This window comes from Stecheria intestinalis (genome assembly GCF_009696165.1).
Taxonomy (GTDB): domain Bacteria; phylum Bacillota_I; class Bacilli_A; order Erysipelotrichales; family Erysipelotrichaceae; genus Bulleidia; species Bulleidia intestinalis.
The window spans coordinates 1-57671 of the sequence record NZ_VUMN01000018.1 but is presented as its reverse complement, the minus strand read 5'-3'; the positions used below and the strand labels follow the sequence as shown (position 1 = coordinate 57671).

General features: G+C 51.3%; 52 protein-coding genes, 1 tRNA gene and 1 pseudogene (1 of these 54 running past the window's edge). 45 read left to right on the top strand and 9 right to left on the bottom strand.

Annotated elements, in window-relative coordinates; genetic code table 11:
• Both FYJ51_RS08335 and FYJ51_RS08330 read left to right on the top strand, forming a co-directional pair.
• On the top strand, positions 1-991 hold the 3' portion of the coding sequence (locus tag FYJ51_RS08335; protein ID WP_154504898.1) for an ABC transporter ATP-binding protein. It extends 746 nt beyond the left edge of the window; only the last 991 of its 1737 coding nucleotides appear in the window; the start codon falls outside the window, past its left edge; its stop codon occupies positions 989-991.
• Entirely contained in the window at positions 984-2621 is a 1638-nt protein-coding gene (locus FYJ51_RS08330; protein ID WP_204378568.1) for an ABC transporter ATP-binding protein, read from the top strand. The genes FYJ51_RS08335 and FYJ51_RS08330 overlap by 8 nt, the downstream gene beginning before the upstream one ends.
• Before the next feature lie 223 nt (positions 2622-2844).
• On the opposite strand, the gene FYJ51_RS08325 is transcribed toward FYJ51_RS08330, so the two are convergent.
• Positions 2845-5751, bottom strand: coding sequence for a transglycosylase domain-containing protein (locus FYJ51_RS08325; RefSeq protein WP_205946257.1), 2907 nt, complete (start codon positions 5749-5751; stop codon positions 2845-2847).
• A gap of 173 nt (positions 5752-5924) precedes the next feature.
• Between FYJ51_RS08325 and FYJ51_RS08320 the strand changes: the two genes are divergently transcribed.
• The 13 genes from FYJ51_RS08320 (at position 5925) to FYJ51_RS08260 (ending at position 16968) form a co-directional block, all read left to right on the top strand.
• Entirely contained in the window at positions 5925-6704 is a 780-nt protein-coding gene (locus FYJ51_RS08320) for a nucleoside phosphorylase-I family protein (protein ID WP_154504894.1), read from the top strand.
• Complete coding sequence (locus FYJ51_RS08315; RefSeq protein WP_205946256.1) at positions 6691-7695, top strand: SPL family radical SAM protein; 1005 nt, start codon at positions 6691-6693, stop codon at positions 7693-7695. Before FYJ51_RS08320 ends, FYJ51_RS08315 begins: the two co-directional genes overlap by 14 nt.
• Positions 7692-8393 (top strand): SDR family oxidoreductase, encoded by a 702-nt coding sequence (locus FYJ51_RS08310; RefSeq protein ID WP_154504890.1) that lies wholly within the window; start codon positions 7692-7694, stop codon positions 8391-8393. Before FYJ51_RS08315 ends, FYJ51_RS08310 begins: the two co-directional genes overlap by 4 nt.
• Positions 8390-8584 carry a hypothetical protein gene (locus FYJ51_RS08305; RefSeq protein WP_154504888.1) on the top strand — a complete coding sequence of 65 codons (195 nt, stop codon included), beginning with the start codon at positions 8390-8392 and terminating at the stop codon, positions 8582-8584. The genes FYJ51_RS08310 and FYJ51_RS08305 overlap by 4 nt, the downstream gene beginning before the upstream one ends.
• A gap of 224 nt (positions 8585-8808) precedes the next feature.
• A complete protein-coding gene (locus FYJ51_RS08300) occupies positions 8809-9792 on the top strand; it encodes an MYG1 family protein (RefSeq protein ID WP_154504886.1) in 984 nt (327 codons plus the stop codon).
• A 15-nt stretch (positions 9793-9807) separates the two neighbouring features.
• Positions 9808-10128 (top strand): hypothetical protein, encoded by a 321-nt coding sequence (locus FYJ51_RS08295; protein ID WP_105303270.1) that lies wholly within the window; start codon positions 9808-9810, stop codon positions 10126-10128.
• On the top strand, positions 10125-10865 hold the full coding sequence (locus FYJ51_RS08290; RefSeq protein ID WP_154504884.1) for a hypothetical protein: 741 nt from the start codon (positions 10125-10127) through the stop codon (positions 10863-10865). Before FYJ51_RS08295 ends, FYJ51_RS08290 begins: the two co-directional genes overlap by 4 nt.
• Positions 10866-10868: 3 nt before the next feature.
• Positions 10869-11279: a tellurite resistance TerB family protein gene (locus FYJ51_RS08285; RefSeq protein WP_154504882.1), complete on the top strand. Its 411-nt coding sequence runs from the start codon at positions 10869-10871 to the stop codon at positions 11277-11279.
• Positions 11280-11281: 2 nt separating this feature from the next.
• Positions 11282-12037: a DUF4230 domain-containing protein gene (locus FYJ51_RS08280; RefSeq protein WP_205946255.1), complete on the top strand. Its 756-nt coding sequence runs from the start codon at positions 11282-11284 to the stop codon at positions 12035-12037.
• An 87-nt stretch (positions 12038-12124) separates the two neighbouring features.
• Positions 12125-14014, top strand: coding sequence for a DNA/RNA helicase domain-containing protein (locus tag FYJ51_RS08275; protein ID WP_154504878.1), 1890 nt, complete (start codon positions 12125-12127; stop codon positions 14012-14014).
• Positions 14011-14961 (top strand): DNA/RNA non-specific endonuclease, encoded by a 951-nt coding sequence (locus FYJ51_RS08270; RefSeq protein WP_154504876.1) that lies wholly within the window; start codon positions 14011-14013, stop codon positions 14959-14961. Before FYJ51_RS08275 ends, FYJ51_RS08270 begins: the two co-directional genes overlap by 4 nt.
• Positions 14962-15072: 111 nt before the next feature.
• Positions 15073-15366 carry a hypothetical protein gene (locus FYJ51_RS08265; protein ID WP_105303276.1) on the top strand — a complete coding sequence of 98 codons (294 nt, stop codon included), beginning with the start codon at positions 15073-15075 and terminating at the stop codon, positions 15364-15366.
• A gap of 3 nt (positions 15367-15369) precedes the next feature.
• Positions 15370-16968: an ABC1 kinase family protein gene (locus FYJ51_RS08260; RefSeq protein WP_154504874.1), complete on the top strand. Its 1599-nt coding sequence runs from the start codon at positions 15370-15372 to the stop codon at positions 16966-16968.
• On the opposite strand, the gene FYJ51_RS08255 is transcribed toward FYJ51_RS08260, so the two are convergent.
• On the bottom strand, positions 16906-17889 hold the full coding sequence (locus tag FYJ51_RS08255) for a helix-turn-helix domain-containing protein (protein ID WP_105303278.1): 984 nt from the start codon (positions 17887-17889) through the stop codon (positions 16906-16908). The genes FYJ51_RS08260 and FYJ51_RS08255 overlap by 63 nt on opposite strands.
• 110 nt (positions 17890-17999) lie before the next feature.
• Between FYJ51_RS08255 and FYJ51_RS13560 the strand changes: the two genes are divergently transcribed.
• The 14 genes and pseudogenes from FYJ51_RS13560 (at position 18000) to FYJ51_RS08190 (ending at position 34706) form a co-directional block, all read left to right on the top strand.
• Positions 18000-18797, top strand: coding sequence for a hypothetical protein (locus tag FYJ51_RS13560; RefSeq protein WP_204378570.1), 798 nt, complete (start codon positions 18000-18002; stop codon positions 18795-18797).
• A 122-nt stretch (positions 18798-18919) separates the two neighbouring features.
• Positions 18920-20293, top strand: a complete 1374-nt coding sequence (locus FYJ51_RS08245; RefSeq protein WP_105303279.1) for a rubredoxin — start codon at positions 18920-18922, stop codon at positions 20291-20293.
• Between the two features lie 126 nt (positions 20294-20419).
• Entirely contained in the window at positions 20420-21370 is a 951-nt protein-coding gene (locus FYJ51_RS08240) for a Wadjet anti-phage system protein JetD domain-containing protein (RefSeq protein WP_205946253.1), read from the top strand.
• Positions 21367-22977, top strand: a complete 1611-nt coding sequence (locus FYJ51_RS08235; RefSeq protein WP_154504870.1) for a hypothetical protein — start codon at positions 21367-21369, stop codon at positions 22975-22977. The genes FYJ51_RS08240 and FYJ51_RS08235 overlap by 4 nt, the downstream gene beginning before the upstream one ends.
• The gene (locus FYJ51_RS08230; protein ID WP_154504869.1) at positions 22958-23686 is read left to right on the top strand and encodes a DUF6063 family protein; all 729 of its coding nucleotides are present in this window, start codon (positions 22958-22960) and stop codon (positions 23684-23686) included. The genes FYJ51_RS08235 and FYJ51_RS08230 overlap by 20 nt, the downstream gene beginning before the upstream one ends.
• Positions 23673-28022, top strand: a complete 4350-nt coding sequence (locus tag FYJ51_RS08225; RefSeq protein ID WP_154504868.1) for a coiled-coil domain-containing protein — start codon at positions 23673-23675, stop codon at positions 28020-28022. The genes FYJ51_RS08230 and FYJ51_RS08225 overlap by 14 nt, the downstream gene beginning before the upstream one ends.
• Before the next feature lie 93 nt (positions 28023-28115).
• Positions 28116-28712 carry an ECF transporter S component gene (locus FYJ51_RS08220; RefSeq protein WP_154504867.1) on the top strand — a complete coding sequence of 199 codons (597 nt, stop codon included), beginning with the start codon at positions 28116-28118 and terminating at the stop codon, positions 28710-28712.
• Positions 28713-28906: 194 nt separating this feature from the next.
• A complete protein-coding gene (locus FYJ51_RS08215) occupies positions 28907-29332 on the top strand; it encodes an Hsp20/alpha crystallin family protein (RefSeq protein ID WP_105303285.1) in 426 nt (141 codons plus the stop codon).
• Between the two features lie 157 nt (positions 29333-29489).
• Positions 29490-30140, top strand: a complete 651-nt coding sequence (locus FYJ51_RS08210; protein ID WP_105303286.1) for a DNA-3-methyladenine glycosylase family protein — start codon at positions 29490-29492, stop codon at positions 30138-30140.
• Between the two features lie 2 nt (positions 30141-30142).
• Positions 30143-30637, top strand: a complete 495-nt coding sequence (locus FYJ51_RS08205; RefSeq protein WP_105303287.1) for a methylated-DNA--[protein]-cysteine S-methyltransferase — start codon at positions 30143-30145, stop codon at positions 30635-30637.
• Positions 30638-30699: 62 nt separating this feature from the next.
• Positions 30700-30834: pseudogene (locus tag FYJ51_RS13940) on the top strand (Ada metal-binding domain-containing protein); the annotation flags it as partial.
• Positions 30835-30882: 48 nt separating this feature from the next.
• The gene (locus tag FYJ51_RS13550; RefSeq protein WP_205946252.1) at positions 30883-31200 is read left to right on the top strand and encodes a helix-turn-helix domain-containing protein; all 318 of its coding nucleotides are present in this window, start codon (positions 30883-30885) and stop codon (positions 31198-31200) included.
• 477 nt (positions 31201-31677) lie between these two features.
• Positions 31678-33891 carry a flavocytochrome c gene (locus tag FYJ51_RS08195; protein ID WP_235897258.1) on the top strand — a complete coding sequence of 738 codons (2214 nt, stop codon included), beginning with the start codon at positions 31678-31680 and terminating at the stop codon, positions 33889-33891.
• A gap of 113 nt (positions 33892-34004) precedes the next feature.
• The gene (locus tag FYJ51_RS08190; RefSeq protein ID WP_105303289.1) at positions 34005-34706 is read left to right on the top strand and encodes a L,D-transpeptidase family protein; all 702 of its coding nucleotides are present in this window, start codon (positions 34005-34007) and stop codon (positions 34704-34706) included.
• Positions 34707-34726: 20 nt separating this feature from the next.
• Here FYJ51_RS08190 and FYJ51_RS08185 read toward each other — a convergent pair whose 3' ends face one another.
• Positions 34727-34942, bottom strand: coding sequence for a DUF1129 domain-containing protein (locus FYJ51_RS08185; protein ID WP_154504866.1), 216 nt, complete (start codon positions 34940-34942; stop codon positions 34727-34729).
• Positions 34943-35028: 86 nt separating this feature from the next.
• Between FYJ51_RS08185 and FYJ51_RS08180 the strand changes: the two genes are divergently transcribed.
• Positions 35029-36699, top strand: coding sequence for a hypothetical protein (locus tag FYJ51_RS08180; protein ID WP_154504865.1), 1671 nt, complete (start codon positions 35029-35031; stop codon positions 36697-36699).
• Positions 36700-36994: 295 nt separating this feature from the next.
• A tRNA-Ser gene (locus FYJ51_RS08175) sits at positions 36995-37085 on the top strand.
• A 310-nt stretch (positions 37086-37395) separates the two neighbouring features.
• Here FYJ51_RS08175 and FYJ51_RS08170 read toward each other — a convergent pair.
• A complete protein-coding gene (locus FYJ51_RS08170) occupies positions 37396-38022 on the bottom strand; it encodes a tetratricopeptide repeat protein (RefSeq protein ID WP_154504864.1) in 627 nt (208 codons plus the stop codon).
• Positions 38023-38158: 136 nt separating this feature from the next.
• Here FYJ51_RS08170 and FYJ51_RS08165 point away from each other — a divergent pair, with 136 nt between their 5' ends.
• The 5 genes from FYJ51_RS08165 (at position 38159) to FYJ51_RS08145 (ending at position 43196) form a co-directional block, all read left to right on the top strand.
• Positions 38159-38725 carry a TetR-like C-terminal domain-containing protein gene (locus tag FYJ51_RS08165; RefSeq protein ID WP_154504863.1) on the top strand — a complete coding sequence of 189 codons (567 nt, stop codon included), beginning with the start codon at positions 38159-38161 and terminating at the stop codon, positions 38723-38725.
• Positions 38722-40014 (top strand): SGNH/GDSL hydrolase family protein, encoded by a 1293-nt coding sequence (locus FYJ51_RS08160; RefSeq protein ID WP_154504862.1) that lies wholly within the window; start codon positions 38722-38724, stop codon positions 40012-40014. Before FYJ51_RS08165 ends, FYJ51_RS08160 begins: the two co-directional genes overlap by 4 nt.
• Positions 40015-40147: 133 nt before the next feature.
• Entirely contained in the window at positions 40148-41572 is a 1425-nt protein-coding gene (locus FYJ51_RS08155) for an NAD(P)/FAD-dependent oxidoreductase (protein ID WP_154504860.1), read from the top strand.
• The gene (locus tag FYJ51_RS08150) at positions 41572-42828 is read left to right on the top strand and encodes an NAD(P)/FAD-dependent oxidoreductase (RefSeq protein ID WP_154504858.1); all 1257 of its coding nucleotides are present in this window, start codon (positions 41572-41574) and stop codon (positions 42826-42828) included. Before FYJ51_RS08155 ends, FYJ51_RS08150 begins: the two co-directional genes overlap by 1 nt.
• A complete protein-coding gene (locus FYJ51_RS08145; RefSeq protein ID WP_154504856.1) occupies positions 42828-43196 on the top strand; it encodes a DUF1667 domain-containing protein in 369 nt (122 codons plus the stop codon). The genes FYJ51_RS08150 and FYJ51_RS08145 overlap by 1 nt, the downstream gene beginning before the upstream one ends.
• Positions 43197-43244: 48 nt before the next feature.
• Here the strand turns inward: FYJ51_RS08145 and FYJ51_RS08140 are convergent, their stop codons facing one another.
• Complete coding sequence (locus FYJ51_RS08140) at positions 43245-44555, bottom strand: trypsin-like peptidase domain-containing protein (RefSeq protein ID WP_154504854.1); 1311 nt, start codon at positions 44553-44555, stop codon at positions 43245-43247.
• 148 nt (positions 44556-44703) lie between these two features.
• Here FYJ51_RS08140 and FYJ51_RS08135 point away from each other — a divergent pair, with 148 nt between their 5' ends.
• Positions 44704-45441, top strand: a complete 738-nt coding sequence (locus FYJ51_RS08135; protein WP_154504852.1) for a TVP38/TMEM64 family protein — start codon at positions 44704-44706, stop codon at positions 45439-45441.
• Positions 45438-46292, top strand: a complete 855-nt coding sequence (locus FYJ51_RS08130) for a patatin-like phospholipase family protein (RefSeq protein ID WP_154504850.1) — start codon at positions 45438-45440, stop codon at positions 46290-46292. The genes FYJ51_RS08135 and FYJ51_RS08130 overlap by 4 nt, the downstream gene beginning before the upstream one ends.
• A 320-nt stretch (positions 46293-46612) precedes the next feature.
• On the opposite strand, the gene FYJ51_RS08125 is transcribed toward FYJ51_RS08130, so the two are convergent.
• The 3 genes from FYJ51_RS08125 to FYJ51_RS08115 are packed head-to-tail and all read right to left on the bottom strand — an operon-like array spanning position 46613 to position 49948.
• Entirely contained in the window at positions 46613-47656 is a 1044-nt protein-coding gene (locus FYJ51_RS08125) for a glycoside hydrolase family 5 protein (protein ID WP_205946251.1), read from the bottom strand.
• A 43-nt stretch (positions 47657-47699) separates the two neighbouring features.
• Positions 47700-49379 (bottom strand): glycoside hydrolase family 13 protein, encoded by a 1680-nt coding sequence (locus tag FYJ51_RS08120; protein WP_154504846.1) that lies wholly within the window; start codon positions 49377-49379, stop codon positions 47700-47702.
• Between the two features lie 2 nt (positions 49380-49381).
• A complete protein-coding gene (locus tag FYJ51_RS08115; RefSeq protein ID WP_154504844.1) occupies positions 49382-49948 on the bottom strand; it encodes a rhomboid family intramembrane serine protease in 567 nt (188 codons plus the stop codon).
• Positions 49949-49992: 44 nt separating this feature from the next.
• Here FYJ51_RS08115 and FYJ51_RS08110 point away from each other — a divergent pair, with 44 nt between their 5' ends.
• The 3 genes from FYJ51_RS08110 to FYJ51_RS08100 are packed head-to-tail and all read left to right on the top strand — an operon-like array spanning position 49993 to position 52335.
• The gene (locus tag FYJ51_RS08110; RefSeq protein WP_154504842.1) at positions 49993-50712 is read left to right on the top strand and encodes an MBL fold metallo-hydrolase; all 720 of its coding nucleotides are present in this window, start codon (positions 49993-49995) and stop codon (positions 50710-50712) included.
• Between the two features lie 49 nt (positions 50713-50761).
• Complete coding sequence (locus FYJ51_RS08105; RefSeq protein ID WP_154504840.1) at positions 50762-51574, top strand: enhanced serine sensitivity protein SseB C-terminal domain-containing protein; 813 nt, start codon at positions 50762-50764, stop codon at positions 51572-51574.
• Positions 51574-52335 carry a GNAT family N-acetyltransferase gene (locus FYJ51_RS08100; RefSeq protein ID WP_154504838.1) on the top strand — a complete coding sequence of 254 codons (762 nt, stop codon included), beginning with the start codon at positions 51574-51576 and terminating at the stop codon, positions 52333-52335. The genes FYJ51_RS08105 and FYJ51_RS08100 overlap by 1 nt, the downstream gene beginning before the upstream one ends.
• A gap of 16 nt (positions 52336-52351) precedes the next feature.
• On the opposite strand, the gene FYJ51_RS08095 is transcribed toward FYJ51_RS08100, so the two are convergent.
• The gene (locus tag FYJ51_RS08095) at positions 52352-54052 is read right to left on the bottom strand and encodes a potassium/proton antiporter (RefSeq protein WP_154504836.1); all 1701 of its coding nucleotides are present in this window, start codon (positions 54050-54052) and stop codon (positions 52352-52354) included.
• 167 nt (positions 54053-54219) lie between these two features.
• Between FYJ51_RS08095 and FYJ51_RS08090 the strand changes: the two genes are divergently transcribed.
• Genes FYJ51_RS08090 through FYJ51_RS08075 form a run of 4 tightly spaced genes read left to right on the top strand, consistent with a single transcriptional unit; the run spans position 54220 to position 57566 of the window.
• Entirely contained in the window at positions 54220-54384 is a 165-nt protein-coding gene (locus FYJ51_RS08090) for a hypothetical protein (protein ID WP_154504834.1), read from the top strand.
• Positions 54381-55001 carry a polyphosphate polymerase domain-containing protein gene (locus FYJ51_RS08085; protein WP_235897257.1) on the top strand — a complete coding sequence of 207 codons (621 nt, stop codon included), beginning with the start codon at positions 54381-54383 and terminating at the stop codon, positions 54999-55001. The genes FYJ51_RS08090 and FYJ51_RS08085 overlap by 4 nt, the downstream gene beginning before the upstream one ends.
• Entirely contained in the window at positions 54983-55657 is a 675-nt protein-coding gene (locus tag FYJ51_RS08080) for a DUF4956 domain-containing protein (protein ID WP_154504830.1), read from the top strand. The genes FYJ51_RS08085 and FYJ51_RS08080 overlap by 19 nt, the downstream gene beginning before the upstream one ends.
• Before the next feature lie 16 nt (positions 55658-55673).
• Complete coding sequence (locus FYJ51_RS08075; RefSeq protein WP_154504828.1) at positions 55674-57566, top strand: carbohydrate-binding domain-containing protein; 1893 nt, start codon at positions 55674-55676, stop codon at positions 57564-57566.
• The last annotated feature ends 105 nt before the right edge of the window (positions 57567-57671 follow it).

Genomic DNA, 57671 nt, shown 5'->3' with positions numbered 1-57671 from the left:
GAGTGTTCAGCCCCTCTATCAGATCATCGCCAGCATCAGCGTGGTGCTGATTCTGTGGCTGGGCGGAAAGAACGTAGCAGGAACCGGATGGACTGTGTGGAATATTGCGGCATTCTCTACGTTTCTTGCCTGCTTCACAAAGCTTGCTTCCAAGTCTTCCAAGGCTGCAAAGCTTTTCAATGCGGTTCAGAAAGCACAGGTTTCGTGGCGGCGGATCAAGCCATTCCTGAAGGAAACCGAACTTCCGGAAGAGACGGAACCTGCCCCTTGCAAGACGCTGCAGGTAAAGGATGTTTCCTTCTCTTATGACAAAGATCATCCGGTGTTCTCCCATCTGACCTTCACGGCAGAACCTGGTGAGATTATCGGCATCACCGGTGAAGTTGCAAGCGGGAAGTCTTCACTTGGAAAACTGTTTCTGCCTGGTTCTTCCTATACCGGCGGGATTCAGTGGGGCACAGAAGACTGGCATGCATGTATGAACGAGAAGAAATCCTTTGTCACATATCTTGGCCATCAGCCGGAACTGTTCAGCGGAACAATTGAAGAGAATATCAGACTAGGCAGAGAAGGCGATATCAGCAAGGTCCTCTCTCTGGTATGCATGGATGAAGATCTGAAGTCCTTCCCGGATGGCGTGAAGACGCTGATCGGAGATGGCGGTGTCAGACTGTCCGGCGGCCAGCAGGCAAGGATTGCCTTAGCGAGGACGCTGTACCATGCCCGCCCGCTGATGATCCTTGATGACCCGTTTTCAGCGGTGGATCCGAAAACGGAAGAGCAGATCTTCAGGAATCTGCGGGCGTATTCTTCTGATTCCATCATTCTTCTGATCTCTCATCGCCTGGCGCTCTTTTCCAGGATGGACCAGGTGTTGTTTCTCAATCAGGGAACGGCTGCATGCGGAAGCCATGAAGAACTGATGCAGACGCAGCCGATCTATCGGGAACTTGTGACCCGCCAGGAGAAAGCAGGTGATCTTGATGCGTGACCCGATTGCAAATTCCATGAACACCAGTATCAGGAAGAATTCCGGTATGACCATTCTGATGCTGGCATCAATCATCGGCTCTGTGATTCTTGCCGTGATTCCACCGCTGGTCCTGGGAAGGCTCGTAGACAGCCTGGCGGAGGGAAGCGGTATTTCGCTTCAGAATGCCCTGTATTATTTCCTTCTGCTTGTGCTGTCCGGTTTCCTGGAATCCCTGCGCGGCGGGCTGATCACGATCTTCGGCCAGAAAGTCACGCATCAGCTGCGCTCGGATCTGGCCGCAAAGCTGCAGCGGCTTCCTGCTTCTGCATTTGCGGAAAAGGGAAGCGGCGAAACAGGATCCTTATTCGTGAATGACGTAAATACCGTCGAGACCCTGTTTGATGAAGGTATCATCTCGATGTTCACTGATCTCGCGGAAATTGTCAGCATCCTGTTCGTGATCTTCACACGTTCCTCAGGGCTCGGCATCCTGTTATTGATTGCTCTGCCGTTTCTGTTCCTGCTGACCCGTCATTTCCAGAAGAGCATGCTCAAGGCGCAGAAAAACTATCGTGAGGCAGTTGCAAGGACTGCCCAGCAGATTCCGGAATCGCTGAAGAATCACCGTCTGATCCGCGTGCTGAACCTGGAACGATATATGGCTTCCCGCTACAACCATGCGATTCAGGATGGCTTCGATGCGATGGAAAAGTCTAATTTCTATGATTCCATCTATTCTCCGATCATTCTGACGGTGAGTGCGCTGATCACGGCAATCATGATGATCCTTTCTGCTTCCGGCGGCCGCTGGCAGGCCTTCTTCGGCATGTCGGTCGGCACTGCGGTCGCAGTCATTGCTTATGTCGGCAAGATTTTTGACCCGCTTGAATCGATCGGCATGGAGATTCAGAACATTCAGTCTGCGGCGGCAGGCCTGGTGAGAATCCGTACTTTCCTGAATCTGCCGGAGGAGGCTTCTTTGGAGGATGGAATGATTGATGAGTCAAAGCCTCCTGTCTTTGCAGAACATGTAACCTTCGGCTATGATCCTGAAACGATCATCCTGAACGATTTCAGCCTGGAGCTGAAACAGGGAGAGATGGCAACTCTGATCGGCAGAACCGGAGCAGGCAAGAGCACGTTCTTCAAGCTCCTGCTTGGTCTCTATGAACCGCAGAAGGGGAAGATCAGCATCTACGGAGCAGAACCAGCCACAATCAGAGAACAAGACAGGCGTCTCTTATTCGGCTATGCAGAACAGCAGTTTCATCCGATTCCCGGGACGATCCGTGATCAGATTACGTTGAATGATCCAAGGATCAATGAAGAAAAGGTTCAGAAGGCAATTGATCTCTGCAATCTGAGAATGGTCGTGCAATCTCTTCCGGAAGGCCTTGATACTCCATATGAATCTGCATCGCTTTCGCAGGGACAGATTCAGCTCCTTTCCATTGCCCGGGCTGCGGCAGCTGATCCGAAGATCCTGCTGCTTGATGAAATCACGGCAAATCTGGATTCCAATACCGAAGCAGCGCTCATGACTGCTATGAAGAATGCATCGAAAGATCGTACCGTGCTTTCGATCTCTCATCGGCTCTATGAAGAAGCAGGCGGCAGAAAAATTTCGATCCAGGCGCAGCCAGACTGAGTTTCAGCAGAGTTGTTCGGAAGCACCTGAAAAACCGGATGGGAAAGACCTGAACATTGATTCTCAGCCCCAGAAGACGGCCCATATCACTACACAGAGAAAATGGTGCAATTCCCATCATCATGAGGAATGCACCATTTTTGCTGCAGAAGTATTTTCAATCTCCTTGTCTGAATCTTTCTCCCGATAAGAAAGGAGATGGCGGACTGCCATCTCCTGAGGCTTATTGATCGTGCCAGACTCCGTTTTCATCCCACCAGCCGGTATATGGGTGGAACGTTCCGTTCTCATCCCACCAGCCATTGCTGTAATCCGTTTCTGCCTGGTATTCGGTATCATCACCTTCACCGGACCAGCTGCCATAGCTATGGCCTGTGCAGAGCTCTGTCGGGGCATTGTTCGGGGCTGCATACTCTTCGGCCGAAGGGCACCAGCTCTGTGCAAGCATGCCGGATTCCGTACATACCTTGTATTTCTGAATGCCAAGTTCTTCTGCCGTCTTTTCCTGGATTTCCTTGTCCGGATCCCCGCCCTCGGAGATCGGATCCATATAGGACTTCCAGAGCGGAGCAGCCTGATAATAAGACGAGCTGTTCGTCATATATGCATAGTTATCCGCCGAGACTCTGAGAAAGCTCGTGTAATAGGGCGTATAGCCGCCGAAGCTGATGACCTGATGCTCATGCGTTCCGGTCTTGCCGCAGCTCTTCACGGTATCGAGATGTGCTTTCACACCAAGTCCTTCAGTCATGTTGGTCTCCATCATATCGGTGACAAGCCATGCTGTGGATTCGGAGAATACCTGATGGGTTTCGACGCCTGACTCATCCAGAACCAGATTTCCGAACCGGTCCTTCACGGTGATATAGGCATGCGGCGCAATATAGACACCGCCATTTGCCAGACATGCATATCCGGCGGTCATCTCGAGGGTCGTGACACTCGAGGCGCCCAGCGCCAGACCTGCAGCCGTCTTATCCAGATGGGAAGGATCGAATCCTTCTTCGGTCAGATAGCTGAACGAACGATCAATGCCGACATGTTCCAGCAGGAACCTTGCGGCTGGAATGTTATGCGAGAGCTCCAGAGCCCTGCGCATCGTGATCGGGCCGTTGATGTAGTCGCCATTCGGATAGCTGTTGTCGCCGCCATATCCATAGATGCTCGTCTGCACATCCAGCACAGTCGTGCCCGGATAATCACCGGACTCGAGGGCCGGCGCATAGACAGCTAACGGCTTGAAGCTTGATCCGACCGGCTGCGTGCTGTCCACGGCCCGGTTGAATCCTTCCGGTTCGGTGGTCTCTTCACGCCCGCCGACCATGGCCAGCACCCGTCCGGTATGCTGATCCATGATGACCGCAGAAGCCTCTACTTCCGTTCCGTCTTCCGTACGCGGATAGTTCGAGAAATTCGTGATCGCGTCCTGCATCGTATCCATCATGGATGTATCCAGGGCGGTATAGATCTGATAGCCAGCATTGCGGATCTGACGCTTCATGTCATCCAGATTTGCTGTTGTGGCCTCTTTGCCCTCCTGCTTCAGCAGCTGTTCCGCAACATCTTCGACCGCATATTCGACATACAGCGGGTAATCATAAAGCTTGAAGCGATCCGAGGAGGTGCGCACAGCAACCGTGTCAGACAGCGCATTGCTGTACTGTTCTTCGCTGATCTTGCCGGTCTTGTACATCGCATACAGGACATTGTCGGTACGCCAGTTGGTAACCGACATGTCGCCGCTGTTGTAATTCGTTCTCGGATTGTACTCATTCGGGCTCTGCACAAGGCCTGCAATCATCGCGCATTCCCTGAGACTGAGCTGATCCAGATCTTTTCCGAAATAATCCTGCGCTGCTACCTTGACGCCATAGTTGGAATCGCCGAGATAGATGATATTCAGGTACCACTCGAGAATCTCATCCTTGCTCATGACCTTTTCCAGCTGCAGCGACAGGTGAATTTCCTGTGCCTTCCGCTGATAGCTGACATTCTGGGTCAGAAACACATTCCGGACTAGCTGCTGGGTCAGCGTAGAAGCACCATAGTTTGCGTTGTGAGTGATCTGTCCGATCACAGCTCCGGTCAGACGCTTCAGATCAATGCCGTTATGCACATAGAAACGCTGATCCTCAATCGCCACAAATGCATCCTTAAGCTGTTTGGGAATCTCGTCGATTCCTGCCCATTCAATATTCTCATTGGTTCCGTAGTCGGCGACCCAGTTGCCATCTGCGTCGTAAATCACGGATGCCGTACTGTAATTTTCCCGCTTGGTCAGATCCAGTTCCGGACATCCATCCAGCAGGGATTCATAATACGTCCATACCGCACATCCGCCGACGGCTGCAGCAGCGACCAGGAACAGGAAGATCACCAGAACAATATGCCCGGGACTCTTCCGATTGAATGACTCCGGAGACTCTTTCTGCATGATGGCTTCTTCTTTTTCCTCAGCCTTCTCATACTTCTCATGCAGTTCCTCAGAAGCCTTCTTTACGAAGGAAACTCCGGCTTCTGTCTTTTCCTTTACTTCTTCAATCCCCTTTTCCAGAGCAGCTGCTTCTTTCTGCACCGATTCATCCGTTTTCTTCTCTTCAGCGGCTTTGAGCTGTGCAGCCTTCGCTTCATTTTCTTTCTTCCGTTCTTCCGCTGCAGCTTCCTGCTTCTTCCGGAACGTGTGGGCTGCAGTCTTCACTGCTAAGATTCCGGCAGCCCCTTTTTCTTTTGCAAAGTCCCAGCCTTTCTTCAGTGCTTCGCTGGTTTTCTGAAACGTCTCTTTCACTTCTGCGCCCAGCTTCTCCGGCTGATCCGCAGTGCTTTCTGCTGGCTGAACTGGTATCTCAGCTTCCGGTTTCACTTCTTCAGCCGGTTTTGCCTCTTCTGCAGGGAGATCTTTCTTCTCTTCCGGCTTTTCTTCCGGGAGCTTCTTTGCAGGAACAGGTTCTGTTTTCAGCTGAAAAGCTTTCCGCTTTCTGAACCTGATCGTCTTCTTCTGATCGTCTGAAGAACGATAGTGAGGACGATGGTGTCTGTGATTTATTTCAGCAGGAACGGTCTTTTCGGAAGCAGATACTTCAGGCTCCGATTCTGTTTCTGGACTGATGGATTTTTCTTTCTCGCTGGCCATTCCGATTCTTCTCTCCTGTGGCATCCGGGCGGAACAAAAACAGACTGCGTTTCCGCAGGACGCAGTAAACATTATAAACGAAACCAGAGATCTGGCGGATGGGGAACGATGAAAATTAATTCTGAAACCGCATTCTTTGCAAGAACCCCCTGTGATGACGTATCATTTCTGCTATGAAATGCGTGATTGCGGCACTTTACCCTGAGGCGGAGCCTCTGATTCATGCGCTGAATCTGAAGCCTGCCGGGAAAAATCTATGGAAAAATGACAAGACTGTGCTGGCTCTCTCCGGCACCGGGCCGATTGCGTCTGCTTCCTGCACTGCAAGAGTGCTTGCGCTGATGCCTGTCTCCTGGCTGATCTCCTATGGATCGGCAGTTTCCAGCAGACCTTCCGGCACGCTCGTTCAGCTTGCAGTCCTGAAGAATGCTGACAGCGGCAGGACATTCTACCCGGATCTTCTGGTGAACACGGGGCTGAAAGAAACGGCTGGAATAACCGGCAGCAAGGTTCTGAAGGAAGCAGACGAGATTCCCGGTGAAGTCTATGATATGGAAAGCGCTGCCGTCTATGAAGCCGGGGCCATGGTTCTGCGGCCGGACCAGATGCTGTTTTTCCGCTATATCAGCGATCATGGAAACACAATCACCGCAGCAGAACTGAAACAGGGATCAGAGGCACATGCCCCATGGCTTGCTTCGCTGATCGAGAGTCTTCCGGATGCTCCTTCTTCTGATCAGACCGAGGAATCAGAACAGACGCTCGCCAGCGATCTCTGCTGCAGCGTAACGATGGCACGGCAGCTTCATCAGCTGATCCGGTATGCATATCTTGCCGGCATTGATCTCGATGAGAAGATCCGAAGCCTGTATCGGGAAGGAACTCTTCCGGTCAAAGACCGTGAGAAAGGAAAGCAGGTCCTGAAAGACCTGGAACGCTATGGAACGCAATAAGCCATTTTCTCATCTTTATATAGAGGAAGAAGCGTTCGGGTATCCGATGACTGAAAGGATCCGGAACTGTTTTCCGGACGCCTCTGTCATCCGGATCTCCCGCTATGGCGAGCTGTTCGACCGGCCCCGTCAGAGCTATCTGGAGCAGTATCCGTCCCGGAATCTGATTCTGGCAGTCCGGCATGGAACAGTGATCTATCCTGGGGCTCCGGTCTGTCAGAGCTTCGATCAGCGCTGGTTTTATTACTGCACACCGGCGATGAATTGTGTTTACAACTGTTCCTACTGCTGGCTGAAAGGGATGTATCAGACTGCAAATCTTGTGATATTCGTGAATCAGGAATACTTTCTGGAGGAAACGGAAAAACTTCTGATGGAACATCCTGCTTATCTCTGTCTTGCGTATGAGACGGATCTCGTCCCGCTGGAGCCGATGACCGGAATTCTGTCACAGTGGGCACAAGCAGCGATCTCTCACCCGGATCTCTCCATTGAGATCCGCACGAAAAGCGGTTATGGAGAGATCTGGAATACCATGCCGGTTTCAGACCGCATCATTCCTGCCTTTACATTTTCTCCGCAGGCAATGATCGATTCCATGGAGCAGGGAACCGGAACGATGGAACAGCGGATCCGCGCTGCTGAAACCGCCGCAGAAGCAGGCTTCCGGATCCGGCTCTGCTTTGATCCGATGATCCGCTTTCCGGGATGGAAAGCTGCCTATGAAGATCTGATCGCAGCCTGCAGAAAGAGCATTCCTCCTGAATCAATACGGGACTGCTCGATCGGAACATTCCGGATTTCTGCATCGTATCTTCAGAATATGCGGAAACGGTTTCCTGATTCTGCAGTGGTGCAGTATCCTTATGAGACGAGCAATGGCTACTGCCATTATCCTGCTTCCGTGAAAGACGAGATGGAACAGTATCTCCTCTCTCTTCTGAAGGGATATGTATCAGAAAAAAAGATTTATCAGGAGATCGGATTATGAGCAGAACCGCATTAGTAACCGGTGCTTCTTCGGGCATCGGCGAAGCCATCAGCAGAATGCTGTGCAGAGAAGGATGGACCGTTTACGGCATCGGCAGATCATTCACCTCTGCTTCTGAGAGTCCTTCCTTTCATCCGATTGTCTGCGATCTTCTGGATCCTGAAGNTCTGAAGACTGCCTTGAAGCAAGTGCCGCAGCAGGAACTTTCCCTGCTGATCAACAATGCCGGATGTGCCTGGTACGGACTGCATGAAACAATGAATGAAGAAAAGATCCAGGCCATGGTACGCACGGATCTTGAGATTCCGATGATCTTATGCCAGAAGTATCTGCGCCAGTTAAGAAGCGTGCAGGGAACGATTCTCAATGTTGTCAGCGTCACCGCCCTGAGCAGCAGCCCGCATGCGGCAGCTTACGGAGCAGCAAAATCAGGACTATTGTCTTTCACGCGATCGCTGTTTGAGGAGAATCGGAAATACGGCATGAAAGTCTGTGCGATTCTGCCGGATTTAACGGATACAAACCTTTACCGCAGTGCGGATTTCACACCTTCCATGGAACAGGGATGCGCGCTTTCTGCAGAACAGGTGGCAGATGCAGTAAAATATATGCTGTCGCTTCCGGAGGGAGCTGTCATCAGCGAGCTGGTGCTGCAGCCCCAGAAAAACCGGATCGAAAGAAGGAGGAACCATTCATGAGCACACCGCTTCCGGAACAGTTTGACAGACTGTCCCATGAAGAACAGAAAACCTGGTTCATCCGCTTCTACGGCGATGTCAGGGAAGGAGAATTCTTCGGCCTTACCGATGAACTGGAAGTGCCGGAAGAAGTGAAATCCGCCTTTGCAAAGTGGCTGGCAGAAGGCGGAGAAAAAGAACTCATCCGATAAAAAAGGCACGGCTCCTGAAAGGGGGCAGGTGCCGTGCATCTATCAACGAGATGAATGCAGGTCCGGATCGAAAGGGTAAGTATCCGGGAATCATTCTGTTGTTTTCATCTCACACGTACAGAATACAGAATCAATATCAAGAGAATTTGTCAGAACCATGGAAAATTATGGGATTTCCGGTTTCTGAACCAGTCTGATGCTACACTCAGCATGAGGGAAACCATATGAGCAGAGCTTTGAATTTATATACGCATGACGGCATCTTCCATGCCGATGAAGTATTCGCAACCGCGATGTTCCAGATCATCTCGGAAGAGATCCATGTCGTCAGAGGCAGTGATACGGAAATTCCGGAAAATACGTCTGACTGGATTGTCTATGACATCGGCGGCGGAGAACTTGATCATCACAGTCCTGAGAATAAAGAAGCCAACGGTACCCATCCGGGAACTGAGATTCCGTATGCGGCCTGCGGACTTGTCTGGAGAAAATATTATCCGGAAGTGCTGGCGGCGGCAGGATGTCCGGAACAGTATCAGGACCTGGTCTATCAGAAGCTGGAGAATTCATTGATTCTCGGCATTGATGCGGAAGATAACGGATATCGGCCGGTGGCTGCTGATCTGGAGCACTGTCCGGGAATGCCCGAAGAGATGAGAAAGAAGATTCTCTCAGACAGCCGGATCAGCTATTCCATCACGCAGATGATCCGGGATTTCAATCCGACCTGGAATTCTGATCTGAATCCGGATGATGCATTTCTGGATGCGGTGAGTTTTGCCAGGGATATCCTGCTGAACCGGATTGACAGCATCATTTCTTCTCTCGATGCAAGAGACTATGTGCTGCGCTGCATCAGCTACAGTGCCAATCACATCATGATCATGGATCGTTTTGCGCCATGGGAGGGAACGCTCTATGCCCAGCAGAATAATCCGAAGGCGCAGGACATCTGGTATGTGATCTATCCTGCTTTACGAGGTGGATGGAATATCCAGTGTGCGCTGGAAGATTCAGATGATCGCACGAAGTACCGCCACCCGCTGCCAGAGAGCTGGTATGGTCTCAGGTATGACGAATTGCAGAAGGCAAGCGGAATCAAGGATGCGATTTTCTGTCATGTGTCCGGGTTCCTGGCGGGCTGCGGCAGCCAGGAAAGTGCTCTGGAAATGGCTAGCATCGCATTGCGCAATGGTTCAGAGAAATAACAGACGGAGGGGTGTATGCAGAAGCATGATATCAGCATTGCAGAGCTGAAAAACAAGCCCTATGTCCGCATGACGGATGAAGAGAAAGAACTGGCGAAGCGGCTTGGTCTGGTGCAGACCAACCGGATGTCCAGCGGTGTGCGCACGCATGGCATGGTCCATGTCACGACGGCCTACTGGATTCATGAGAAGGTTCCTTCTGAGGAGTCTGTCAGCGGCTATTACTATAAACGGGAATGTACCTGCAGCAGCTGCGGGTACCATGTGAATATGGAACGCCCGATCTGTCCGCATTGCGGGGCAGTCATGGAAGCGGAACCGAAGGAGAGTAAATGAAGAAATGGATGATTCTATGCCTGGCAGCATTGCTGGCGGGCTGCAGTTCAGAAAGCAAAGCGGCAGAACAGACTGCTTCCAGCGGCTCGCAGGGCTGCGATATCTTTGAACAATGCGGAACGGAAGCATCGCCTTCTGCCGAAGGCACTTCGTTCAAGGAAGCGTACGAAGCCCTCAACGGAACCGAACGGGGCGAGCATACGGTGCGCAGTGTTGAGATTCCGGAGAACAATCCGTTTCAGGAAATCACCGGCGATGAGGCAGCTGCTCTCCTGGATCAGGATGGCGAGTTCTATCTGTATATCGGCGATGAAGCATGCCCCTGGTGCAGAAGCGTGATTGAACAGGCAGTGCAGAGCGCGATGGATGCCGGTATTGAAACGATCTATTACGTGCAGATCTGGGATGCGGATGGCAATGAAGTGCTGCGGGATGCGTACCAGCTGGATGATGATGGAAATCCGGTTCAGAAAGCAGCCGGAACCGAGGCTTATCAGAAGATGCTCACTGCATTCGGGGATTCGCTCAGCGAATATACGCTGACGAAAGAAGATGGAACGGAAGTGGATCTGGGCGAGAAGCGGATCTACGCACCGAACTTCTTTCATTGGAAAGATGGAAAACTGGTCGGGTCCACCACCGGTACCTCTGAGAAGCAGGAAGGTGCCTATGATGATCTGACGGACGAAATGAAGGCAGATGAGAAAGAGATGCTCGATGCTTTCTTCGGGGCATAACTGATGGATGATCAGGAGAAGCGGGCTTATGCGGAAGCCATTCTCTACGCGGCCAATCGGGAAACGGGCGTGAGCTCTTCTGAATTTGATTATTTTGAAGACTTCTGCCGGAAGCAGCAGATGAGCGGCGAAGAGATGCGTGAAATTTCGGCAGAAATCACAGAAGGTTCCAGGACCCTTTCAGAAATCCTCTGCAGCATTCAGAACCCGGAGAGTCAGAGAAGGCTGCTGTATGATCTTGCCTGCATGTGCGATACGGATGCGGGGATCTCGGAAACGGAACTGCAGTTTCTGAATGAAGTCAGCCAGATGCTTAAGATCGATGAGAGGACTTCGAAAGAGATCATCCGGATTGCTCAGGCCCTGACGATGCTGGAGCGTCAGCGCGACCGGCTGATTTCGGGAGAAGAATGAAGATGACGGAAGAAGAGCAGAAACAGCTGGAAGAGATTGTTGAGAAGGCAGCAGAAAAAGGCGTGAAGCATGCGTCCTTCAGAAATCAGTTCAGGAACGTGCTGCTGACTGCCTTAGTCTGTGCGGCAGCGGTATTTGCGGTGGGAAAGATCTCGCTGTTTCCGAAGAATCCGGAGACGGCATCGGCAGATGGTCATGATCTGACTCTGGATCATAACGGGGTCTTCGGATACAAGGCAGCTGATTTTGAAGATGCAGTGCTCGGAGCTGCAGAACAGCAGCAGCTGCTGATTGTCGACGAACAGGAAGTATCTGTGCCGACAACGATCACGCAAGCTGGTCTCTTCAGCTGGGCTGTTTTCAGCAAGGTCCAGAATGAGACGATTTACGGAACCGGGCAGTATACGATTGATCTGAGCAAGGTCACTGCTTTTTCGATCAGCCTGAATGAAGATACGTTCACGCTGACCATCGCGATTCCGAGAGCACAGCTTCATCAGGTGACGTTCGATCCGTCGAAGACCGTGCTCGGCGATACGGACAAGGGCTGGCTTGCCTTCGGCGATATTCAGCTGACGGCTGAGCAGACGCAGGAATTCCAGACCGAAGCTGTAGAGAAGCTCACGGAGCGGCTCAAGCAGCAGGACTGCTTCGATCAGGCCGATCGCTTTGCGCTGCTGAGTGCGTGGGAGACCTATCAGCCGCTGGTATCTCAGGTTTCTCCTGCCTACAAAGTGAATATCGTATTTCAGAGCTGAATATGCCGGGGCATGTGCTCCGGCTTTCTTCTGCCGCTGGTTCTGAGGTAGAATAGCAAAAAGAACTGGAATCTGCGGAGGGGCAGAATGATTATCTATGATTGCGTGAAATCCAGGTTCCTGGAAGATGTGCTGAATCAGAGCATCGCTGAGCAGCTGGAAAAGACCATTGAGAAACGCCTGCACAGGAAAAGCGGGAAGGCTGAAATCGCTTCCTGGCAGAACTCGCTGCAGTTCATGGCCAATGTGCTGAGCGAACCGTCCATTCCGGAAAATGCCGGCGTGGCGATTGAATACAACATTCCGGAAACCGCCAAGCGCGTGGATTTCATCATCTCCGGCTATGATGCGGAAGAAAAGCCTTCTGCCGTGATCATTGAGCTGAAGCAGTGGTCTTCGCTGAATGCGGTGCCGGGAACGGAGGCACTGGTAGAAACGTATACGGGCGGAGCCCTCCGGAAGACGGTGCACCCGAGCTATCAGGCATGGAGCTATGCGTCCCTGATTCGCGACTACAACCAGACCGTGCAGGAAGAAGAAATCACGCTGAAGCCATGTGCCTGGCTGCATAACTATGAGCGGAGTTCTTCCCATGATCCGCTCGATGAACCGCAGTATCAGACGTATGAAGAAGAAGCACCTGCTTTTGATAAGAAAGAAGCCAGGGATCTTCAGAAGTACATCCGTTCCAGCATTGCTAAGGGCGATGATTCCGATGTCATGTACCGCATCGACCATGGAAAGCTCCGCCCATCCCGGCGCCTGCAGGATGCGATCGCCGGAATGGTGGCAGGAAGGAAGGAATTTGTCCTGATCGATGATCAGAAAGTAGCCTTTGATACGATTGCCCAGATTTCAGAACAATGCCAGAAAGACGGAAAGAAACGCACCGTCATCGTCAAAGGCGGTCCTGGTACCGGCAAGACAGTCGTAGCTGTGAATCTGCTGGCGGCCCTGACTCAGAAAGGACAGCTGGTCCGCTATGTGACCCGGAACAGCGCTCCTCGCAAGGTATACCTGCAGGTTCTCAAAGGGAAAGGCCAGAAGAGCTCCGTGGATAATCTGTTTCTCAGCAGCGATAGATTCTATCAGGCAGAAGAAAATCTCATGGATACGATCCTGGCCGATGAAGCCCATCGTCTGAGGGAGAAGTCCGGCATCTACGGCAATCTCGGCATCAATCAGATCATGGAGCTCATCCGGGCATCGAAATGCTCGGTGTTCTTCCTGGATGAAGAGCAGAGAGTTACGATGCAGGACATCGGTTCTGCTGACGAAATCAGGAGATGGGCATCCGCCCTGCACTCGGAAGTGACACAGCTGACCCTCAGCTCGCAGTTCCGCTGCAATGGCTCTGACGGCTATCTGGCATGGCTGGATCATACGCTGGAAATCCGCGATACTGCGGTCATTGACCTGGATGGCATCGATTATGACTTTGAAGTCTTTGATACTCCCGAAGAGATGCGGGATCGCATCTTCGAGAAGAACCGGATTTCCAATCGGGCAAGAATCACCGCAGGCTACTGCTGGGACTGGCCGAAGAAAGAACGGAATGATCCGGATTACAAGGACATTAAAATCGGCAGTTTCGAGATGTCATGGAACTTTGAAAACGGCATCTGGGCCACGGATCCTGAATCTGTCAATGAATGCGGGTGCATCCATACGTGCCAGGGACTGGAATTTGATTATATCGGCGTCATCATCGGCGACGACATGCGCTATGAAGACGGCAGAGTCATCACGGACTTCCGGAAACGCTCGAAGGATGATATGTCGATCCGGGGCATGAAGACTCTGGCTAAGAAGGACCCGGAACGGGCAGAAAAACTCAGCGATGAGATCATCAAGAATACGTACCGGACGCTGATGACCCGCGGCATGAAGGGCTGCTACGTTTACTGCACCGATGATGCCCTCCGGGATCATCTCAGAGAATGCATGCATCAGGAGGATGGCTGGAAACAGGAATGAAGAAAAGACTTCTGATTGTTCTCTTAGCAGCAGTTCTTTCCGAAGGCTGCCATGCAGAACAGGCCATTCCTGCTGCATCGATCCTTTCAGAACAGACCGGGATTCCTGAAGAGACTGCAGAATCTGCAGCGGACGCTTCCGTTTCTCCAGAAAGCACAATAGCTCTGGCAGAGATGGCGGACCCCGCTTCGATTCCTGCCTATGCAGGCGAAGCTTCGGCCATCGTGCATGATGATGTTCCGTACTTCACGCAGACAGAACTGAGCGAAGAAACTCCGGAACTATTCTCGGAACTGGATGAACTGGGCAGGGCAGGTGCGGCTATGGAACGACTCGGACCGGAGACTCTGCCCTCTGAGCCGCGCGGCTCCATCGGCATGATCCGGCCGAGCGGATGGCATCTTGTGAAATATGACATCGTGGACGGACAGTATCTGTATAACCGCTGTCATCTGATTGCCTATGAACTCTCCGGTGTCAATGCCGAGGAGAGGAATCTGATCACCGGAACCAGGTATCTGAATGTGAGCGGGATGCTGCCATACGAAAACAAGACTGCAGACTATATCCGCTCTTCCGGCTATCATGTGCTCTACCGCGTGACGCCAGTCTATGAAGGAGACAACTTAGTCGCTTCCGGCGTGCTGATGGAGGCAGAGTCCATTGAAGATGAAGGCGCAGGCCTTTCCTTCTGCGTGTATTGCTACAATGTTCAGCCAGGCGTCGTCATCGATTACTCCGATGGCAGCAGCCATCTCGAAGAAGAACCGGAAGAAAGCGCAGAACCGGTCATGAATTATGTGCTGAACACGAATACGCACCGGTTTCACTATCCCTGGTGCGACAGTGTTTCAGAGATGAAGGACAAGAACCGTGAGGAGTATACGGGACTGCGGAGCACGCTGATTGCAGAAGGGTATGTGCCCTGCGGCCGCTGCAATCCCTGAAAAATTAGACAGAAAAGCATGATTGCATGAATCTGGCTCTTTCAGTTTCACGCAAGTTCTTCTAAACTGAAATCAGAAAGAGCATCGTCTCTTAACAGGAGGATCATTTTCATGGAAACAAAGGATCTTTTCAAGAATCTGCTGCTGGCCAGTGTCGGGGCTGCAGCGCTGACTGCCGAAAAGGGCAGTGAAATGGTGGACACGCTGATCCGCAAGGGTGAAGTGACCGTGGAGCAGGGCAAAGCTCTGAACCAGGAACTGAAGCACAAGGCGAAGGAAGCCGCCACCAAGAGCGAAGAGCCGAAAGAAAGCGTCGAAGACTACGTGAAGAATCTTTCTGATGAGGACAAGGAAAAGCTGAAGAAGCTGCTGAATCCGGAAGGATCAGAGACAGAAGCGAAGTGATGTATGCCAGAGCAGACCGAAACCCGCGATAACGGGAGCCGTCTGCGGGAAATCCGGCAGGTGCTGAGCCGGAACCATATCACCCGCGGCGTAACGCCGGAGAAACTCAGGGTGATCATGGAAGAGCTCGGACCGACCTACATCAAGCTCGGACAGATCATGTCGCTGCACTCCGATATTCTGCCGAAGGAATACTGCGAGGAGCTGATGAAGCTCAGCAGCGACGTGACCCCGATGCCGTTTGAAACCGTAGAGGAAGTGCTGAACAATTCCTTCCGCCAGGACTGGCGGGAGTATTTTGATGTGATCGAAGAGAAGCCTCTCGGATCTGCGTCGATCGCTCAGGTGCACCGGGCAAAGCTGAAGACCGGTGAGGATGTCATCATTAAAGTTCAGCGCAAAGGCATCTACAACACGATGATGCAGGATATCAGCCTGCTTCATAAGCTGATCCGGCTGATGCCGCTGGGGGATCTGCGCAACATGGTTGATCTCGACGAAGTGCTCGATGAGATGTGGTCAGTTGCCCAGGAAGAGATGGACTTCCTCAAVGAAGCCTCCAACATGGAGGAATTTGCCCGCAACAATAAAGATGTTGCCTATGTCCGCGTGCCGCAGCTCTACCGCAGCCTCTGCACCAGCCGCGTATTAGTCATGGAATATATCGGCGGCTGGCCGATCAATGACGTGAAGGACCTGAAGGAAAACGGGTACGACCTCGATGAGATCGGAAAGAAGTTCGTCAACAGCTTCATCAAGCAGGTCATGGAAGATGGCTTTTTCCATGCCGACCCCCATCCGGGCAATGTCAAGATCCTGGATGGAAAGATCGTCTGGATCGACATGGGCATGATGGGCAGACTCAATGATCATGACCGCAGAATCATGATCCGCGGCGTCCGCGGCATTGCTCTGCATGATGTCACGATGGTGGAAAATGCTGTCCTTGAAATCGGTGAATTCAAGGGGACTCCGGACCGGGCCAGACTGTATCAGGACCTCAAAGGTTTCCTCGAGCAGTTCGGCAGCGCATCCTTCGGTGCGATTTCCATCGCTGATGAGATGCAGACGCTCATGGAGATCATGAAGAAGAACCGCATCCGCATGCCGCATGGCATGACGATGCTGTGCCGGGGACTGGCCAACATGGAAGGCGTGCTGACAACGATCAGCCCGGATATCAATATGATGGAGATTGCCTCCAACCGGATCACGGATGAATATCTGGAGAATCTCGACTGGAAGAATGAACTGTCGAAAAATGCCCGGGCACTCTACCGGGCATCCGCAAAAGGCATCGAGATTCCTTCCCTGACCGTGGACGCATTGAAAGAATACATTCAGGGACAGGGGCTCATGAATATTAATCTCCGCTCGACGGAGAACTTCACGGAAGTTCTGGCTTCTTCCGTGCGCAATTTCGTCATCGGAATCTGCGTAGCCGCGCTGCTGATCAGTTCCAGCATCCTCTGCACGACCGATATGGAGCCGAAAATCCTTGGCATCCCGGTGCTCGGATTCATCGGTTTTGCGGCAGCGCTATCGGTCAGCGTGCTGCTGATTGTCCGCTACATCATCCGCAAAGTCCGCTCGTCGAGCTGAGTCCATAGACCGGTACTGTTTTCTCATCTCCAGAGGCGTGATCCCGAACTGCCTCAGAAATACCCGGTTGAAATAGCTTTGCTGGTTGAACCCACAGGAAGAGGAAATCTCAGAGATTCTGAGATCCGTGTTTGCGATCAGCCCAGCTGCCTGCTTGAGCCGGTAGCGCTGCACAAACTCCGAAGGGGAGATATTCAGAATCGCCCGGAAGATTTTCGTGCATTTTGACCGGGAGATTCTGCCTGCTCTGGCAATCTCATCCAGATCCAGGTCAGAGCTGTAGTTCTCTCCGATGAAGGAAAGCATCTCGCGCAGCACATCCATATCATGATTGCGGATCGGTTCACTGGCCGTATCTTCGTTCTTCTGAATCCGGATGATCTGCCGCAGCATCTTCAGCCAGCAGGCAGCAACTTCGAATTCATATTCCGGCGGCTTCTGTTCAGACAGCTTCAGCATCTGCTCAAGATCTTCGGAATAAACCTGGCTGACCGGCTGGGCAACATGAAACGGGAACCGATCATCATGGACAAGTCCGTCAATCTCATCGTTCAGAAAGCCGGAAGAAACTGCATGCGGTTTTCCGAGCATGATCTCATAATGCGATCCGCAATCCTTTGTCCCGCAGAAACAATGCGGGACTTTTGAATTGATGAACAGCGTTTCTCCTGCCGAAACAGCAATTGTCTTCCTTAGAATCCGGAAATACACGGTGCCTTCGAGAACCCTGCACCACTCAAAATCGTCATGATAATGCATGTTCAGGCATAAGTCAGTCTCTGCAGGCAGCGTGCGGTCCGCAAGATAAATTTCCAGATCCGGGTGAAGATAGGTGACAGAAAGGTTCACCATATTGTTCTGACCGCTTGATGACGCGGCTTTCAGAAACTTCTCAAATGACTTTTCTTCAGTTCTATTCATATCCGTTTGTACTAACAATATATCCGATTGTACTATAAAAAACTTGTGAATACTCTTAACATAATTTAAGTCTGCCGCCAGAAGGCAGACGAATGGAGGAAAGATTTACTATGAAAAAGGCATTTGCACTGATGTGCGCTGCTGCCCTGCTTGCAGGATGCAGCTCCAGCACCGCTTCTGCTACTGCTGCCGCTACTACAGCTGCTGCAGCAAGCACCGCAGCCGCTGAGGAATCTGCAGCTGCTACCGCAGAAGCAGTACAGACGGTCGGCGAGTACACGCTGTACAACGAGACCGGCGAAACCGTAACGGAACTCTATCTGTATCCGACGGATTCTTCTGAGAAGGGCGACAACCTCGCTGGCGATCACGGCTTCATGAACGCTCATGCAACGAAGCTCACCTATGATGCTGGCGACGCTGCAGCTGACACAAAGCTGACGCTCGAATTCACAACGGAATCCGGCTACAACGCTTCTTTCACCACCCTGTCCATCGAGACTGCTCCGATCACGCTGCTGGCTGAAGATGCTCTGACGGGTGCTACCCCGATCGCATTCCAGACCACGGCTGCTGATTACACGATCTACAACGAGACCGGCGAGAATGTTACCGAGCTCTATCTGTATCCTACCGGATCTTCCGACAAGGGCGACAACCTGATCTCCGGCACTGACGGCGCAGCTGTCAACGGCGGCTACCAGGAAGTTACCTTCGATTCCGTACCGGAAGGCCTGATCGGCGAAGATGGCAAGGTCGGAAGCTTCACGCTGGAATTCACAACGGAATCCGGCTACAACGCTTCCTTCACCACACTGTCTTATGAAGTCGCTCCGATCATGCTGATCGCTGAAGACGATATGACAGGTGCTACACCGATCCAGTTCGGTGCTCCGACTGCTGACTAACCTTCAGACAGTGAAGCTTCCTCTTAACGGGGGAAGCTTTTTTAATACCTGCATAGATTCCGGATCATTTTGCTTTCCAGCAGGGCAGAAACAGATATACTTTTACATGGCGAGGAGCGAACATGAAAAAGACAGTTAAAAACAATGTTTCCTGGGTAGGCTATCTCGACTGGGACCTGCAGAAGTTCCACGGAGATGACTTCACGATTCACAGCGGCAGTTCTCAGAATGCATATCTGATTCAGGAAGAGAAGACGATTCTCATGGATACGGTATGGGCACCGCATCAGATCGATTTCATCGAGAATCTGAAGTCTGAGATTGATCTTTCCAGCATCGATGCGATCGTGATTCAGCATGGCGAATGCGATCATTCCGGCAGCCTCCCGGCTCTGATGAGAGAGATCCCGGATACTCCGATCTACTGCACCGCAAATGCAGTGAAGTCTCTCGAAGGACAGTATGGCAAGCATGGCTGGAATTTCCATACGGTGAAAACTGGTGATGAACTGGACATCGGCAATGGCAAGAAGCTGATCTTCATTGAAATGACATTCCTGCACTGGCCGGATTCCATGGCAACTTTCCTGACCGGAGATAATATCCTGTTCTCAATGGATGCCTTCGGACAGCACTATGCGCTGGAAGAGATGTTCGATGACTATGCGGATCACGAAATACTCTGGAAAGAAGCGATGCGCTACTATGTCAATATCGTGAATCCGTTTGCTCCGATGGTTGCCCGCAAAGTAAAGGAACTCAAGGCAATGAATCTCCCGATTGAGATGATTGCCCCGAGCCATGGTGCAATCTGGCGGAAAGAGGTCAGCAGGATCATCGATGCCTATGCAGATTGGGCAGGACCTTATCAGGAAGATCAGGTCACAGTGGTCTACGGGACCATGTGGCATGGCACTGAGAAGATCGCACATGCAATTGCAGATGAAGTCCACAGACAGTCTCCGGATACCGTCGTCAAGGTCATGAATGTGGATCATGATGCCAAGGATGATATTGCCTATGAAGTATTCCGCTCCAAGGCAGTCGCTGTCGGTTCGCCGACCATTCTCAATGGCGTGCTGGCTTCGGTCGCGTACTGGCTGTACTATATCAAGTCTCTGAAGATGAAGGGCAAGAAAGCAGCAGTCTTCGGATGCTATGGCTGGTCTGGCGAAGGCAACAAGGTGCTGCGCCAGTCTCTGACAGAAGCAGGGTTTAAAGTAGTCGCTCCCGAAATCAAGTCCTACTGGAATCCGGAAGAACCGGAATTCGCAGCCATCCCGGCAATGGTTTCTGCACTGCTGGAAGCAGACAGTCCTGCTTCAGCAAAGCCTGCGGCAGATAAATACCGCTGCCCATGCGGATATATCTATGATCCGGAAAAAGGCGATCCGGAACATGGCGTTCCGGCAGGAACCCCATGGGAGAAAGTTCCGGATACCTGGACGTGTCCGGTATGTCATCTGCCGAAATCAGCATTTCAGAAAATTCAGTAATCTCCAAAAGCAGTACGTGTCTTCATGGAAAGGCACGTACTTTTTTTTGGACATGATAAGATAGAGGTATCTATGAAGTATGACCTCTCCTTAATCACCTCTTCAAGATTCTGCTACCAGGACGTCATGAAGTCATTTGACCTGGACTATGAAGAAACTGCTTCTGTTCTTTCAGGCTGGGAAGAAGCCGGGCTGATCCGGCCGATCCGTTCATCCGGCCGGGTTGCGTTTACTCCCTCTTTCTATGCTCGATATCAGAAAATCAGAACGGTGAAAGACCAGACTGCTGAGAGAGAGAGAATCCTTCATCTGCATCCTTCTCTGATCAGCTTCTATCTCAGCCATCTCTCTGACTATGAGAAGATGGAGCCTGAGATTCTGAAACTCAGCAGTTATCTCAGCAGCCATAAGCAGGAGCTGTCCGATCCGGATTGTCTGATGACAGTCAAAGAACGCAGCTACGCCATCTTCGGCAATGAGAAATATCTGGAGCAGCATCATTCTGCAATTCCTCTCTCTGATCAGGAACTGAACTGCAGGCCTACCTATGAACCGTTCTTTGCCAGAGAAACGGACCCGGAAGGAAACGAGATTCTGGTCCTGGAAAACCGGGATCCATGGGACTCCATCTCTTCCCAGCTGAAGCCAGGAATGACGTTTCTCGGCCACCGCTTTTCCATGGTGATTTACGGAGAGGGAAACAAAGTCTCTGTGAAAGATCAAAGCGGCAGCCTGTACGGATTTCTTTCCTCCTGCCGTAGAGCAGATCAGACGGTTCTCTATTGCGGAGATATCGATCGGGCAGGAATCAATATCTTTTCGCGTCTATGTGAAGCGGATCCCGAGCTGCAGATCCTTCCATTTCAGGAACTGTATCTCGAGATGATCCATCTTGCTCCGGAAGATCTTTCGGAAGCAGAAGATACCGAGGATCACCGGGACCGGACGTATGATTCTTCGTTCCTGGATTTCTTTGCAGGAACCGATCGGAAACGCATCCATCAGGTACTTGAGAAAAACAAGAGAGTTCCCCAGGAAATCGTGAACCGGATTGAAGTGCGGAGGCTGCTTGGATGAGAGACTTTCAGAAAGGCTGCGAGCAGCGGGTGCTGCTCGGATACTGTGCGGAATCGATTCTGAACCGGCAGGGGAGGAATATGGAGATCGAAAGCTGGTTTGAAGAAGGCCGGCTGGATGTCATGTTCTATGATGTGCTGCTGTTCATCATGGATTCATCTCTTTCTTCCAGAGACGGAACACCATTAGAAGAAATTGCTGCATTCCTGGCAGAAGACTGCAGGATGTACGGACACGAACTCAGCGGTGCTCAGATTCATTCGCTGGCAGATTATATGGTGCGGGACATTCTGCAGAACGATGGCAGAATCCTGCAGTATCCGATCTATGATACCGAGAAGCAGGTCTGGCAGGACCGTACCGTCCGCCTGATTGAAGACTCCATTCAGGATGGAATCATCTTCTATCGGCTCACGGAGCAGGGCTATGACTTCCTGCTGCGTACGAGAGAAGTAGATGCGGAATATGATGGCTGGGTCAGCATGCTGATCATGCAGCGCAAGCTCGAACACCGCAACTTCAGGGAATCCAAGGACCAGTGCAGGCAATGCCTGAATATTCTCCGGAGAGAAGAACAGCGCTTCCTCGATTTCACGATGCGCGTGCGCCAGGATGTTGCCAGCATCGGCCGGAAAGAATATTCGAAGATGATCAGCTCCTACTATGAGAATCTCGATGAAGAGAAGAAGCTCACCGATGAGACCATCAACCTGGTCGAGAAGTTCCGGGCAGAGCTCAGCCGGAATCTGCAGAACCATTTCCATGCGGACGAAGAAACTGCTCAGAACCTAAGCTATCTCAGCGAGATGGCTGACATGCTTGCAATCATCACCGGAGAGGAGGGAAAGCTGCTGGAACAGCGCTATTCCATCAGCAGCCTCTATCAGGAGATGCTCGAAGACAATCTCACGATCTCCCCGATCCACCGCTACGACTTCGGCAAAGAAGTCATCGATCCCTTTGCAAAGATCAGCGGCAATGCGATGGCGGCCGGATACCGCCGGCTCATCCGGCCTCTGTATGAACCGGAGGCAGAGAAGGTGTTTGATCTTCTGATGCTGTACAGACCAGAGAAGAAGTTCCGGGAAGAAGACCGCAGTGATCTCATCCTGGATACGGAAGAGACTTATGACAGCAGTGATGAGAAAGAAGAGATTGAAGCAATCTCAGAACGATATGCCAAGGTTTTCAGCAGACTGCTGGATTACTGCGCCCTGCATCCGGAAGGATTTGCAGTTTCTGAATTCATCTCGTGGTATGAAGAAGAACTTCAGGAAGACTACCCTGGAAACCGCAATGACAAGTCCTGCTTCCTGATGTTCCTGAATCTCTATGCGATGGGCATAGTCAGACTTGAAGTGGACCCCGAGTCGAATGAAGTTCCGGACAAGGACTTCAGTCTCAATGAAACCCTTCGCCGGCTGCAGGAACAGGATCCGGAGTTTCATGGGATCCGCAGTCTTTCGGTCAGCAGTGAAGATGGAGAAGATCTCTTTGAATTCTATGATCCCGATGCGGATGAACCGAAGCAGATCTACGGAATGAGCCGGATCCGGATCATTCCGGAAATTGAAAGGAATTTGCACTATGACAGACGACAGAAATGAGCTTCATTCTGCACTCCGGGTATTCCGGGCGCTGCTGGATCATAATGGCATGATCTCAAGAACAGATCAGCCGGAGCTTTTTGATCTTTCACAGCAGAAAGAGATCCGCGAACTTCTTGAAGCATTCGAACAGGAATTGTCGTTTCATCTGCTGAAGGTTCAGGATCGGCTCTATCTGATTCCTGATATGGAGAATACGACTCTCGGCTTCAGCATGCGGGAATACCGGGAGGATATTTCTCCTTCGGCCAGAGCAATCGATGCTCTGACGGTATCCTATGTGCAGATGTATCTCTGCTGGGAGTTCTATCACGGAAAGAATGCTTCCGATCCGACCGTAAGAACATTTATCCGGATGGAAGAGCTGCTGAAGGATGTCGATGCCCTCTTTGACCGCCTCCGGAAATCCGGAGCAGCCGTCAGCGAAATCGATGCGTCTTCAGAGATGAATTTCGAACTGGTTGCAGAAACGTGGCAGAACCGCCTGATTGAAGAAGAGAACTCCCGTTCTTCAAAGGCAGGTATCGTCCGCATCGCACTGAATCAGATGATCGCCCATGGTCTTCTGCTGAAGGCAGAGGATGAATACCGACCGACCAGAACGCTTCATGACAAATTCATCTACTACTACCTGGACAGCGACCGCGTCCAGGAGATTCACGCAATCTTTGATGAGATGAGCGGAGGTGATTACGATGCCGAGAATTAACCGGATCAGGCTGGTGAACTTTTCGTGGGGAAAACAGCGGATCGATGATCTGATGCTTGATTTCCATGGCGGGCAGAATGCAGAGCTCCGTCTGGAAAACGGCGGCGGAAAGTCTGTGCTCGAACGCCTGATCTATCAGGCGATCTGGCCAGGGGCAACAATCAGTTCGAACCCGATCTCGGACTACCTGAATACGAAGCCTGCTACTGTCGCAGTCGAGTGGCTGCTGGATACGCAGGGAGAACCGGACTATCTGCTCAGCGGCACCGTGCTCATGAAGCAGGGGGTCAGCGAAGAAGATAATACTTCGGTCAATTATTTCTGCTTCCTGAGCCATGATGGCGAGCAGCTGGAAATCCATGATCTTCCCAACGTTCATTCTGATGGCAGAAGAATCACGATCGCTCCGTTTGCGGATGCCCGTCAGTCATTCCGCAATGCCTGCGGCCGTTCCCTGGAAGCCTGGACTTACGGAAAGGGCGATGCCAGCGAGTATCGGAAACGTCTGAAGAGCTTTCATATTTCTGCAGAGAACTGGGATACGCTGATCCGTCAGCTGATCAGCGGCGAAGATCCGTTCAAGGATGTTCTGGAAAAGACCAGAACCGGAGATACGCTGCTGGACCGGTATCTGATTCCGAAGATTGAGGCACATCTTGATGAAAAAGAAGGAGGTCCTTCCAGCACACTGAAGAATCTTGACAGCCTGGTGCAGAAGTCGGCTGAACAGAAGAAGATGCTGAAGCTGAGAGATCTTGTCAGCGGCTATCTCTCTGAAGAACCGGTTCTGCTGGATCATATGCATGCATGCAGAGATGCGGCATCAGAACGGGATCATGCACTGCTCTCTCTTTCTGCATTTGCAGATGCTGTCCGGAATCTGAATGAAGAAAGCAGAATGCGTCTTGAAGAAGTATCGCAGAAGCTGCAGGAGGCAGAACAGCGCGAAACTCATATTCATCAGGAACAGGCTTCTGCCGCCTGGTATGCAGCAGATGAAGCGCTGCGCAGAGCCCAGGCTGACTCGGATTCTCTCGAACAAGAGATGCAGGCACTGGATCAGGAGATTGAATCATGCAGGCATGCAGAAGCGATCGTTCAGGGAACCGAGTATCTGAGAAAGCTGGATCAGCTGGATGGAACGATCCGCGGCCTGCAGCAGAAACAGCAGAAATTCTCTGCGGATGAACGTCAGGCTCATCTGCAGGCATTGCAGTATTCTCTGAAGCTTGCCTATGAAGCAGAACTTCAGCACAATCAGGAACGCCTGGATGCCTGCCTGGAACAGCAGGCACAGATCGCTGATCTGCGGGTTCAGAAAGAAAAAGACCTGGCCAGGCAGAAGAAACAGCAGAAATCGCTGACCGAAGAACAGACTGAACTGAAAGTGGAAACCGGCATTGCCGAGAAGAAAGAGCAGGAAATCTTCGCTGAACTGGATCTCGGAATGGAGCTTAACCGCACCCTTGCCGGAGGCTTCAGCAAAGAGGATATCACAGCAGCAGAGCGTATCCTGAACCAGCGGATTGCTGAAGCGAAGAAGAACGATGATGCGATCCGGAAACGCCTCTCTGAACTTCCTTGCGAGCTTTCTGATCTTTCAGAGAAACATGCAGCAGAGCAGACCCAAAAAGAAGCAGACCTGCTTGCGGAGAATGAGGAAAAGAAGAACTATCAGTTTTTTCTGGATCAGAAAGATCGGCTGCTGAGCTTCTTCAGAATGAATGAAATTGCGGAGCAGATGCTCTATTCGGGAGAACTGATTCCGGTTCTTGCGGATCTGCTTCATTCCCGTGAGATCCGTCAGCAGGAAACGGATTTTTCCCTTGGTCTTCTGAAGCAGCTGATCAGGTCAATCGAGAAAAACATCTCGTGTATCCCGGAATCATTTGACAGTCTGCTGAGACGCAATGGCATTGTGTTTCAGACTGGCGAGGAGTTCCTGAAAGAACAGCAGGAATCCGAAGAACTGCTGAACGAACATCCGCTGCTTCCTTATGGAATTCTCGTCGAATCTTCGGAATGGAAGAAGCTGCAGGAGATCGATCCCGGGGATCTGTTCCTGGACCGCGTCATTCCGATCTTCCGGTATGATGATCTGAAACAATCTGAGACAGGTACGGAGACCGGATCAGTCCTGGAGCTGCAGGACAGAGCATTCTGGAACAGCTATGAGAAAGCATTGCTCAATGAATCTTCCAGACAGAAGTATCTGGAAAAGAAGAAGGAGAATTACCGTCTGCTGCAGCAGATGCAGGAAGATCTGAATACTCAGGTAAACGCAGGCAGGGAAGCCCTGAAGGATGCAGAGAACTTTCATTACAGCGCTTCCTATGAAAAGGAACAGCAGGCAAAGCTGGAAGTCCTGAAGCAGGCACTGTCCCGCCATGAAGAAACGCTTGCTGCACTGAGTGAGCAGGAACAGAAGCTTCAGGAAGAGAAGAATGATCTTTCGGGAAGACTCTATCCTGCTCAGCATGCACGTTCGACTGCAGAAGAGCATCTGAAGCTGTTCAGAACATTGCTGGAAAACGATCAGAAGTATACGAGTCAGCTGAATAAGCTGGATACGATTGCAAAGCAGCTGGAGATGCTGGGTCAGAAGTGCTCGGAACTGGAAACAGAACTCCGCAAATTAGAGAATCAGATCCGGGATCTGAAATCTGCACAGGATAATCTGGAACGGGATCTTGCTCAGAAAGAACGAGCCGCGGCAGTCTATCAGAATGCGCCGGTTTCAGAAGTAATTTCCGGAAGCCTGGAAGCTCTGAAGGTTCAGTATCAGGAAGAACAGAAAGTTCTGGACCGTGAGAAGCAGTCGCTGCTGGAAGAGATGGAACAGAGACAGACCGAACGCAAGGAAACCGAACAGAAGTTCAATGATCTTTCCGTGGAAGACACGGAATGCCGGTCTCATCCTTTTGATCCGAGCGAACTCACAAGGCTGCGGCGGAAGACGGCAGAAAAAGAGGAAGAGCGGAAAGGCCTCGATCCTGAATACAGCAAAGTTCAGAGAATTCTCGGAAAAGTGCTGAACCAGAAAGAGGCGGCGGATCAGAAGCTGGCATCTTGCGGACTGGAAGCTGCTCTGGATCCGGAACAGATTCTCGGACGGTTTGAAGAACGTCTGCTTGATCTGAAGAAGGAAAAGGATACAGACCTCAGAGAACAGAAGGAATGGGAGAGTTTCGGCAAGGATTCTCTGGGAGTCATGGACCGGATCAGAGATCGGGAACCAATCCTGCCGGCGACGGAAGAGGTTCTTGAAGCAGATCGCGAACACCTGAGCGAACAGTGCAGCACGCTGCTTTCTGCTGTGAATGAAAAGCGCAGTTCACTGGAACGTGCATTATCGGTATTCAGCGATGCGAGAGAAGAACAGCAGAAGAGATACTGCGCGGAAGATTCGTTCTTTGACAAGGTGTTTGCGGATTCCCGGCGTCTTTCTGATAACCGGATTTCGCTGGAAGAGCTGAATACGCTCGAAGAGATGCTGATGCAGAAAGAACATACGATCGCACAATGCCTGGATCGTCTGAATACTGACCTCAGCAGCTATGACCATGACCGGGATTCGCTGTTCCGGGAAGTGATCCGCAGAACGGAAGCCGTGCTCGATGGCATCAAACAGGTATCCAGACGTTCCCGTGTCCGCGTAGAAGGAAAGAGTCAGCCGACTGCGCTGCTGAGATTTGATCTTCCGGATACGGATGATCATTCTGAGGAACGTCTCAAGGATTATCTGGAACAGACGGTAAGAGATCTTTCTGCAGTCAGCGAAGATCGAAAACAGTATACCGATCTCAGAGACTCCCGGATGGATCCCAGGAAGCTGATCAATGCGTATCTTCAGAGAGACCATATTCCGGTGAAGATCTACAAGTTCGAGAAGATTTCTGCTAACAGCAGACTGATGGACTGGGACCGGGCATGCCGTTCGAACTCCGGCGGAGAGCATTCGCTGAGCTGTTTCATCGTCATTGCTTCACTGATGGCATATATCCAGAATGACAATGCGGAGTTTGAAGAAGACGGACGGAATGAGCGCTATGAAACCGTCATCTGCGACAACCCGTTCGCGTCGGTTTCTTCGGAACATCTGGTGCGTCCGCTTGTGCAGATCGTGCAGACGCTCCATATCCAGCTCATCACATTCACGCATATCACGTCGCAGTCGATTGCCAATTCGTTTGATGTGGTCATCCAGCTGCGCAATGTCCGCAGTTGTGAAAGCCAGACCAGGATGACGGTGGAGTCTGAATCGGTATCCGAACAGGTTTCCAGAATGGAGCAGGCAAGTTTGTTCCGGCATACGGAACAGCAGTCATTGTTCTGATCTGGTTATATAAAATTATTCAGTATTGGATATTCATGCATATTCAGATTGTGATAGACTCGTTCGTATATTCAGCAAAGGGGATATACGAATATGGACAAGAACTCAAATCGTACCTTGAAAATCTGCGTCACCGGTTTATTTGCTGCACTGGCTTACGTGGCATTCACATTTCTGAAGATCAACATTCCGACCCCGGGCGGCTACACGGCATTCCATCTCGGCAATACGTTTGATGTGCTCGCAGCGTTGCTGCTGGGCGGACTGCCAGGCGGCATTGCTGGTGCCATCGGCATGGGCATCGGCGATGTGCTGGATCCGCTCTATATCACCGTGGCTCCTAAGACCATCATCCTGAAACTCATGATCGGTGTCATCACCGGAACGGTTGCTCACAAAGTGTTCAAGATCAATACCCTGAGCGGCAAGAAGCTGACCAGAGCAACGATCCTGTCGACTGGTGCCGGCATGCTGTTCAACTGCATTGCAGAACCTCTGTTAGGATACTTCTATACGGCGGTCATCCTCGGTGCTCCGGAAAAAGCGGCCATGAAGCTTGCTCAGTTCAATGCAATCACGACAGCTGTGAATGCAGTGCTGGCAGTCATCATCTCGACGATTCTGTACCTGGCGATCCGGCCGCGTCTTGAAAACAATGGCGTGCTGAAGAAAGTTGCTCCGAAATACTGAGATCGTTGCAATCTGAAAAGAAGACTGATAATACGAAACTACGCATAAATATCAGTCTTTTTTTATGCTTTCTGATCTGCTTATCGCGGAATACTTCATAAAATAATTAGCACTCAAGTATTGACAGTGCTAGTTTTCTGGATATAACAGATAGTGTAAAGAGATCGAGAGAGATCTCAGAAGGAGATACTGATATGAGATACAACCCAGCAAAGAGAGAAAGCTATGATCCGTTTGATATGATGGATGACTTCTTCGATCATCCGTTCCGCAGCTTCGGCGGAAATACGCTGATGAGGACAGATGTGACAGAGACAGATCAGGCGTATGAGCTTGCCATTGATCTTCCTGGATATAAGAAAGAAAATATCCACATCAGTCTGAAGGACGGCACGCTGACTGTTTCCGCTGATCAGGATCATGATCATGAAGAGAAGAACAGTGCCGGCCATGTGATCCGCCAGGAACGTTACAGCGGTTCCTGCAGCAGAAGCTGGTATGTCGGCGATGATGTCAGAGAGTCCGATATTCGCGCATCTTATGATGGTGGTGTTCTGAGACTTTCGATTTCCAAGAAAGTTCCGGAAGAGCCGAAAGAAAGCTACATCACGATTGAATGAGCATTGCTTCCTGAAGAAGCAGATCCTCATTCAGAAGGGCAGCAGTCCTGAAGAAGGGTTGCTGCTTTTCATATCCTGCTGAGCGGCAAATTGAATTTCCGAAAATGAGAAGATTCTGTCCTTCCTGCTTGCTATAGTACTTTCTGAGGAAAGATCAATGACCTGTTACTTTACGTATGGAGAAATAGAAACGGAATATCTGAAATCGAAAGACCGAAAACTCGGAGCGGTGATCGATCAGCTTGGCCATGTGAACCGGCCGGCGGACAGCGATGTATTCAGCTCTGTGATTCATCAGATCATCGGTCAGCAGATTTCGACGAAAGCACTTGCTTCGATCTGGGAACAGATGCAGAGCGATCTCGGAGAGATTTCACCGGAAACACTGCTGGCTGCAGGAGAAGAGAGAATTCAGGCTTACGGAACCACGTTTCATAAAGCAGACTATATCCTTGAATTTGCCGAGAAGGTAAAGGATGGGAGAATCAATCTGGAAGAGATCCAGAAACTCCCTGAGGAAGAAGCACAGAAAGCACTGATTTCTCTGAAAGGCATCGGCCCTTGGACGGCAGAGATGATTCTGCTGTTCGGCATGCAGAAACCGGATATTCTGAGTTATGGAGATCTTGCCATTCTGAGGGGAATGAGAATGGTCTACCGGCATCGGAAGATCAGCCGTGACCAGTTTGAGAAATACCGTAGGCGCTACAGTCCGTATGGAAGCACCGCAAGCATTTATCTTTGGGCTGTCGCAAGCGGAGCAATTCCGGGGCTTACGGACCCGGCAGATCATAAGAGGAGGAGATGAGCATGCAGTATATTTCAGAATATCAGTCACCAATGGGAAGGATGACGATTGCTTCGGATGAAACAGGAATCTCGGGACTGTGGTTTGATGGGCAGAAATACGATCGGGCAGGATTGGTCCATCCGGAGCAGAAAGAAACAGAATTCATCCATTCTGCAAAGCAATGGCTGGATCAGTATTTTTCAGGAAAGAAACCGGACTTTACTCCGGCCCTGCATCTTTCTGGAACAGAATTTCAGATTCTGGTATGGAAGAAGCTGCTTAAGATTCCCTATGGAACCACTGTGACTTATGGAGAGCTGGCAGAACAGGTCGCCGAAGAAACAGGGAGAGAATCGATGTCTTCCCAGGCAGTCGGCGGGGCCGTCGGCCATAATCGCATCAGCATCATCGTCCCATGCCATCGGGTCGTCGGTGCGCATGGGGAACTGACCGGCTATGCCGGAGGCATCGAACGGAAGCAGAAATTGCTGAAACTGGAAGAAATTCTGAAATGAATCGGTTGGGTGAAGAAGAAATGCATGAAGCAGTCATCCGGAATGAAGCGGACTAGGATGGCATCTTCTTCTATGGCGTGAAGTCCACCGGCATCTTCTGCCGACCTTCCTGCACGTCAAAGAAGCCGAAGCGGGAGAACATTGAATTTTTCTCAGCCGCAGAAGAAGCGATGAAGGCAGGATACCGGCCCTGCAAACGGTGCCGGAGCGATCTGCTCATCTATCATCCTATGAAGGAAATGGCTATGCAGCTGAGGCTACATCTGGAAAGTCTCAACTCGGAAGAGTCTGAATGGCATGATCACATCATCGAATATGGGATCTCAGAACGCAGAATGGCAGAAGTCTTCTGCGAGGAATACGGCATCACTCCGAAAGTGTACATGGACCAGATGCGTCTGAAAGAAGCAGAACGTCTGCAGACAGAAACGGAGGAAAAGGTGATTGATATTGCTGAATCTGCCGATTCGGAAGCGTCGTCTCCTTCAACCGATTTTTCCGTTCTGAAACCGGGCAGACTCCGACGGATTACCGCAATAACACATCGGAAGAGTGGAGAATAAACAGGTTCATAATCCGGAAATTTCCAGGAAGATCTGAGTTCAGAACGCTTTAATCCGAAAAAAATGCTCTTTCAGAATAACGCAGAAATAAAAGATTATTTTCAGTTCCGGAAACGGAAATATCTGCTAATATAATGACCAAGAAGACAGCGCCGGGAAATGATCCCGGCCAACTATTGGTTTCCAGGAAACCATAATAAAAATACTGGTTTCTTAACATATAATAGTTCGCCAGTTTCCAGACTTATGACCGCGTTTTCACATGCATGAATATGCATGCAGATATGGTTCGGACAGAGGATGTTTTTCATTGAGAACCTGAAGCGCAGTCCTGCTTTCTGAGAGAATGCTCAGAACAGGCATTTTCTGTGTGTTTCCATGCAGATTTCATCGTAAAAACTGTGTACGAAAAAGCAGTTCAATGATAGTATTTCACGTGCAAAGCAGACGTGATCTGCAGAGGCAAAGGGAGGAAATATGGAGAAGGAAAGCAGACGTTCGCTGGTTATTACAGCAATCGTCCTGGCAGTATGCCTGGTATTCAGCCTGGTGTCCGGCCAGATGAGTTCTTCCGGCAGTTCCGGTGTTTCGGGAACCTATTCCGGAACAGCTCAGGGGAGAGGCGGAGATGTCACCGTCACGCTGACGCTGACAGATTCCAAGATCACAGACGTATCAATTGAGGGCAAAGATGAGACTCCGGGAATCGGTGATACTGCGATGGAGACCATGGCGCAGGAGATCAAGAGTTCCGGTACGATCGGTGTAGATACGGTTTCCGGTGCTACGGTGACCAGCAATGCGGTCCTCGAAGCAGCAGCTGCAGCACTGAAVTCTGCAGGACTGAATCCGGATGACTATCAGACTGCTGGCGGAAGCGGTGTATCCGGAACGTTCGAAGGAACTGCCCAGGGCAAGGGCGGAGATGTTACCGTCACGCTGACGCTGACAGATTCCAAGATCACAGACGTATCGATTGAAGGCAAGGATGAGACTCCGGGCATCGGCGATACTGCGATGGAGACGATGACACAGGAGATCAAGGATTCCGGAAGTATCGGAGTTGATACGGTTTCCGGTGCTACGGTTACCAGTGATGCAGTTCTGGAAGCAGCAGCTGCAGCTCTGACTTCCGCAGGACTGAATCCGGATGATTACAAGACCGCAGTCTCTGCTGCAACCGCAGCCGGAGATGTCACGGAAGAAGCAGATGTTGTCGTAGTCGGTGCCGGCGGAGCGGGCATGGTTGCCGCAATCACGGCAGCGGATGCAGGCAAGTCGGTCATCATTCTGGAAAGCCAGGCAATGGGCGGCGGCAACTCCGTACGTTCGACCGGCGGCATGAATGCGGCTAAGACCGTCTACCAGGATGACAATGACTTCGATGAAGCAGCCGGAGTCGAGAAGACATTGAAGACGGCAGCAGAGAAATATGCAGACAATGAGACGATCAGTGCTCTGGCCAAGACAGTTCAGGAACAGTGGGATGCATACCAGGCAGATCCGCAGGGATACTTCGATTCCACCGAGCTGTTTGAACTGGATACGATGATCGGCGGCAAGGGCATCAATGATCCAGAACTGGTGAAGACGCTCTGCGAGAACAGCGCAGATGCGATTGACTGGCTGGATACGATCGGTGCATCTCTGCACAACGTCGCACAGTTCGGCGGCGCAAGCGTCAAGCGGATTCACCGTCCGGTCAATGACGAGGGCAAGACCGTCGCAGTCGGGGCTTATCTGGTTCCGATTCTGACGCAGAATGTCGAGGACAGAGGCATCACGGTTCATTACAACACAACAGCGAATAAGATTCTGATGTCGGATGGCAAGGCAGCCGGGGTTCAGGCAGAGCAGAAGGATGGTTCCACGCTGACCGTCAATGCGAAGGCAGTGGTATTAGCTACCGGCGGGTTTGGTGCAAACAATGCGATGGTTGCAGAGCAGAATCCGGCACTGGACGGCTATATCACGACGAACGCACCGGGCGCACAGGGCCAGGGCATCGTGATGGCAACGGCAGAGGATGTCGGAGCAGCGACGGTAGATATGGATCAGATCCAGCTTCATCCGACAGTCCATGTCGCAGATGATGGCAGTGCAAACCTGATCACGGAAGGACTCCGCGGAGATGGTGCAATTCTCGTGAACAAGGAAGGATCCCGCTTCACGGATGAAGTCGGTACGAGAGACAAGGTCAGTGCAGACGAGAATGCGCAGACAGACGGACAGGCATGGCTGATTGTCGACCAGTCGATGTATGATGCTTCGACGGTCATCCAGGGCTATGTAACCAAGGGATGGACGGTTCAGGGCGATACGGTCGCAGATCTGGCTGCAGCGATGGGTGTTGACGCTGATACGCTGACAAAGACGATTGATGACTGGAATACATGCGTTGCCAATGAGAGCGATCCGGATTTCGGCAGAACCTCATTCAACCATCAGCTGGAAGGCACGATGTATGCGATCCTGGTACAGCCGGGTGTCCATCATACGATGGGCGGCCTGAAGATCGATTCTTCTGCAGAAGTAGAGAAAGCAGATTCGAGCGTGATTCCGGGACTGTTCGCAGCAGGCGAAGTGACGGGCGGCGTGCATGGTGCAAACCGTCTGGGCGGAAACGCAGTCGCAGACTTCGTCGTATTCGGCAGAATCGCTGGGCAGAGTGCTGCTGACTACGCTAAGTAATCATTATTTCTGATTTCATTGATCCGGAGGTCGCAGGACTTCCGGATCTTTTTTTCTTTTTCTGCTTTCTTTTTCCTGGTAGAATGAGGACGGCTTTCGCTGAGGATAACGATATGCACATTCGGACCATCTGCATCACCTGTCTATGCGCTGCTCTTCTGAGCGGCTGCTCCGCTCATCAACCTGAGGCTCCGGCTGCGGAGCCTTCTGCAACCCCGACAGCGACTCCTGCTGAAACTTCTGTCCCGGAAAATACTTCGCTTCCATCTGTCCTCGGTGACTGGGATCCTACGGATCCGCTTTACGGAAGCGATCCATCTGCAGATGGCACTGCCCTTGGCTGCGTCGGATCTGATGCGGTGGTAAATGTAATCGTTTATATGAATCAGGGCGTGACGGCTGTCTATGACCAGGATGGTACTCTCATCAGAGCTTTATTATGCTCGCCAGGAAAAGACCGGAGCTGCTACGGGAGCTGGTCCGGATATTCGGATGAAAAGACCGTAACCCTCGGAACAGAGCGCGGTGCAGGGTGGCACAGCCTGTATGGCGGAGTATATACGCCTGCGTATATCACGATCTATGATGCGATCCTGTTTCATTGTGTTCCGTATTATTCGATGAGCCGGGATACGCTGGAAGTTGAAGAATATAAAAAACTCGGAACGCCTGCTTCGCTTGGCTGCATCCGCCTGGCGCTCGGAGATCTGGTGTGGCTTTACAACCATGTCGGTCCGGGTTCGACCGTGACACTTTCGTATTCTCAGACCTATGAAGGAGATATTCCGGAAGCTGCTGAGCTGCCGGAATCCTGAATGTTCTGTTTCTGATTCTCCTAGAGTGCCTTCAGGCTCTTTCTGGTCCTGAGAAATGTCCAGAAGAAGAATGCTCCGACTGCGGCAAGCAGGAAAATTGCCGGAATATCTCCGGACTGGGGCTGCTTCAGAAATGAGATGAGGCCGATCACTGCAAAAAAGAAACTGAATCCAGCAGTGAGAATGGAGATGAACAGCCAGATTTTCCAGAGAATTGTTTTTGCGTCCTTGTCCATGGTGGCTCCTTTACGTGCATTTTACCATGAGTTTCGGGGAAATTTCGGTTTCCGGGTTATGATTAAAATATATAGGGGGTTTCTTTATGGGCATGGCAGCAGCTGCGATTGCAGTACTCATTTATGGCCTCTACGCAGAAAAGCGGAATCGGATCCTTTCCGGCATTCTGCTAGTTCTGGACTGCATCGGCTGGTTCTACTTTTTTCATCCTCCAATCAATGTGCATTCGTTCCGCTTCTGGCTCTTTGCCTGGCTGATGATTTTCACCGGATTGACCCTGTTCCGGAAGGAACCGCTGATCAGCGCAAAGGGGTCAGGAAAACGGAGAGGAAACAATCAGGGAGAAGGGCTATCTGAACCTCGATATTCTGATCTGAAGTATTTTTTCATTGCTCTTGCGGGGTTTGCAATCTGCTGGGCACTCATTGATCTCTTCTGTTCGCCTCTGTTTCGCTCGCATGCCTATGCCGAGAGGATCTCGGTCGATTCTGTCAGCTTCTCAGAGATCCCTTCCTTCAATTTCTCGGAAACTGCAGTCATTGATCGGGAAAGCGCGCAGCTCGTCGGAGACAAAGTCATGGGCGAAATGACCGATCTTGTTTCCCAGTTTAATGTGAGCAGCGAATACAGTCAGATTTCCTATGAAGGAGGAACCTACCGGGTGACGCCGCTCGCCTACAGCGGCCTGATCAAATATTTCCGAAATGCCGCAGAAGGAGTTCCTGGCTACATTCTCGTGAATACGACAACCGGAAATGCCAGGCTTCAGCGGCTCAGCCAGAAGATGAAATATGTGCCTTCTGCCTACTTCAATGACAATCTTTACCGCCGCCTGAGATTTGCCTATCCGACGGTGCTGTTCGGATCGCCGACGTTTGAAGTCGATGATGATGGCAATCCGTATTATGTCTGCACGACTTATACGTTTACCGGATTCACTGCAATGAAAAAGGTTACCGGCGTGATTCTGTATGATCCGACTGATGGAAGTTCTGAACGTTATGACCTCTCTGAGGTTCCTTCCTGGGTAGATCGGGTATTCCCGGAATCGCTGATCAATGAAGAACTGAATGATTATGGGAAATATCAGAAAGGATTCTGGAATTCTCTGTTCGGACAGGAAGGAGTCATTCAGACTTCGGAGGGCTATAACTACATCTCGAAAGACGGAGATATCTGGCTCTATACCGGCATGACCAGTGCCGCAAGCGATGAATCCAATCTCGGATTCATGCTGGTAGACCTCAGAACCCATGAAGCTCAGTACACTGCCGTCAGCTGTGCAACCGAAACCGCAGTCATGGCAAGTGCAGAAGGAGAAGTGCTGAACTATGGCTATGTTTCCACGTTCCCGACATTGATCAATGCTGGCGGGAAACCAGTCTATCTGCTGTCTCTGAAAGACAGCGCAGGGCTGATCAAGATGTATGCGATGGTGGATGCGCAGGACTATCAGCAGGTCTATACTGCAAAGGCTGAAAAAGAACCAGCCAGTGCCATCGCGCAGCTTCTGAAACAGGTAGGCGGATCATCTGCAGATACGCTGAAAACGATCTCCTTTGTCATCAGAGATCTGAATCAGGTTGAGCTCAACGGCAATACGGTGGTGTTCCTCAGCGATGGTTCTGCAATCTATCGTCTGGATCTATCGGAAGACAATGCCGCAAAGGCTGCCTTCCTGAAAACGGGAGACTCTATCTCCTGTACTTACAGCGAAGAGGAATCCGGAGTACGGAATATCGTGGATCTGGACTGATTCTTTCAAGGTTCCAGGAGATCAAAGAGCCGGAGCTTTGAGAAATGTGAAAACCCCGGCTTGGTTCCTGTCAGGTCAAAGATCGGCACTTTGCTCTGAATATTCAGTAAGAACATGTGTCTTCCTTTCACATCTCTGTATTAACCGTACTATCTGAATGAGCTGTACCATCTGGATGATTTTATATCAATGCACCTGATCAGATGGGGCCCTGGAACGCATGAAATTTGCGGTTGTGCTTTGAAAGTGTTTGCGGTATACTAACTTAGCGCCTGATAAGGAGCATGAGACCATTGCAGGAATACCCAAGTGGTTGAAGGGGCAGGCTTGGAAAGCTTGTAGACCTGTAACAGGGTGCCAGGGTTCAAATCCCTGTTCCTGCGCCATAACTGAAAAAGTCCATGATCATGGGCTTTTTCTTTGCCCTGGCACCATGATTCCGGACTGCTCCTTGTTTCTTCTTCCGATTTCATCTGATGATGAGCGATTGATGATGCAGGCAAATATTAGCCAATGCTTACTGTCAGAGGCCTTGGAACTCTACACTGGTAAAAGTTAACGCAGCCTGCTGCTGAATCTGTTTCTCTGATTGAGATTTCAGAAGCACAATGGACTCTGCAGGATTCCTCGGAGCGGGTTCCTGTCATTGTTTGCGCCCCAGAAAGAAAATGCCGCATCTTCTATGCGGCATGTACTTCAAGCCTGAATATTTCCGGGGCCATCTTCTTTCAGCCCCAGTTTGGTACGGCAGAGTTCTTCTCCTTTTTCTGCCCGTTCCAGAAGATCTTCACACTCCATGTCACCGGCATCCATCCGGTCCATGAATCCATCCGTTGCAGAGCAGTAGAAATCATAAGCATTCCGGTAATCCACATCGGTGCCGATGCCATTGTAAAGACAGTCAGCAATCCGCAGGTAGACATCCGGCGCATTCCAGACATCATTGGCTGCCTGCAGAAGCTGGAAGGCTTCAATATAGTAATCAGCCGCTTTCTGCACGTCTTTCTGAAGAAGAGACTGGACACCATTCCAGTAGAAGTCTCCGACCTTATAGGTGGCCGTGACATCTCCCCTGGCACTTGCGTCTTCATAGCAGGAGAGTGCTTCTGCCATATTCTTCTTCACGCCGCGGCCGAGCTCATAGCAGGAGCCCATCCGGCGCAGGGCAGGAATGTTTCCCATCTCTGCTGCCTTCTTATAATAGCGGAACGCTTCACTGTAATTCACTTTGACCCCGAGACCGCGGTAGTACGCTTCCCCGATCGTGGCAAGTGCTTCGTCGCTCCGGTTATTCTGTTCTTCTGTGTTTTCCGCTGCCATCATTGCACCCCATCTGATTCCGGACCTCAGTCCTTGTTCAATATCATATTCATGTTGATCCGGAAAGTAAACCGGATTACTCCGCCCGTTTCCTAAATCCCCGGAAACCGGTAAAATAGAAATGCAAGAGGAAACCGGAATGTCTGATGTGACAAAGAAAGCATTAGCACACACGCTGAAGGAAATGGCATCGCGTATGCCGATCGACCGGATCACGGTCAGCCAGCTCTGCCTTCAGTGCGGGGTCAATCGTCAGACCTTTTATTACCACTTCCGCGACATCAATGATCTGGTGGAATTTATCTTCGACAGCGAAGCTGCTTCCGTTCTCGGCAATCAGAAGACTTATACGACCTGGCAGAATGGGCTCCAGGATATCTTCGGGTATGTGCTTGAGAATCAGGACTTCGTGATGAGCACCTATCACAGCCGCAACCGGGAACAGCTTACCGGATATCTCCTGGCAAGAACGAAAGTCCTGCTGGCAGCTGTGGTCAGAGAAGTATCTTCAGACCTGAAGATCTCTGAAGAAGATCAGGACTTCATCTCGGATTTCTATAAATATGCATTTGTCGGTCTCGTGCTCGACTGGATCGGAAAAGGCATGAAAGAAGAACCGGCAGAACTCGGAGAACGCATAGAACTGGTCATTCAAGGAGCCTTCCGGGATGCTGCAGAACGCTTCTCCTCCTCTGAAACATTATGAAACCGATTGAATTCCATGCTCACGGAAAGAAATATCAGCTGAAACCAGCTGGCTTGATCATTCTAATCCTGGCTATCCTCATAGCCGTTTTTCTGGTTCTGATTTCCGTGCGGAATTTCAAGCATAGAAATGCCCGGGAAACAGCACTTCCTTCGGCTTCCGCAGTGCCTTCTTCAGACGCATCAGCTGAAATAATCCAGGAAGGCGAATTTGATGGAACGCTTCTTCCGGAAACCGAAGATGCAGGAAAGGATTACGTCGACAGCACCTTGTTTCTCGGCGATTCCAACACTGCAAGATTTCTGAAAGTCACGGACTCCGAAGGAAATACGTTCACGAAACTGAATAATACGATCGGGGTAGTGGGGATGGGCATCGATGCAATCTCCACGCTGCCATGCATGGACTTTTCAACCGGACGATATACGATGCCCCAGTCCGTGAAGATTCTGCAGCCGGAGCGCGTGATCATCACGTTCGGAACGAACAACCTCTCCGGTACTAGCACAGATGCCTCGGATTTCATAACCCGGTATACTGCCCAGATCGAGGCGGTTGAGAGTGCATATCCGAGTGCCGATATCATCATCAATTCCATACCGCCGATCGGCAGAGTCAATCAGTATCCGAATGTCTCGATGAAGCAGATTGATGCCTATAACAAAGCGATCGCGGAAATGTGTCAGAAATACGGATGGAAGTTCCTGAACTCTTCGGAAACGCTGAAAGACGCTTCGACCGGATATGCCAGGGATGGCTATACCGTTTCAGATGGACTGCATCTTTCTTCCGAAGGACTGGAGGCATTGTTCTTCTATATCCGCACGCATGCATGGATTACTGAGGATGATCGTCCGAAGCCATTAGCTTCGATTCCGACGGTAATCGGCGTACCGGATGGGCTGATCCAGATCAATCCGCTGAATGAAGAGACATTCACGGAAGATCCTGCTTCAGACTGGACTCCCGCACCGGAGCAGACGGAACAGCCTGTGTCTGTTCCGGAGACTTCTGCGCCTGCTCCGACCCCAACTCCGACTCCTGTAGAGACCCCGGCTCCTGCCACTGTGCCGACTCCGGATTGCAGCAATGCTGGCACGTATGACAGCAGCACCGGCTCCTGCGTCTGCAATCCCGGCTATCACGTGGAGAATCAGACTTCCTGTGTCATCGATCCGACGCCGGTTCCAAGTGCTGTTCCTGAGCCGACTGCAGTGCCGGATACAGCCGCACAGGTTCAGACCGAAGGGACGGGTACGGAGCCGGAAACAGGAAATACTGAGAACTGAATCGGAAATTCCGTTCTTTCTGCCTCAGAAGTGCTGAAACCGGAATTGCAAAATGAGTTTCCGGAAGGCATTCCCGTGCTATACTGAATTCAGAAGTAAGCGGTTTCATGAGAAGGGAGAAACTTCATAGTCTATGTATGATGCAGTAATTATCGGAGCAGGGATTACCGGCACGATGCTGGCAAAAGACTTGTCCCGCTATCAGCTGAAGACTGCGGTCCTGGACCGGGAGAATGACATTGCGGATGAAGCTACCATGGCAAATTCTGCAATTGTTCATACCGGATATGATCCGGCTGACGGAACTCTGAAGGCAGAGCTGAATGTCAGAGGTGCGAGAATGTATGAGCAGCTCTGCAGGGATCTTGGCTGCAAGTACCAGGTCAATGGTGCATTCATTGCCGCAACCTCTCCGGAAGAGGAAGCACATCTGGAGATTCTGGCAGATCGGGCAAAACGCAGAAATATTCCGTATGAATGGCTGAGCGGCGATGAGGCAAGAAAAGAAGAACCGAATCTCAATGACAGCGTGACTAAAGTGCTGAGCTTTCCGACTACCGCGAATATCTATCCATGGGAAGTAGCGATTGCATGCGCGCAGGTTGCAGTGAAGAACGGCACAGAGCTGCATCTGAATTCGGAAGTGACTTCTATTGATAAGACGGATCATGGATATGTGGTCCATACTCCGGATCATGATTATCAGACGAAAGTCGTGATCAATGCGGCAGGCGTCAGTGCAGATCAGATCTGTGCGATGGTCAGCAGACCTTCATTTAAGATGACGCCGAAGAAGGGCGAATACTTCGTCATCGATAATGATGTGCATTATGTGAAGCATACCGTATTCCCGGTGCCTTCCAGCAAAGGCAAAGGCGTGCTGGCGGTGCCGACGGTCTACGGCAATACGCTGATCGGACCGAACAGCACCTATGTGGAGAACACCGTCGATACCGGCAGCACATTCCAGGGACTGGACTATGTCCGGGAACATATCCTGCGGGTGATGCGGACGGCTCCGTTCAATAAGAGCATCCGCAATTTCGCAGGACTCCGTCCTTCGAGCTCCAGCAGCGATTTCATCATTGAAGAACCGGAGGATGCGAAGAATTTCATCAATGTCGCATCGATTGAATCGCCCGGCCTGGCCAGTGCACCTGCGATTTCAGCATATGTGATCGAGCACTTCGTGTCTCATATGCTCGACCTGAAAGAGAATCCGGATGCCATTATGACCAGGAAAAGACCGCTGGTCATGGCAGAGCTGACTCCGGAAGAGCGGGCCGAGAAGATCCATGAGAACCCGATGTACGGAAGGATCATCTGCCGCTGCGAGCAGATCAGCGAAGGCGAGATCGTGGACTGCATCCATGCCGTATGCGGAGCGACTACCGTCAAGGGCGTCAAGAAACGCGTGCGTCCGGGCATGGGCAGATGCCAGGGCGGCTTCTGCGAACCGAGAGTCGTGGAGATTCTGGCAAGAGAACTGAACATCTCGCCGCTGGAAGTCGTGCTGGATCAGAAGGATTCGAAGATCCTGGAAGAGGTGAACCGCTGATGAAACACTATCAGGCAGCAGTAATCGGCGGCGGCAGCGCAGGTCTGGCTGCAGCCGTACGTCTGAAGCAGCTCGGTATTGAGGATGTCATCGTCCTGGAAAAAGATGCAGAAGCAGGAGGCATTCTGAATCAGTGCATCCATAATGGCTTCGGTCTTCAGACCTTTCATGAACAGCTCTCCGGACCGGCTTATGCAGAACGCTTTGAAGATCAGGCGAGAGACCTGAACGTCGAAATCAGACTGAATACGATGGTGGTCCGCCTGTATCCGGACCGGAGAATCGAATACGTGAATCCGGAAGAAGGATATGTGACGATCACTGCGGATGCGGTGATCCTTGCGGTAGGATGCTATGAACGCTCCAGAGGAGCGGTCGAGATTCCGGGTGAACGTCCTTCCGGCATCTATACGGCCGGACAGGCACAGCGCTATCTGAACATTGACGGATATCTGGTCGGGAAGAAAGTATTCATTCTCGGATCAGGCGACATCGGTCTGATCATGGCAAGGCGCATGACCCTGGAAGGAGCAAAGGTATACGGCGTTGCCGAGCTGATGCCTTATTCCAATGGTCTGCCCCGCAATATGAAGCAGTGTCTCGAGGACTTCGGCATTCCGCTGTATCTGAGCCATACGGTTACGCATATCTACGGTCATGACCGTCTGGAGAGAATTGAGCTTTCCGAAGTCGGAAAAGACCGGAAGCCGATTCCGGGTACCGAGCAGTATTTCGATGTCGATACGCTGCTGCTCAGCGTCGGCCTGATTCCGGAGAATCATCTGGGCGATGAAGCCGGAATCGTAATGGATCCCCGCACGAAGGGACCGGTCGTGGATGAGAATTATATGACCAGCATCCAGGGCGTCTTTGCCTGCGGCAATGGCCTGCATGTCCATGATCTTGTCGACTTCGTGACGCATCAGGCGGCCAAGGCTGCTGAGGGTGCGGCCCGCTATCTGAAGCAGGAAACGTCTTCCGGAAAAGGAATCTCTGCATTGCCGGGAGAGAATGTCGGCTATGTTGTGCCGGGTCTTCTGCATCCGGATCAGCTGCCGCCGATCATTGAATTCTATTTCCGCGTGCGTAAACCGATGGATGCCGGAACGATCATCGTCCGCTCCGGGGACCAGATCATCCGTCAGGTTCATAAGGAAAAGCTGGTTCCTTCTGAGATGGAACAGCTCGTGCTGGCCGGAAAACAGCTCAGCGGTCTGAAAGAAAGTCTGACGGTCGAAGTGAAGGAGGATCAGTGATGGAACAGAAAGAACTTGTCTGCGTCAACTGTCCGAAAGGCTGCCGCATCACGGTGACGCTGGAAGATGGAAAGGTGAAGGAGATCCGAGGATTTTCCTGCGACAAGGGAAAGCAGTACGCTGCTCAGGAAACGACAAGGCCGATGCGGATCCTGACGACGACTGTCCGCATTGAAGGGGCCCGTCTCAGAGTGCTGCCGGTGATCACGGACAAGGAAATTCCGCTGGATCAGATGCAGGAAGCGATGAAACAGGTCCGGAAGACCACGGTCCAGGCACCGATCAAGGTCAGCGATATCATTGTCAGGAACTTCTTAGGAACGGATGCGAATCTCGTCGCTTCCCGTTCAATGGAAAAGCAATCCTGAGAAACCAGAAAAAAGTTCCTGCATGCAGGAACTTTTTCTTCGGGAATCTCAGCCGTTGGAGTTTTCCGTATTGTGGATCGGCGCGGTCAGCGTGACATTGAACTCCATCTCCTGACCATCGCGGACGACGGTGAGCTTCAGCGTATCGCCGACACTCTTCTTGCTGAGGATTGCGGAGAGTTCGGTATAGGAACTCACCTCCTGATCATCGGCCTTGATGATGCGGTCATATGTCTGCAGGCCGGCTGCTTCTGCGCCTCCGCCCGGCGTGACACTTGCAATATAGAGACCAGCTGGATAGTTTCCGTAATCCTGGGTCAGCGTCTGCAGCGTGACACCGAGAGTAGCACGATCTGTCACATAGCCATTCTCGATCAGCTGGGTTGCAACATCCATTGCTTCATTGATCGGAATTGCAAAGCCAAGTCCTTCGATCGTCGCACCGGAACTCAGAACACCGGAGTCCTTCGCGTTGACGATGCCGATGAGATTGCCATTGCCATCGAACAGACCGCCGCCGGAGTTGCCGTTATTGATGGCAGCGTTGGTCTGGATCAGATTCATCGACTCGTTGTTGATCGTGATCTCACGGTCAGTCGCGGAGATAATGCCATTCGTGACGGTTCCTCCGAGTGTGCCCAGCGGGTTGCCGATGACAACTGCGGTATCGCCGACCTGAATCGTGCTGGAATCGCCGATGGTCGCAGCTGTCAGACCGGCAGCGTCAATCTTGATGACAGCGATATCAGATTTGCCGTCAGTGCCGACCAGGGTAGCCGTATACGTATTATCATCATACGTCCGGACGGTAATCGAATTTGCGCCTTCAATGACGTGGTTGTTCGTGATGATGTAGCCATCGTCTGAGATGATGACGCCGGAGCCTGCGGCTTCGCTGGTATAAGTTCCGCCGAACAGACCATAGGTCGTTGTAGTGGTTTCCGTCTGGATCTCAACCACGGAAGGGGCTGCTTTCGCAGCGACTGCCGCGATGGTTCCGGACGTGGAATCTGTCGACATGGCACTGGCATCGGAAGTCACTTCCTTCGTGACGACGGTTGTGCCGCCGGAGCTGGTTCCGGCCGACTGCACTGCCAGGTATCCGCCTCCGAATCCTGCCGCCAGCCCTACGACCGCTGCAGCAAGGATGGTCACCGCCGGATGATGAGACTTCTTCGGGGATTTCTTTGCCGGAGCCGTGAAGGTCGGCGGTACTTCCTTATGCACATATTCCGCGTTCACGGTCTTCGGTTCAGCTGTATGTTCTTCCGGACGCGCAGTTCCGCAGTTGGTGCAGAATCTGCCTTCATTGATGGTGCCGCATTCCGGGCATTTCCATGTGGTATTTCTTTCGCTCATGCAGATCACTCCTTCTTTTTTCCTTTGATGCAGGTATTACTATAAGCAGAGATTGTGATTTCTCTGTGAACATAAACAGAATATTCCGTTAACGTCCTGATGCCAACGGGACAGATGGTGGCAATTGTCTATCGGAACCTTGCCAGAGATGATTATAATCCGTATTGTGAACTGGAATATTCCTGAAGAAAAAAAGCCGCAGATCCGCAGGATCGTGCGCAAAGGTCTGATTTTTCTGGCCATTCTGGCCGGTCTTTTCATACTAACTCAGGCACTGGACATCTCTCTGGACGATATTCTGCGGTATACCCCGGAGAATCCGTTTCTGGCAGCACTTGTGATGCTGGCGTTCTACGGGCTGAAGTCCCTGACCGTGTTCTTCCCGGTGCCGCTGCTGATGATTGCGTCGGGACATCTGTTCTCGACTGGTCTTGCATTGGTGGTGAATTTTCTCGGCATAGCTGTCGCAACCACGATTCCGTATCTGCTCGGCCGCAGGCATGGCGAAAGCGAGATCTCGAAGTTCTTCTCCGATTCCAGTGCAATTCAGGAAATCAAGGAAATTCAGACAGACAATCAGACGTTTACGACCTATATGCTCAGGATGCTGCAGCTGCCGATGGATCTGGTTTCGATGTTTCTCGGCACCGAGCATCTGAATTATGCTCAATATCTGATCGGAACACTGACCGGCATGGCTCCGACCGTGATTGCCACCACGGTGATCGGCGAGAATATCAGCCAGCCGGGATCCCGGTATTTCTGGATCTCGCTTGCCGTCATGATTGTGATCATCGTGCTGTCGTTCTTATTCTTCTGGAAATATCTTCAGAAGCATTATCCGGAGAAACTGGATCTGATCATGAAGAGGATTCTGAAGAAATGAAAACAGGAATTGTCGTCGAAGGCGGAGGAATGAGGGGAATCTATTCGGCAGGGGTTCTTGACCGCTTTCTTGAGCTAGGCATCCATTTTGACTATGGGGCAGGGGCAAGTGCCGGCGGAGCAAATCTCGTGACCTTTCAGGCTCATCAGCTGAAGCGGAACTACCGGTTCTATCATGACTACAGCCAGGATCCTGCTTTTCTGAGTCTCCGATCCTATCTGAAGTACCGGCAGTATTTCGGCCTGGATTATATCTATGATGATCTCGCTACGACCCATGGAAAGGATCCGATTGACTTTCCGAGGATGATGCAGGATCCTGCAGAGCTGGAGGTGGTCGCAACACGATGCGATACGGGGGAAGCAGTTTATTTCTCCAAGCATCAGATGTCTCTGAATCATTATGATGCAATCAAGGCAAGCTGCGCGATTCCGATTGCCTGCAGACCGGTCTTCATCGACGGAGTTCCTTATTCTGATGGCGGTGTCAGCGATCCGCTGCCGATCGCCAGAGCACTTTCGAAAGGGTGCAGTTTTCTGGTCATCGTCCTGGTTCATCACTGGCCTCATGAAGTGAAAAGGCGAAAGGAGAATTCCTTCTATCGGCATGCCTTGAAAGAGTATCCTGCCATTCTCAGCGGGATCATGAAGTGCGATATGATTCACGAAGAGGAGGTGCAGCTTGCCTTCCGGCTGAAGGAGCAGAATCGAGCGATGATCCTGATGCCGGACCATGATGAGGACTTAGGCTCCGCCACCAGAAATCAGAAGATCCTGCAGAAGTATTACGATCTCGGTGTTCAGGATGCAGATCAGATCGCAGAAGAACTGCTTGCCCGGATGACAGAATAATCGGACAGGCAGTTCTTCTTTTCGGAAATTCCAGTCGAAACTGTCTTGCAAAGAACGGAAAGAGAAGCAGCATCTTCAGAATAGATTGTATTCATCAGCGAGAAAGGATGGAAACGACGGCTGGGATTCCGCTTCTGGCTTAAGAGAATTCATATTCGCTGATGCATAGAAAAAGATCCTGTCTGTGACGTCAAAACACTCGAGAATCTGTCATCGTTATCCGAAGGGAAGGCAGGAATAGTGCGTTTGCAAGCCTGCAGGGCGCTGGAAATGATGCAGAGTTAATTCCTCAGTCACCTGCATTGAAGCGGAGGATTCCGTCAATTGCTGAGAGTTGAGATGAATTCGTCCCGGATTTCGGAGAACCGCTCATCCTGCAGGCCGAAATCTTTCTCCTTGTAATTCCAGAGCGCATGACCGATTCCGAATTCCCGGAAAGCCTTGTGAATATCGCGCAGCCAGCGGATCTTATCATGGTTATCTGCCAGATCGATTACGCCATATTCACCGCAGTAGAGCGGAACATTGTCGTGCTCCGCCTTCTGGACTGCCGGAGCAAAGATATCCTCAAAAAAGCCTGTGCCGATGTCCCGGATTCCTTCTGCATATACTGCGCCGGCAAGATCCGCAGCCAGGCGGGAACCTGCTTCTTTGTATTCCTTTAACGTTTTCGGGTAGCCGATCCGGAAATCGGAAGGCATGCCATCCACCCAGTAGGCACCCTGATGGGTGAAAATCATCGGCTCATAGCAGTGAAAATTGTATACCAGTCTGTCATCCGCCGGCAGATCCAGCAGAGGGACGCTCAGAACATTGTTGTAGCGGACACCGCCCACCACAAGATAGCTTTCCGGAACGATGGTGCGCATCATGCGGATATACCGTCCGGCAAGGTCATTCCAGGCATCAGACACTTCCGGAAGAACTACTTCGTTCAGAGGCTCAAATGCGATCTGATTCTGCCAGGGAGCAAACCGCACCGCAATTTCCCTCCACAGATTCAGAAAGCGCTGCTGAAGCGATTCATCGTAGAAGAACCGCCTGCGATCCATATCCTTCTTGAGCGGATCAAATGAATAGCCGTAGCATTCATGCAGATCGATCAGCATATTCAGGCCATAGGCTTCACACCATCTCCGGCAGTCCGCCAGATGGCAGAATCCGCTTTCCAGGAAATTTCCTTCCTCGTCTTCCAGCACCGAATAGTCCACAGGAACACGCACATGATCAAAACCGAGCTCTGCGATGGTATGGATATCCTCTTCTGTGATAAACGTTTTGAAGTGCTCTTCATCGAAAACAGAATACTGAGAGATCCATCCGCCAAGATTGATGCCCTTCTGAAATCCTTCAAAAACCCGCATACTTTTCCCCCTCTGTATGATACTACCCCAGAATATGCCCGGATCATGAATGATGTTTTCTGTGCAGGAAGAGATGAGCTTCATAAGGCAGCAGCTTCATCTCTGCAGTCAGTGCCCTTGGTACTGTGCTGGTCAGCAGGTCTTCGGAAGGAACAATTTCGTTTTCCGGCAGTACTGCTTTCTGAGCATGTCTGCTGAGATTGAGAATCACAGTCAGACGTTCTTCTTCATTTTCCCGCACATAGGCAAGCACATGCGGGTGATCCGGAATCAGTTCCCGCCAGGAACCGGTGCACAGGGCTTCGTGTTCATGATGCAGGCGGATCAGTGCCTGATAGAAATTCAGCACGCTGTCCGGATCGGCCTGCTCGCTCTTTACATTCCAGGCCGGATAATCCGGATTGACTTGAATCCATGGAACTCCCTCGGTGAAGCCGGCATTCTTCTGGTCGGACCACTGCATGGGAGTGCGCGCATTATCGCGGTCTACGAATGACGTGATCTTCTCAGCAAGAAATGGAGGAATATGAAGGATCTCGGTCATCGCCTTGCTGGAATGAAATGCTTCATAGTCCCGCCAGTCTTGTTTCTTCAGTTTCGGGTTCGTCATTGCGATCTCTTCACCCTGATAGATGAAAGGTGTTCCATACAGAGTGAAATTGTACAGTGCAAGCATTTCGGCACTGCGGACCCGGTATTTTCCATCATTGCCGAAGCGATCCAGATGCCGTTTATGGTCATGGTTGGACAGATAGTTGCCAAGCCACGTATGATCCCTCTGCTGAGCAGTCATCCATTTCCTGGTCACCTGCTTGAACTGCTGATTCGTGATGAGATACAGCTTCCGCGGATCATATTTTCCAAGTTCTCCATAGCCTAAGCAGACCGTATCGAACTGAAACATCATCTGCAGGGGCTTGCCATTGCCGCAGTATTCTTTCACAGAGGCTTCTGTGGTCATGACGCCTTCGCCAAGCGCAAAGGCATCCCGTCTGCCCCAGGATTCTTCTTCCAGTTCTTTCAGCCACTGTTTTACCATCGGCCGGTCAAGCACCAGATTTCCCGGGAACTGAAGACCTTTCTTCTCCGGATTCTGACTCGGGAAATCCGGATCTTTGTCGATCGTATTGATCGTATCAAGACGGAACCCCTCCACGCCGAGATCCAGGTAGAAGTTCACGATCTTCGCGATTTCTTTCCGTACTTCCGGACAGCGCCAGTTGAGATCTGCCTGCTGCTCGGTATACAGCGTCAGATACCACATGTCGTCTTCTGCTTTCTGCCAGGCACTCACTCCGAAGAAGGAAAGCCAGTTGTTCGGCGGAGAGGAAACCGTTCCTTTCCGGAAGATATACCAGTCCCGGTAAGGACTGTCCGGGTTCTTCAGGGCTTCCTGGAACCAGGGATGCCGGGTGCTGGTGTGATTAGCAACCAAGTCCATCAGAATGGCAATATGACGTTCTTTCGCTTCTCTGATCAGAAGCTTCAGGTCTTCCATCGTTCCGTATTCGGGATTCACGGCATAATAGTCGCTGATATCATAGCCGTAATCCGTATTCGGGCTGGCGTAGACCGGAGAGAGCCAGATCGCATCAATGCCGAGATCAGAAAGATAATCCAGTCTGGAGCGGATGCCGCTGAGATCGCCGATTCCGTTGCGGTCGGAATCCTGGAAGGATCTCGGCCAGATCTGATAGATGACCGCATGTTTGTAGTCGAACATGGCTACCTCCTGGAAGGCTTCACGGACATGCCGTAGACCGCACCGATCGCACCGCCGATGATATGAGTCAGCTGAGAAATGTTGTCGCTGGCAGTCACGCCGGCATAGATCTGCTGGGAAAGATAGATGATGGCGACAATCAGCAGCGTCAGAGGAATTTCATTGCCCGACCGGCTTCCGGTGACCGAAGCCAGCAGGATGAATGCGAAGTCCACGCCGCTGGCTCCTAACAGTCCGGTATTCGGAGACAGCAGGATATGGATCAGACCGGTGATCACGCTGACCAGAGCGATGATCTCGATCAGGCGCTTCGATCCGTATTTTTCTTCCAGAAGAGGACCGACGAGCAGAAAGATCATCATGTTGTTGGCATAGTGTTCGAGGCTTGCGTGTCCCAGGACATGCGTGAACAGGCGCAGATAGAACAGCGGATCATTCCAGGACGTGAAATAGATCATGAAATATCTGCTGGTAAACGAAGAACCGGTGATCATGCCGAGAATCAGCACGATGCCGGAGACCAGCGCAAATGTCAGCACAACCGGGGAATTCCAGGTGATTCGTTTCATAAGGGTACCTCTCCGGATTATTATACTGGAGAAGAGGAACTCATATGGAAACTTTCACGACACGGATTCACTATCTCATGCATGATGATCGCACGGATGAGCCATATCTCTACATGATCAGCGGCGATCGTCTGACTCTGCAGATCGATGCCGGTAATGCCCCGGAAGCTACGATCTCCTTTCAGAAGGAACTGCAGCAGGCAGGCTTTCAGAAGCCGGACCTCGCGGTGCTGACGCACTGGCACTGGGATCATACCTTCGGGCTGGATGCGATGCAGTGCCCGGTCATCGCTTCTTCTCTGACAGATCGGAAGCTGAGGGAAGTCATGAAATGGAAATGGAATGAAGAATCCATGCAGAAGAGACTGGAGACAGGAGAGGATATTCCGTTCTGCGATGAGCATATCCGGGTTCAGTATCCGGATCTGTCGAAGATTCATGTCCGCCATGCGGACGTGGCCTTTGCCGGAGATCTATCGATTGATCTTGGCGGGGTGACGGCAATTCTCGAACAGCGCGACAGTCCGCATACCCGCGACAGCGTCTTCATCCGGATTCCGGAAGAGGGCGTGCTGATCGGAGGAGATGCAGAGTATCCGGATTACTATGACTATGACAGCAAGTATGATCCGGAGCGGCTTGCATTCTTTATTCACTATCTGGAAGTCACGGAATTCGACACGTATCTCAGAGGACATGATGAAGCGGCTGTTTCCAAGGCAGATCTGCTGCGTCAGATGAAGGAAATCGCCGAACAGGGATAATGGAAAAAGCGCATGGGGTTGCGTATAATGATAGCCGGGAGCAGGAAATATGGCAAAAAATAAGAACAAGCAGGTAAGACTCCGCCAGGTAAGTGCGGATCAGATTCATAATGATGAACTGAAGAAAGCGCTGGAAATCCTGAAGGAAAACCGCAATCCTCAGAATGAAGCAGTGATGTTCAGTGAGCTTTCAAAAGCTCATCTTCTCGTTCCGGTGCAGTTCTCCGGAAACAATCCGAAGAATCTCCAGATCAAGTTCATCCTCGTGAACACGAATGACGGAAGATCCTTCTTCCCGGCCTTCACGGATGAAGAAGAAGCGAAGAAGCTGAAGATGCCGGATGGCAAGACAAACGGCCAGTATATCGTCCGTTCGCTGATGGAATACGAGCCGATCTTCCATGATCCTAAGACGGCAGCAGAGGGAATCGTTCTGAATCCGATGGGAGCGAATATCGTTCTGCCGAAAGCACTGGTATCCAGGCTCAACAGTGTCCAGGCCGCAAAGAAGAAAGAGACTGCAGCTCTGAAGAACGGAGAGATTCCGGCAGGAGTTCAGGTGACCTTCAGCGAGCCGCGCATCTATCCGACCGCATTGGTCAATGCAGTGCATGACCTCTGCCAGACGCTGCCGGAAATCAGCAGGGTTTATTTCAAGCAGATGACCGCAGGCATGGCAGTCAGCTTTGCGCTGATCGTCGAAGCAGATTCGTTTGATGAATCGCTGTCCGAGAAGATCCATGATGCGGCAGTTCCGCATGCCAAGGACGTTCCGGTTGTCGTGCTGAAGTATACGGACGACATGGGTCAGAAGTTCCTGAAAGGGGATATTCCGCTGTACGACCGGGAGCTCGGGCTCTGATGGAAGTAAGAACGCTGCAGAAGGAAGAAATCCCTTCTGCTCTTTCTCTTGCTGAAGAAGTCTTCATGAGGGCACATCCGGATAATCCCGCAGCCGGGGCACTGCTCAACGGCTATATTGCCGCAAGAGCACCATTGCTGGAATATCTCGGTGCGTTCGAGGATAAGCTCATAGGCATGCTGGCATACGATCCGCAGAACTGGCATATCTGCCTGTTCTATACGGATTATGTTCATCGGGGCATCGGTACGCAGCTGTTTCAGAGACTTCTGCAGGCAGCTGGAAAGGCCCGCGTTTCGAAAATCACGGTGAATGCCGATGTGCTGGCCCTTCCGGTTTACAAAGCACTCGGGTTTGAGAATTCCGGAGAGGTGGATGAATCAGGCGGCGTTCCGACGCAGCCGATGGAATATCTGCTGCAGAAGGAATGGCTGGGAAAAGAAATTGACATCACGATCGACCATCCCTGCGGAAGCTTTCATCCCCATGTGCCGGATCTTCTGTACCCATGCAACTGCGGTTATGCAGAAGGCATCGGCACTCTGGATGGCGATTTCCAGGATGTCTATGTATACGGACCGGAAGAACCGCTTGAAACTTTCCATGGCATCGTGATTGCGATCATCTACCGCCGCAATGAGAGCGACTCGAAGTGGGTTGCTGCAGCCTCCCGGGACTATGACCGGCAGGATGTCATCAACACGATCGGTCCCCTGGAACAGTATTCAGATACCAGAGTGATCTGGCTTGAGAAGAACTGAGAGGTTCTTCTTTTTTTTATTCCTCAGAAGAAGGCTTGCTGATGACATAAAGCAGATCTCCGGCCAAAAGAACCGTATCCCCGTAAGGAATCAGCGTATTCCCTTTGCGGCGGATGAAGATGATCAGCTCATCTTCCAGGGCAAGATCTGAGAGCTTCTTCCCGGTCCAGTCATGGAATGCCGTGAGGCAGATCTCATGCATGCCGCTGCTGTCGGCATTGCCTCCTTCTGCTCCGCACAGAATCAGGATGTCGCCTGCCTGCAGGCGGGTATCTCCTTTAGGCACGATCTGCTGGCTGCCGCGCTCGATGATGGGAAGAATGGACTGTGGAGGAAAGGTGATTTCGCTGACCATTCTGCCATCCCACGGATGTCCCTGCGGCAGCTGGAAACGCACGAACTGCACCGGCAGGTCTTCCGCCGTATCATTGAACGTTGCCATGACATCTTCCTGATCATCAATCAGGTCGAGCTTTCTTGCGGCAGATGGAATCAGGGATCCTTGAACCAGGATGGAAAACAGGACGATGAAGAACACCATGTGGAAGAGATCATAGGAAAGCGAGATGCCGGAACTGACCGCCATGATCGCAAACGCGATGGAAGCCGCTCCGCGCATGCCTGCAAACGAAATGAACAGGCGCTGATTCCGCGGACAGTGCAGGGGTGCCAGAAGAAGGAAGACAGCTGCGGGACGTGCGGCAAAGGTCAGAAACAGTGCAGTCAGAAGGGCGCTGAAGGCAACCGAAGGAAGACGGGACGGGAAAGCAAGCAGGCCGAGCAGGAAAAACAGCAGCATCTGCATGAGACTGGTGAGGGAGTGAAAGAATCGGATACTTTCCGTTTTATCAGGAATCGTATGATTGCCGATCACAATGCCGGCAATATACACTGCTAAATATCCGTTGCCATCCAGCCCTGCTGCCAGAGCATAAGAAAGCAGACCGAACCCGAGAAGCAGTGCTTCCGTAAGAACCGCATCTTTCAGATGGAATAAGCGCAGAAGACGCAATGCAGCAAAGGAGAGAAGGAAGCCGACCAGAGCACCGACGAGAATCTGCAGACAGAGCAATTTCACAATATGCCCGGCGGAAAGCTGTTCTCCCTGCATCAGGCTGAGTACGACCATGGTCAGAAGATAAGAGAACGGATCGTTCGATCCGCTTTCGACTTCCAGAAGCGAAGCGGTGCCATAGCGAAGATCCATCTTGCGAGAGCGCAGAATCGAGAAGACAGAAGCCGCATCCGTCGAACAGATCACTGCTCCTAGAAGCAGGCCTTCCAGTGTTTTCATCTGGAGAACAAGGATTGCAAAGATACTCACGAGAACGGCCGTGATCAGACTTCCCAGACCTGAAAGCAGAATGGCTTTACCAAGAACCGGACGCGCTGCCTTGAGATTCGTGCCAAGACCTCCGTAATAGATAATCAGAACAAGAGCGGCGGAACACAGCGTTCCAGCAATGTCATAGTTTTCGAAGGGAATCCGGAATAAACCGTCTGATCCGAAAATCATGCCGGCAGCTATGAAAAGGAAAAGACCCGGAACTCCGGTCCGGCGGAACAATTTCTGGAAAATGGCGCAGAAGATCAGGATTACTCCAGTCAGAAACAGAAGATGATTCATATGGCTGATTCCTTTCAGATTGGAAGCTTCTGCCCTCATGGTAACATGGAATCTCTGAACCAGGACGGATCTGATCTTTTTCTTCTTCACCGGAAAATATCATGTAGAGCTGAATAATACGCGGACGCGGTTTTTTTCTTCTGCACAGAGTTTACAGAAAATGAACGCATTCAGATAAAGTTCACACTGCTCTCAGACCGTTCACAGAATCATTAATTATCCTTCAGGTATCACAGGTGGAAAGGAGAGCAGCACAGATGACAGAAACTGAAACATTTCTCAGATGTGAACATAAATATCCGATGAATAGGAGTCTGATGAAGGAGTTCCTGGAAGAAGCGGAAATGCAGCTCGTATTCCGGATCAGTATCCGGAATACGAGCTGCATTCCATCTATTACGATACGGAAGATTCCGGAATGATCATTCACTGCCTGGATCATCCGATGTACAAGGAAAAGCTGAGGCTTCGTTCCTATGGCGAGCCAAAGGAAGGACAGCCGGTTTATCTCGAGCTCAAGAAGAAGTTCAAGGATACCGGACAGAAGCGCAGGATTGCCCTGGAAGAGTCAGAAGCCTATGCCTATCTGAATCAGGGTGTTGTCCCGCATCTGTCTTCCGGAACACAGATTTATTCCGAGATTGATTATCTGGTACGAAGAAAGAAGATAGTTCCGAAGATGTTCATTGCCTATCACCGGATTGCCTTCTGCGGGAAGGAAGAAGCAGATCTCAGAATCACATTTGATTCTGCAATCCGCTTCCGCAGCAGCCATATCAGCCTGCATGAGTCCGGCAGAGAGCAGTATCTGACAAGCCCTGAAGAAATCCTGATGGAGGTCAAGCTGAGCGGAAGGTATCCATACTGGCTCAGCGATCTTCTCTCGAAGATGAAGCTGTTCCGTTCCAGCTTTTCCAAATACGGTACGTTCTACACCATGCAGGAACAGAAGCAGATCTCTGATCAAGTAGCGACTGTTCCGGAATCTATTTCGTTGAATCAAGAAAGCGAGGAATCCATATGTTCTCTTCCATACTGACACAGACGGTGTCCGGTATCTCTTTCCAGCAGATTCTGATCTGCTTCGGCGGATCAGTCTTATGCGGGCTGATCATTGCATTGTTCTATCGGAGCACCATGCGTGCAAGCAAAGCATTCTGCGTGACCATTGTCATTCTTCCGGCCATTGTCATGACCGTGATCATGATGGTCAACGGAAACCTCGGCGCTGGCATTGCCGTAGCCGGAAGTTTCTCACTTGTCCGCTTCCGTTCCATGGAAGGACGTTCTTCCGATATCGCCGTGATCTTTGCGGCAATGGCAGCGGGCCTTGCATGCGGCATGGGCTATGTCACGTTCTCTATCGTGATCAGTCTGCTGATCTGCGTGGCAGGATGGGCACTGTCTCATCTGCGTGTCTTCAGCCAGAATCAGAGTCTGAGATTTCTCACGATCACGATTCCGGAAGACCTGAACTTTGCGGAAGCCTTCCAGGATATCTTTGCCAGATATACGAAACAGAGCAAGCTGACTGAGATCCGCACCGTCAATCTCGGTGCTCTCTATGAACTGCATTATGAAGTCACGCTGAACAATCCGGACCAGGAGAAGGAACTCATGGATCAGATCAGAACCCGCAACGGGAATCTGACGGTCCGTTCCACGCTCATGGCACCGGTATCGACTGAACTGTAATGAAGGAGAAACCTTTATGAATAAACTGAGAACCGGTATCTCTGCTTCTCTTGCGGCATTTCTGTTTGCCGGCTGCTCGGCCAGCGCAGAAACAGTACCTGGTGCCTCTGCAGATGCTTCTGCTTCCTCGATCGCAGAAAACCTGGAAGAGGAAGATATCGATGAAGCCTATGATGAGAGCACCGCGGTGCAGATTGCGCTGAATGGCACGTCTGCTTCGGCGGAAGGATCTGGCATATCGATCATCGGCAGCGAGATCACGATCACTGCTCCAGGAACTTATGTCATTTCCGGTACGCTGGATGATGGGCATTTCGTGATTGACTGTGCTTCTTCCGGCACGGTTCATCTCGTCTTCAATAACGCTTCCCTCACCAGCACCACGGGACCTGCCGTTCAGGTTCTGCAGGCAGATAAGACGATTCTCACTGCCTATACCGGCACGTCCAGCGAGATCACGGTCAGCGGCAGCGATTCAGATGGAAACAGCCATGCAGTCTATGCAAAGGATGACCTTGTTCTGAATGGTTCAGGGACCTTGCGGATCAGNAGTGAAGACGGCGATGGCATTCATGCCAATGATGCCCTGAAGATCATGAATACGGTTCTCGAAATCACTGCCGGATCTGATGGCATCGATGTTAACGATGAGATCTATGAAAAAGAATCCATTCTCTCGATCACCGCCGGAGGCGATGGCATCAAGTGCGAAGACAATGATGCAGCTTTTGATGCCAGCCATGACACCCGTCTCGATGGCGGCATGATCACGATCACAGCGGGAGATGATGGCATTCAGGTCCAGGGCAATCTGTATGCAGAAGAAGGCACCTATGACATCACTGCCGGAGGCGGAAGTGCCAATGCCGTGAGAACGGTCTCCTCCGGAGGATTCCAGGGAGGACAGGGCCCGGGAAACAATGATGCAGGAAGCGCTGCAACCACGGACCAGAACTCTGCTGGAAGTGATTCGAGTTCTTCCGGGACTGCAGGCGAACTGCCGGCTGCACCTGGAAACGATACAAGTTCTTCTGGATCTTCAGATCAGAGCTCTGCACAGGAGGGCTCTGCAGCATCAGAAGCAGATGCTTCTGATACTTCGGAAACCAAAGAAGATGAAACCATGAAGTCCAAGGGCATTTCTGCAGAAGGGTCAGTATGGCTTATTTCCGGAACATGGACGATTGATGCGGCAGATGATGCCATCAACTCTGCTGCGAGCATCACGGTCAGCGATGGCACCTTAGAACTGAGTGCAGGAGATGACGGCACGCATGCGGATGATACGCTGACGATTGACGGCGGCACCTACACCATCACAACCAGCAATGAGGGTCTTGAAGCATGCAGTATCGTCCTGAATGGCGGCGTGATTGACATTACCGCATCGGATGACGGCATCAATGCGACTAATCCGAACAGCACTGCGACCGGAATGGACGTGGATGACGGATCCATGATCACGATGACCGGCGGAACGATCACGGTAACAGCAGACGGAGATGGAATTGATACGAATGGTTCCGGGACGATGTCCGGCGGTACGGTGACAATCTACGGACCGGAGAATTCCGGCAAGGGTGCGCTGGATTACAATGGCACATTCACAGTGAACGGCGGCACGCTGTATGCTGGCGGCAGCACCGGCATGGTGCAGGCTCCCAGTTCAGATTCTTCCGTCTATACGATTGAGATCAGCGTTACCGATACGAGCGGTCCGATCGAGGTGAAGGATTCGGATGGCAATACGGTTGCCAGCTATACTTCCGATCGTTTCTATGGAAATCTGGCTGTATCCAGCGATGCATTCCAGAAGGGTGAGACGTATACCGTCTATCAGAATGGGGCAGAGCTCGGATCTGTGACGATCTCAGATTCGATCAGCTATGTCAATTACCCCGTCCCGTAAAGGGCCGAGGCTTGTGACTGCCTCCACCAGTACAAGCGTGCTCATATAAGCCTCCTGGTTTCTGCTAGCGAGGATTATACCTCCTGTGGCGTCACATCGCCGGAT

Excerpts from the sequence above, each read along its gene's own strand:
- FYJ51_RS08330 (WP_204378568.1), top strand. The coding sequence starts at position 984 with ATGCGTGACCCGATTGCAAATTCCATGAACACCAGTATCAGGAAGAAT.
- FYJ51_RS08325 (WP_205946257.1), bottom strand. The coding sequence starts at position 5,751 with ATGGCCAGCGAGAAAGAAAAATCCATCAGTCCAGAAACAGAATCGGAG.
- FYJ51_RS08320 (WP_154504894.1), top strand. The coding sequence starts at position 5,925 with ATGAAATGCGTGATTGCGGCACTTTACCCTGAGGCGGAGCCTCTGATT.
- FYJ51_RS08315 (WP_205946256.1), top strand. The coding sequence starts at position 6,691 with ATGGAACGCAATAAGCCATTTTCTCATCTTTATATAGAGGAAGAAGCG.
- FYJ51_RS08305 (WP_154504888.1), top strand. The coding sequence starts at position 8,390 with ATGAGCACACCGCTTCCGGAACAGTTTGACAGACTGTCCCATGAAGAA.
- FYJ51_RS08300 (WP_154504886.1), top strand. The coding sequence starts at position 8,809 with ATGAGCAGAGCTTTGAATTTATATACGCATGACGGCATCTTCCATGCC.
- FYJ51_RS08295 (WP_105303270.1), top strand. The coding sequence starts at position 9,808 with ATGCAGAAGCATGATATCAGCATTGCAGAGCTGAAAAACAAGCCCTAT.
- FYJ51_RS08290 (WP_154504884.1), top strand. The coding sequence starts at position 10,125 with ATGAAGAAATGGATGATTCTATGCCTGGCAGCATTGCTGGCGGGCTGC.
- FYJ51_RS08285 (WP_154504882.1), top strand. The coding sequence starts at position 10,869 with ATGGATGATCAGGAGAAGCGGGCTTATGCGGAAGCCATTCTCTACGCG.
- FYJ51_RS08280 (WP_205946255.1), top strand. The coding sequence starts at position 11,282 with ATGACGGAAGAAGAGCAGAAACAGCTGGAAGAGATTGTTGAGAAGGCA.
- FYJ51_RS08275 (WP_154504878.1), top strand. The coding sequence starts at position 12,125 with ATGATTATCTATGATTGCGTGAAATCCAGGTTCCTGGAAGATGTGCTG.
- FYJ51_RS08270 (WP_154504876.1), top strand. The coding sequence starts at position 14,011 with ATGAAGAAAAGACTTCTGATTGTTCTCTTAGCAGCAGTTCTTTCCGAA.
- FYJ51_RS08265 (WP_105303276.1), top strand. The coding sequence starts at position 15,073 with ATGGAAACAAAGGATCTTTTCAAGAATCTGCTGCTGGCCAGTGTCGGG.
- FYJ51_RS08255 (WP_105303278.1), bottom strand. The coding sequence starts at position 17,889 with ATGAATAGAACTGAAGAAAAGTCATTTGAGAAGTTTCTGAAAGCCGCG.
- FYJ51_RS13560 (WP_204378570.1), top strand. The coding sequence starts at position 18,000 with ATGAAAAAGGCATTTGCACTGATGTGCGCTGCTGCCCTGCTTGCAGGA.
- FYJ51_RS08245 (WP_105303279.1), top strand. The coding sequence starts at position 18,920 with ATGAAAAAGACAGTTAAAAACAATGTTTCCTGGGTAGGCTATCTCGAC.
- FYJ51_RS08240 (WP_205946253.1), top strand. The coding sequence starts at position 20,420 with ATGAAGTCATTTGACCTGGACTATGAAGAAACTGCTTCTGTTCTTTCA.
- FYJ51_RS08235 (WP_154504870.1), top strand. The coding sequence starts at position 21,367 with ATGAGAGACTTTCAGAAAGGCTGCGAGCAGCGGGTGCTGCTCGGATAC.
- FYJ51_RS08230 (WP_154504869.1), top strand. The coding sequence starts at position 22,958 with ATGACAGACGACAGAAATGAGCTTCATTCTGCACTCCGGGTATTCCGG.
- FYJ51_RS08225 (WP_154504868.1), top strand. The coding sequence starts at position 23,673 with ATGCCGAGAATTAACCGGATCAGGCTGGTGAACTTTTCGTGGGGAAAA.
- FYJ51_RS08220 (WP_154504867.1), top strand. The coding sequence starts at position 28,116 with ATGGACAAGAACTCAAATCGTACCTTGAAAATCTGCGTCACCGGTTTA.
- FYJ51_RS08215 (WP_105303285.1), top strand. The coding sequence starts at position 28,907 with ATGAGATACAACCCAGCAAAGAGAGAAAGCTATGATCCGTTTGATATG.
- FYJ51_RS08210 (WP_105303286.1), top strand. The coding sequence starts at position 29,490 with ATGACCTGTTACTTTACGTATGGAGAAATAGAAACGGAATATCTGAAA.
- FYJ51_RS08205 (WP_105303287.1), top strand. The coding sequence starts at position 30,143 with ATGCAGTATATTTCAGAATATCAGTCACCAATGGGAAGGATGACGATT.
- FYJ51_RS13550 (WP_205946252.1), top strand. The coding sequence starts at position 30,883 with ATGCAGCTGAGGCTACATCTGGAAAGTCTCAACTCGGAAGAGTCTGAA.
- FYJ51_RS08190 (WP_105303289.1), top strand. The coding sequence starts at position 34,005 with ATGCACATTCGGACCATCTGCATCACCTGTCTATGCGCTGCTCTTCTG.
- FYJ51_RS08185 (WP_154504866.1), bottom strand. The coding sequence starts at position 34,942 with ATGGACAAGGACGCAAAAACAATTCTCTGGAAAATCTGGCTGTTCATC.
- FYJ51_RS08180 (WP_154504865.1), top strand. The coding sequence starts at position 35,029 with ATGGGCATGGCAGCAGCTGCGATTGCAGTACTCATTTATGGCCTCTAC.
- FYJ51_RS08170 (WP_154504864.1), bottom strand. The coding sequence starts at position 38,022 with ATGATGGCAGCGGAAAACACAGAAGAACAGAATAACCGGAGCGACGAA.
- FYJ51_RS08165 (WP_154504863.1), top strand. The coding sequence starts at position 38,159 with ATGTCTGATGTGACAAAGAAAGCATTAGCACACACGCTGAAGGAAATG.
- FYJ51_RS08160 (WP_154504862.1), top strand. The coding sequence starts at position 38,722 with ATGAAACCGATTGAATTCCATGCTCACGGAAAGAAATATCAGCTGAAA.
- FYJ51_RS08155 (WP_154504860.1), top strand. The coding sequence starts at position 40,148 with ATGTATGATGCAGTAATTATCGGAGCAGGGATTACCGGCACGATGCTG.
- FYJ51_RS08150 (WP_154504858.1), top strand. The coding sequence starts at position 41,572 with ATGAAACACTATCAGGCAGCAGTAATCGGCGGCGGCAGCGCAGGTCTG.
- FYJ51_RS08145 (WP_154504856.1), top strand. The coding sequence starts at position 42,828 with ATGGAACAGAAAGAACTTGTCTGCGTCAACTGTCCGAAAGGCTGCCGC.
- FYJ51_RS08140 (WP_154504854.1), bottom strand. The coding sequence starts at position 44,555 with ATGAGCGAAAGAAATACCACATGGAAATGCCCGGAATGCGGCACCATC.
- FYJ51_RS08135 (WP_154504852.1), top strand. The coding sequence starts at position 44,704 with ATGATTATAATCCGTATTGTGAACTGGAATATTCCTGAAGAAAAAAAG.
- FYJ51_RS08130 (WP_154504850.1), top strand. The coding sequence starts at position 45,438 with ATGAAAACAGGAATTGTCGTCGAAGGCGGAGGAATGAGGGGAATCTAT.
- FYJ51_RS08125 (WP_205946251.1), bottom strand. The coding sequence starts at position 47,656 with ATGCGGGTTTTTGAAGGATTTCAGAAGGGCATCAATCTTGGCGGATGG.
- FYJ51_RS08120 (WP_154504846.1), bottom strand. The coding sequence starts at position 49,379 with ATGTTCGACTACAAACATGCGGTCATCTATCAGATCTGGCCGAGATCC.
- FYJ51_RS08115 (WP_154504844.1), bottom strand. The coding sequence starts at position 49,948 with ATGAAACGAATCACCTGGAATTCCCCGGTTGTGCTGACATTTGCGCTG.
- FYJ51_RS08110 (WP_154504842.1), top strand. The coding sequence starts at position 49,993 with ATGGAAACTTTCACGACACGGATTCACTATCTCATGCATGATGATCGC.
- FYJ51_RS08105 (WP_154504840.1), top strand. The coding sequence starts at position 50,762 with ATGGCAAAAAATAAGAACAAGCAGGTAAGACTCCGCCAGGTAAGTGCG.
- FYJ51_RS08100 (WP_154504838.1), top strand. The coding sequence starts at position 51,574 with ATGGAAGTAAGAACGCTGCAGAAGGAAGAAATCCCTTCTGCTCTTTCT.
- FYJ51_RS08090 (WP_154504834.1), top strand. The coding sequence starts at position 54,220 with ATGACAGAAACTGAAACATTTCTCAGATGTGAACATAAATATCCGATG.
- FYJ51_RS08085 (WP_235897257.1), top strand. The coding sequence starts at position 54,381 with ATGATCATTCACTGCCTGGATCATCCGATGTACAAGGAAAAGCTGAGG.
- FYJ51_RS08080 (WP_154504830.1), top strand. The coding sequence starts at position 54,983 with ATGTTCTCTTCCATACTGACACAGACGGTGTCCGGTATCTCTTTCCAG.